Below are 56,472 nucleotides of genomic sequence, written 5' to 3'. Positions count from 1 at the left end.
GCCGGCTTGACGCGTGCAAGGGGAGGGTGCGGTCAGGCTTGGGGCGATGCGCCGGTCTTCCAGGGCAGGACGGCTTCGTAGGCGGCTGCCGCCTGAAGCACGGCGAGATCGCCGCGCGGCCGACCGATCAGCTGCATGCCCATGGGCCTGCCCTTGGCGTCGAAGCCTGCCGGCACGTTCACAGCCGGGCAGCCGCCGAGCGTCGCCGCCGCGGTGACCTGCATCCAGCGATGGTAGCTGTCCATGGCCCGGCCGCCAACTTCCCGCGGCCAATGGACCGAGACATCGAAGGGAAAGACCTGGGCTGTCGGCAGCGCCAAAAGGTCGAAACGTTCGAACAGCGACAGGAGCGTGCGGTGCCAGGCGGTGCGCCGCATCGCCGCCGCATGGATCTGCGGCGCGGTCAGCCGGCCAGCACCTTCCGCCTCCCACACGGCTTCGGGCTTGAGCAAGGCGCGCTTGGCCGGGTCGTCATAGAGCATTTTCAGCGCACAGCCGCTCGACGACTGGCGCAGCGTCACGAAGGCCTGCCACAGCGCCTCGAAATCGAAATCCGGCAGCAGCGGCTCGACCGCGAAACCGATGTCGCCGAGCCGCCCCAGCGCAGCCTCGCAGAGGTCGAGGATGCCGTCTTCCATCGGCAGGTGGCCGCCGAGGTTGCCCAGCCAGCCGATGCGCCCGCCGGCCACCGGCGCTCCTTCCAGCGCGGCGAGGAAGGAGCCTTGCGGATCGTGCGACAGCGGCGCGCGCGGATGGTGGCCGGCCTGCACGTCGAGCAGCAGCGCCATGTCGCGCACGCTGCGGCCCATTGGCCCCTCGACGCCCATCTGCGCGTGAAAGACCTCGAAGCCGGGGCCGCCGGGCACCAGCCCCTGCGAGGGGCGGAAGCCGAAGACATTGTTGTAGGCGGCGGGATTGCGCAGCGAGCCGCCGAAATCGCTGCCGTCGGCCAGAGGCATCAGGTCGAGCGCCAGAGCGACGGCCGCGCCGCCGCTCGATCCACCCGCCGTCCAGGCGGGGTCGAAGGCGTTCAGCGTCGGCCCGAAGACGGGATTGTAGGTGTTGGAGCCGAGACCGAATTCGGGAACGTTGGTCTTGCCGATGACGATGGCGCCGCCCTTGCGCATGCGCTCGACGAAGAATTCGTCCTCCTCGGGAACGAGGTCGGCGAAGATCGGCGAGCCGAAGGTGGTCTTGAGGCCCTTGGTCAGGGCCAGATCCTTGACCGCGATGGGCAGGCCGAAGAGCGAGCCCGCCGCGCCACCGGCGGCGAGATGCGCGTCGGCGGCGTCGGCCTCGGCCAGGATGTCGCTGCGTGGACGCAGCGAGACGATGGCGTTGACCTGTCGGTTGACCGCCTCGATGCGGTCGAGGAAGGCCGTCATCACCTCGCGCACCGAAAGCTGTTTTTCACGGATCGCCCCGGCGAGATCCACGGCGCTCATGCCGCAGATGTGGCCGGCCGGCGAAATGGCGTGACGGCTATCTGGACGTTTATTGCCCATGTCAGGCACCGGCCGGGCTGAGCGCTGCTTCCACTTCGGCCGCCAGCGGGATCGCCGGCTGGGCCCCCGGCTTCAGGCAGGCCAGCGAACCGGCAGCGGCGGCACGCGCCAGGGCGGTCTTCAATGGCAGGCCGGATTCCAGCCCCGCCGCCAGATAACCGCAAAAAGTGTCGCCGGCGCCGACCGTATCCACCGGAACGATCTTGAGGGCAGGGACCTTCAGGAATTCGTCGCCGGTGGCGGCCAGAACGCCTTCGCCGCCCAGCGTGACCACGATGGTGCGGCCGGTCTTCTTGGCATAGGCGCGCATGCGCTCGCCACGGTCGGCACCGGTCAGCGCAAGCGGCTCGCAATAGAGGTCGAATTCGGTTTCGTTGGCGACGACATAGTCGGCCTTGCCGAGCAGTCTGGCCGCTTCGATGCGGGCCGGGGCCGTGTTGAGCACGGTGATTGCTCCGGCCTTGCGCGCAGCGTCCAGGGCGGCATCCACCGTCTCGAGCGGTATCTCGTGCTGCAAAAGCACGACGTCGCCCTTGCCAAGGCGGGCCTTGGCGACATCGCCGGGCGCGACGGCGTTGTTGGCGCCGGCCACGACCGCGATCATGTTCTCGCCGTCGCCACCGACCAGGATATGGGCCGTGCCGGTGGAACTACGTGTCTCGGCGACGGCGGAAAGGTCGACCTTGCCGGCCTTCAGCAAGGCCAGCGCTTCGCCGGCGAAGGCGTCCTTGCCGACGGCGCCCACCATGCGCACCGCAGCGCCGGCACGTGCCGCGGCCAACGCCTGGTTGGCACCCTTGCCGCCCGGCGCGGTGGTGAAGCTGGTGCCCGGCACCGTCTCGCCCGGGCCCGGCAGGCGGTCGACGGTGGCAATAAGGTCGAGGTTGATGGAACCGATGGTGATGATCAAGGCGGGCCGTCCCTCTTATGTCGGCTTGTTTTGCGGCGGACCCTACTGCATCGGCCAGAAAATCGGAATCGATTTTCGGTAGGCACGATGCAGCAGACTCAAAGTGCTAGAGCGTCCTTTGCGCGTCCAATCGGACGCGCGGCGCTCTAGCGTTTCTCCAAAGCGAATGAAACAGCTTTGCCGACTGGCGCATGACCCGTCTCGCTATGGTCCGGCAGATGCCGGATCCGGATAGGCCACCGGGACCGGCGGGCTTGCCTGGGTTCATGCGGAGGGGTAGAATAATCAAGTAATTTCAAATATTTATGTTTATCCATCAGGAAAATTGAACAATGCGGCCGCGACATCTCCTGTTGGCTCTGGGCATCGTCTTCATCTGGGGCGTCAATTTCGCCATCATCAAGCTCGGGCTCAGGCAGGTCTCGCCGCTGGCGCTCGGCGTCGCGCGTTTCTTCCTGGCGGCATTTCCCTGGGTGTTCTTCATCCCCCGGCCCAAGGTGCCGCTCGGCATGATCGCGCTCTACGGTTTCCTGATCTTTGCCCTGCAGTTCGGTTTCTTGTTCACTGGCATGAAGCTGGGCATGAGCGCGGGGCTGTCGTCGCTCATCCTGCAATTGCAGGTGTTCTTCACCATCGGCCTTTCGGTGCTGATGCTCGGCGAGCGTCCGACGGGCTGGCAACTGGCGGGCGCCGTGCTTGCCTTTGCCGGGGTTGGCGTCGTCGCGCTGAATGTCGGTGGCGACGTAACGGTTGTCGGACTTATCCTGCTTGTGGCGGCGGCCGCTTCCTGGGGCGGCGGCAACATCGTGTCGAAACGGATTTCGCAGCTTTCAAGCACGTCCAACGTGCTGGGGCTGGTGGTGTGGGGCAGTCTGTTCGCGCTGCCGGTGCTGCTGGCAGTGGCGCTGGTGCTCGACCCGCAACATCTCGTTTCGAGCTTCACCGGCCTCGATTGGGTGTCGATCGGCTCGATCGCCTATATCGTCTATCTGTCGACGCTTCTGGGGTTCGCGGTCTGGGCGGGGCTGCTTGCGCGCTACCCTGTCTCCACGGTGGCGCCGTTCACGCTTCTCGTGCCGGTGTTCGGTTTCCTCGGCTCGACCGTCCTGCTCGGTGAACCGCTGCAAGGCTGGAAGCTCGGCGCCTCCAGCCTTGTCATTGCGGGCCTGTGCATCAACCTGTTCGGGTCGCGGTTTGCCTCTAGAGCGCCGCGTGTCCGTTCGGACACGCAAAGGACGCTCTAGCACTTTGAATTGGCGCATGATCCTTTCCGAAAATCCGAACCGATTTTCGGGGTCATGCGCTAGAGCGAACCCGCCGAAAGCTGGCCCGCTTCCCACCCCAGAATAGCCCGCTTGCGGGTCAGGCCCCAGTGGTAGCCGGTGAGCGCGCCGGATTTGCCGAGCGCGCGGTGGCAAGGCACCACGAAGGAAAGCGGATTGGCGCCGACCGCCGCCCCCACCGCCCGGCTCGCCGTCGGCTGGCCGATCTCGGCGGCGATCGCCGAATAGGTGCAGGCCTTGCCCATCGGGATGCGCAGCAGGGCTTCCCAGACCCGGAGCTGGAAATCCGAGCCGATCATCACCACGCGCAGCGGCTGGTCGGACCGCCAGTGGGCCGGGTCGAAGATGCGTGCGGCGTAAGGGGCCGTGGCGCTGATGTCCTCGACATAGGTGGCGTTCGGCCAGCGGCTCGACATGTCGCGGAAAGCCGACTGTTCGTTGCCGGCGTCGTTGAAGGCAAGGCCGGCCAGACCACGATCGGTGACCATGATCAGGGCAACGCCGAAGGGCGAGATGTGGTAGCCGTAGCGGATGGTCAGGCCTTCACCGCGTGTCTTGTAGTTGCCCGGCGACATCGCCTCGTGGGTGACGAACAGGTCGTGCAGGCGGCCGGGGCCAGACATGCCGACCTCGAAGGAGGCTTCGAGCAACGGCATGCCGGAATCGAGCAGCCGACGGGCATGATCGAGCGTCACCGCCTGCAGGAAAGCCTTGGGCGACAGTCCGGCCCAGCGCGTGAACAGCTTCTGCAAGCCGGTCGGGGTCTCGCCGACCTCCTCGGCCAGGACTTCCAGCGAAGGCTGGTCGCGATAATCGAGGCTGATCTTCTCGATGGCACGGCGCACGACCTCGTAGTCGCTGCCTTCCGGCGTGATGTCCTTTTCAAGGGTCGGGGCGATCTTCATCGGCATTCTGGTATTCATAGCGAGCTGAGCGTTCATGGCAATTTCTCCTTGAACGCGAATATCGGCGCTTGAAGGAGCGGTCTCCACCCGTTTCCTGCGAAGATCAGCGTGCCTTGACGGTGGCAAGCGCCCGGGTGAAGGCGGTGGCGAAGCTTTCGCGGTCATCGGGATTGAGGAAACTACCGATCGGTACGCGCTCGCCGCGCGATTCCACCGTCATGGCGGTGATGCCTATCTCACTGTGGCGGGCGACCGAGAAGCGCGACCAGAACGGGTTGAAATGATGTTCTTCCGTTCTGCCCGAAGGGGCGGTCTTGCGGATGTCGAGCGCGGTGCGCGACACCGAGACTTCCTCGCGGGCCCTGGCGGCGCGATAGTTCAGGCGAAAGGCGACATAGACCGCCAGCACGTCGAGGCCGAAGAAGCCGAAGATCGGCCAAGCGCCGTAGGACAGGAAGATGATGCCTGTCACCGCCCAGCCGAACAGCAACGCGCCGATCAGGATCATGAAGCCGGTGCGACCGAGCGAGCGGTGCGGCATCAGCAGGGCCTGGAAGACCGGCTCGTCCGCGGCGAAAGTGGCGTTTGTGTCGCTCATCGCCCGATATTATAGGAAGGCGATGGTTGCCCCCAAGTCCAAAGATCGCCGCACCCGCGAAAATCCATCCGTGCCGCTGCGCAATGGCGCCGCGCATGCGCTCGCGAAGAAGAAGGCATCGCGTGCCAGGTCTGCCTATACGCCGGCCGAGGTGCACGAGATTTTTCGCCGCTTTGCCGTGCAGCGGCCCGAGCCGAAGGGCGAGCTGGAACACGTCAACGCCTTTACGCTGCTGGTGGCCGTGGTGCTGTCGGCGCAGGCGACCGACGCCGGCGTCAACAAGGCGACACGGGCCCTGTTCAAGGTGGCTGACACGCCGCAGAAGATGCTGGCGCTCGGCGAGGAAAGGGTGGGGGAATACATCCGCACAATCGGCCTCTGGCGCAACAAGGCCAAGAACGTGATCGCGCTGTCGCAGGCGTTGATCGCCGACCACGGCGGCACGGTGCCGGACAATCGCGACGAATTGGTGAAGTTGCCTGGCGTCGGCAGGAAAACCGCCAATGTCGTGCTCAACATGGCTTTCGGGCAGCACACGATGGCGGTGGACACGCATATCCTGCGCATCGGCAACCGACTGGGGCTGGCGCCGGGCAAGACGCCGGAACAGGTCGAAGACGAGCTCGTCCGCATCATTCCGGACGAATATATGCGCCACGCGCATCACTGGCTGATCCTGCATGGGCGCTATGTCTGCAAGGCGCGCAAACCGGATTGCCAGGCCTGCGTAATCGCCGACATCTGCAAGGCGGCGGAAAAGACAAACACAATTCCCGCGCCGCTCATCGAATTGGCGCCACTCGAAGCGGCCAGCGACGTCCTTTAGAGTGGTCTGCTAGAGGCCGTAGCCGCGCGCCATGGCGGCGGCAAAGGCGGGGATCGCCAGGAAAAGCAGCGCCTCCAGCCAGATATAGCGGCGCACCGCGGCCAGTTCGGTCTCCGGCACCTGGTAGGATGCGTTGGCCTTGGCCTGGCGGCTCCAGGCAATGAAACGCATGGTGGGCACGATGGAGAGCAGGCCGACGGCCGCGAAGATCGCCATCTTGGTCCAGAACACCCAATTGTAGACGTAGAATTCCCATCCTTTCAGGCCGTGGAAGACACGGCCGACGCCGACGAGGATGATCAGGACGGCGAGCAGGCCGTAGTGTCGGTCGATCAGGGCAAGCCGGCGGATGGTGCCGGGTGTGATTTCGTTGCGTAGCAGCACGAATTCCGCCGCGATCACCCCGGCCAGCGAAAAAGCCAGCAGATGGTGGAAAATGGCCAGAACAAGGTCGGTCGTTTCCATGTGCGCTTCTCCGGTGTGCGGCGGTCATTTCATACAATGCCGGCGGCGAAGTTCCCAGCCCATCCGCTCAGCCTGTCGCGCGTCCATTCGGACGCTTTAAGGATGCCCAGGCATTTTCGAATCCGCGCATCGCGCTTCATGCGTGGTCCCGTCTTTCCGCTGGCAGGACTAGTCACAAAAGCTGGCCCTTGCCCGGTATGAGCGGGCTGATATTTGCGGCGACCCCATAGAGAGAATTGCCATGACCGCCCCAGCCTTCAAGACCGCGCCCATCATCGAAACGCAACGGACGATCCTGCGGGCGCACGGGCTGGACGATTTCGACACCTATGCCGAGATGTGGTCGGAGCCGGCGGTATGCCGGTTCATCGGCGGCAGGGCGCGCACCCGCGAGGAAAGCTGGCAGCGGTTCCTGCGCCATGCCGGCCTGTGGTCGCTGATCGGCTACGGTTATTGGGCGGTCGAGGACAAGGCGACAGGGCGTTTCATCGGCGAGGCCGGCTTCCAGGACATGAAGCGCGAAATCCAGCCCTCGCTGGAAGGTCTTCCGGAAATCGGCTGGGTTCTGGCTTCTGCCGCGCATGGCAAGGGCATTGCCAGCGAGATCGTTGGTGAAATGACGGCCTGGGCCGACAATGTTCTAGGGGCGCAGAGAACCGTCTGCATCATCGATCCCGAGAATGTTGCCTCGCTGAACGTCGCGCGCAAGACTGCTTACAACGAGGTGCTGCGCACGACCTACCATGAAAAGCCGACAATCTTGCTTGAGCGACCGAAAGCCGGCGGTCTGAACAGCGTTTGATACAACGCTCTTGCTCAAAGAGCGGCGGGCAAGGTCAATGTCCTGAGCAGCGTCGACAGTTCGGGTTCGTCGATCAGGGTCGCGGCGTCCTCGGGCTTCAGCCAGGCGCGCTGGCGGCTGCGTGCCTCCGGCCAGTTGGCCAGTTCCCCGGTGACGGCGAGCAGATAGACGGTGACGTCGACCCGCGCGAAGGTTCGCGCAAGCCGCTTCCAGTAGGAATAGCTGCCGGCCGGCTCCTTCAGCGTCTTGCCGACGACGCCCGCTTCTTCCATCGCCTCGATGGTGGCGGCCTTGCGTCCGCTCTTGCCGGGCATCGGCCAGCCCTTCGGCAGGATGAAACGCCTGGTCTGGCGCGAGGTGACCAGCATCACCTCAAGGCTGCCGTCCTCGCCGCGCCGAAACGGAATGGCGGCGACCTGGCGGATCGTCTTGCCCTTTTTGGCTTTCCGAACCGCCTGCTTCTTCGGTGAGGGTTTGGCGAGCGGCTGCTTCTCGACAGGCGTCTTCAGGGGCGCCTTCTTCTTGGGCGCGGCCTTGCGTTCAATGCTCTTTTTCTTGGGTGTCGCCATCGCACGTCCGGTCCAATCCGCCGTGCAGGACGAGGCGGGACCTCAAATTAACACAAAGGCCCGGCGAGCGAATGGATGCTTTGCCGTAGCACACACTTATCGTAGACGGCTAATAAAACGAAAATACATCCTGTCAACGACAGCCACCAACCGCACCGCCGCCATTCAGCGATTGCTGGCAAGGTTGCCGGATCGCTGGCGCGGCATTTTGGGACGGCGTCGTAACCTGCCGGTCGAGCTCGCGGTAGATCTGCTGTTGCTGCTGGAACTGCTGCCGCTGGATCTCGCTTCGCAATGCATCCGCGTCCGCCTGGCCGAATGAGTTGATGCCGGGCCGTACGGGGGCCATCGTTTGAGCCATAGCGATGGTCATGGGAATAAGCGAAACCGTCAGCGCCAAGCCGAACCAGATTGCGATGCCGTGAAGCCGTTTCATTGTCTACTGCCGGGTTGTCCGAGCCGATGCTCATTTCTCCCCTATATAGTGCAGGCGGCGGCCGGGTCCATGGTTGCGGGTCTTGTCGTGCTCCTTGCAGGCGGACGGGTGGGATAGTGCCAACGATTTCCTAGCCCTGGAAAATGAAAAGGGCCGCCCGAAGGCGGCCCCGATCTCTTGGTGCAACAGGCCTCGGGCCCGATCAGCCGCCGTTGCCGCTGCCAGCGTTCTTCAGCGTGCCGGCGATGGTGTTGAACTTGGCATTGATGGTGTTGCCGAGGAAGCCGGCGCCAGCAACGATCGCCAGAGCGATCAGGGCGGCGATCAGGCCGTATTCAATGGCGGTTGCGCCCGACTCGTCCTTGACGAAGCGCGAAAGAAGATTGGTCATGATGGTATCCTTTGCCCGGTTGTAACTTTTGTTCGACGGTCTCTTTGCGAACCGTGGCCCATCATGCGGGTGAGCGATTTCAGACAGGTTAAGGTGGATGGTAAACAAATAGTGGCTCTGGCGGTTGCTTAACAAACACAAAACATAGATCGGAAAATTTCCGTATAATTGTCCCATTACTCTCATTGCCGGAGAATGGGCCTCTCTCCCTGCTTGGATTTGGCAAGGATATCAAAGATCAGGATGGCGCTTCGCGATCCTGGCCAATCTCGAAGCGGTGCCGGCCGGTTTCGCTGCGTGAGACGTCACAACAGCTTCATTCAGCCAAAATAGGGTTCCTTGAATTTTGCTGCACTGCAAAAGGAACGGGGCAATGGTGGACGTCACATCAAGTCAAATGGGTATTCCGAGGCCCGAGCATCCGCTCGAAGGGCCGAGCAAGGCCGGCAAATGGTTCATGCCGGTTTTCCTGGCGATCGTGCTCGGCGGCCTCATTTATATCGGCTATGCGCTCAGCCAGGAGCTTACCAGCGCGATTGCCGTGCCGTGGATCCTGCTCGGGCTCGCGTTGCTGATCGCGCTCGGCTTCGAATTCGTTAACGGTTTCCACGACACCGCCAATGCGGTCGCGACCGTCATCTATACCCATTCCATGCCGGCCGAGTTCGCCGTCATGTGGTCCGGTTTCTTCAACTTCCTCGGCGTGCTCACCGCCAGCGGCGCCGTTGCTTTCGGCATCATTTCGCTGCTTCCGGTCGAGCTCATCCTGCAGGTGGGCTCCAGCGCGGGTCTGGCCATGGTGTTCTCGCTGCTGACCGCGGCGATCATCTGGAACCTCGGCACCTGGTATCTTGGCTTGCCGTCGTCCAGTTCGCACACGCTGATCGGCTCGATCGTCGGTGTCGGCCTCGCCAACCAGTTCCTGGCGCCGGCCGGCAGCGCCACAAGCGGCGTCGACTGGTCGAAAGCCATAGAAGTCGGCATGGCGCTGCTGGTTTCGCCACTGGTCGGTTTCGGCATGGCGGCGCTCCTCCTGCTTGCGATGAAGCTGTTCATCAAGAACAAGGCGCTCTACGAGGCGCCGTCCGGCAACGCGCCGCCGCCGCTGTGGATCCGCGCGCTGCTGATCTTCACCTGCACCGGCGTTTCCTTCGCCCACGGTTCCAATGACGGCCAGAAGGGCATGGGTCTGATCATGCTGATCCTGATCGGCGTGGTGCCGACCGCCTTTGCGCTCAATCGCACGCCGGATGTGAACTATCTCGAAGCCTACAAGTCCGCGGCCGCGCAGGTGGATACGGTGCTTGGCAAATATGTGAAGCCGGGTGTGGTGGTGACCGATGCCAAGGCGGTGGTCAGCGAGGCGGTGCGCACCAAGACCTGGACGGATCAGACGACGCCGGCGCTGCAGGCGTTTATCCATCAGACGAATGAACTGGTGTCGCCTTATCCTTCGGTCGAGAAGCTGCCGATCGAACTGGTCAGCAATGCGCGCAACGATATCTATCTCATCGGCGAGGCGCTGAAGCTGATCGACAAGAAGAAGCTTTTGCCGATGGAGGGCGAGGATCTCAAGGCGGTCACCAACTATCACAAGGCCGTCGACAACGCGACGAAGTTCATCCCGCTCTGGGTCAAGATCGCCATCGCGCTGGCGCTGGGGCTTGGCACGATGGTCGGCTGGAAACGCATCGTCGTCACAGTTGGCGAGAAGATCGGAAAGACGCATCTGACCTATGGCCAGGGTGCCGCCGCCGAACTCGTCGCCATGGGCACGATCGGCGCCGCCGACGCGTTCGGCCTGCCGGTGTCGACCACGCATGTGCTGTCGTCGGGCGTTGCCGGCACGATGGCGGCAAACGGTTCGGGCCTGCAGTGGTCGACCGTGCGCAACATGCTGCTCGCCTGGGTGCTGACCTTGCCAGCCTCGATCGCGCTCGCCTTCGGGCTGTTCGTGGTGATGCGCAAGCTGTTTTGAGGGCGGGTTCTTTTCTCACAAAAGGAAGCCGGCGCGCGGGTCGCGCCGGCTTCTGCCGAACAAGGCTCGGTGACGCCAATGAATGAAACCTTGCGTTTGAACCTTCTGGGAACAGGCGATGCGGAGCAGGTGCCGGGCCTGATCTGCGCCTATCGTGGACTTCCCGGGCAACCAGCCGCTGAGCTTCACCCGCAGGAGATCGACGCGGCTCTTGCTGCCGAGGATGGCTGGGTGTGGGTGCATGTCGACCTGGTCGACCAGCGCGCGCATGGCTGGGTTGCCCACCGCTGCGCACTTCCGCTGACGGCGCGCGCGATCCTGGAAGGGCATGACGACAGTCTGGTCCTTGGGCATGAAGACGGCATGATGCACGGCATCGCGGCCGACATGCACAAGGACATAGAACGACCGTCCAGCACGATCGGCCGGCTGCATTTCGCCGTGACCGAACGTCTGCTGGTCACCGGCAGGCGCCATCCGCTGGAGGCGGTGGACAAGGTGCGGCGCTCGCTTGCCGGCGGCTTCGCGCCGGCGACGGCCTTCGAGCTGTTCGAGGCCATCGTCACGACTTTCTGCAAGAACACAGGGTTGCGGCTGGTCGAAGCGACAAAAAAGCTCGACGAGGTCGAGGATAATCTGGTCACCGAACGGCTGAGCGACGAGCGCCGCCGTCTCAAGGAATTGCGGCGGCTGGCGGTGTCGCTGCACCGGCCGGTGGCCGGCATGGTCGCGCTGTTCGAGGATGAGGACCGCGAGGACTGGAAACTATCGGAGACCGCGCATGCCGGATTGCAGCGCCTGGCCGCGCGGCTGGAACGGCTCGACCGCGAAATCGTCATGATCAACGACCGGGCGCGTTTGCTGCAGGAGGAGATGGCGGCGGAGCTGGCGGACGAATCCAACCGCAGCCTGAAGGCGATGGCGGTGATGAGCGCCTTGTTGCTGCCGGGCACGCTGGTGGTCGGCGTTTTCGGCATGAATACGGCCGGCCTGCCGTTCACCCATGGCGACAGCGGCTTCATCTGGGCCGTTGCGCTGGTTATCGGTGCGACCGGGCTTTTCTACTGGCTGCTGCGCCGCGCCGGCATCAGCCTGCGTTTCTGACTGCCGAGCGTGAGGTCACCCTAAGTCGGGTCTTCGCGATGCAGGTCATGGATGGCGACGCCTTCGGCATTGGTCGGCGGGGTCAGCCATTGCTGATGGCGCAAGGTGCGCTGCGTGTCCTCCAGGCCCATGTCCCAATGCTCGCGCATCGAGGTGCCTGAGAACTCATAGTCCTTGGCGTGCCCCTCATAACCCTTGTGCTGGTAGATGAGGTGGATGATGTTGACGACGCCGGCGTCGGAATAATCGGCGATCAGCTGTTCTTCGTCGGCCGAGCGCAACTCCGCCGGCACGCGCTTCAGCGCTTCGAGAAGCTGCATCTTCAGATCGTGGATGCGCTTGAAATTGTCGGTGTTCTGGCGCGTACGGCTGGAATACATGATGTCCTTGTGGCGCGACAACACGTCGGCCATGCCGCGCGGCAGCGCGCCGCGCGCTGAGAACAGGTCGACCTGAAACACCAGCGAGCTGCGGTCTTCTTCCTGGTCGAGCAGATATTGCAGCGGCGTGTTGGAGACGATGCCGCCGTCCCAGTAATATTCACCCTCGATACGCACCGCCGGGAAGGCGGGCGGCAGCGCACCCGAGGCCATGATGTGTTCGGGCCCGATACGGACCTTGTCGGTGTCGAAATAGACGAAATTGCCGGTGCGCACATTGACGGCGCCGACGCTCAGACGCTTGCGGCCGTCGTTGAGCACGTCAAAGTCGATCAGCCGCTCCAGCGTGTCCTTCAATTCGGCCGTGTCGTAGAAGCTGGTGGCGCCTTCGGCCCCGGACTGCTCCAGCCATGGATTGGGGAAGCGCGGTTTGAAGAAGCCGGGCTGGCCCATGGTCATCGTCATCCACGAACTGGTGCGGTTGCGGATGTCGCGATAGATGTCGCCTTCTGGCGTGTAGGCCCAGATCTTGCGGCCGGAAATCGTCTGCCAGAACTGCTCCAGCCGCTGCAGGCGCCGGCTCGGCTCGTTGCCCGCGATGATGGACGCATTGATGGCGCCGATGGAGACCCCCGATAGCCAAGCCGGCTCGCAGCCGGCCTCCGACAGCGCCTGATAGACGCCGGCCTGATAGGCGCCGAGCGCGCCGCCGCCTTGCAGCACCAGCGCGACCCGGTCGTATTGCGAGGCGATTTCCTGAATGGTGGCGACGTTCGCCTTGGCTCTGTAGCGGTCCAGCACGGTCAACTCCGGCAAAGAAAGGGGATGGTCAGCGTGTGCCGGCGAGATAGTCGTACACGACCTCGCCGAGGCCGAGCGTGAGATCGGCGGTGAAATGCAGCGCCGACACCACTTCCAGCACCGGCAGGCGAGCGACATCGGCCATCACATGCGGCCGCAGGTCGAGCGCGGCGGGACCCGCCCAAGCTTCCTTCAGCGTGATGTCGGTGAGGTGGTAGCGCACCAGTTCGCAGATGCGCGGCGTGCCGTCGACATGCGGGATGATCTTGACGAGAAAGTTCGGCGCGGTCAGCGCCGCCATGACCTGGTCCTGGTCGGCGGCGCGATGCTTGTAACCCATCGTGCCGGTGGCGCAGAGCACCGAGCCGTAGTGCAGCGTGCCGACGACGACCTCGCCCTCATTGACGATCTTGGGATTGGCGAGTTTCTTCGGAAACCCCCACAATTCGCGGCCGCCGGCGATCGGCGCGTCGTCGTCCAGATACATGGAATGGACGTAGACACCGTGCTGGCCGTCGAAACGGACCGGAATGACCTGGCCGCTCTCGGTATAGTCGCCGAAGCCGGTCGAGTCCGGCATGCGGATGAATTCGTATTTCACCAGCGGATCGCCGTCGATCTCGAGCGGCGCCGGCACGACCGCCTCCAACGCCTCGCGCGTGGTGCGGTAAGTGATGATGACATATTCGCGGTCGAAGAAGCGATAGGGGCCGGGCGGGAACGAGGGATTGGTGAGCGGCATGGCATAGGCGCGCTTCACGACGTCGGCGATTTCCAAGCTGTCACCTCAGGATTGACGAATGTCATATCGGAAACAACACCTGTCATGTTGCATGGCAGCATGACGGTCTTGTGTCGGGTCGATGAACGATTTCAGCTGTTTGTTGGTTCCGAACGAAGACCGACACATGATTGTGATGGAAACTTGCTGCAATGCACCTAATTAGAATGCCATCGCAAACGCCAGCCGAGAGATCATCATGGGCTCCCTGACTTCGAAGAACGCGCTTGTTACCGGTTCGACCAGCGGCATCGGCCTTGCCATCGCCAGGGCCTTCGCCGCCGAAGGCGCCAATGTCACCATCAACGGACTTGGCGATGCCGATGCGATCGAGAGGGAACGTGCCGGCATCGAAGCCGATTTCGGCGTCAAGTGCCGCTATTCCAACGCCAACATGATGAATGGCCCGGAAGTGACCGCCATGGTGCACGAGGCCGAACAGGCATTCGGCAGCCTCGATATCCTGGTCAACAATGCCGGCATCCAGCATGTCGCGCCGATCGAGGAGTTTCCCGACGACAAGTGGGAAGCGATCATCCGCATCAACCTGCTCGCCGCCTTCTACGCCATCAAGGCCGCGCTTCCGGGCATGAAGGCGCGCAAATGGGGGCGCATCATCAACACCGCTTCGGCGCATGCGCTGGTAGCGTCGCCCTTCAAGTCGGCCTATGTCTCGGCCAAGCACGGTATTGCCGGCCTGACCAAGACGGTGGCGCTGGAGGCCGCGCAGGACGGGGTGACGGCCAATGCGATCGCGCCCGGTTATGTCTGGACGCCGCTGGTCGAAAAGCAGATCCCCGACACGATGAAGGCCCGCAACATGACCGAGGAACAGGTCAAGCACGACGTTCTGCTGGCGGCCCAGCCGACGAAGGAGTTCGTGACGGTGGACGAGATCGCGGCGCTGGCGCTGTTCCTGTGCTCGGACGCGGCCAAGCAGATCACCGGCACGACGCTGCCGATCGATGGCGGCTGGACGGCGCAGTAGGCCGGGTTTCGCCTGATATCTCCCTGGAATGCCCGGCGCGTCCGCGAGACATGCGCCGGGCATTCGTTTTTGTTCGGGGCGTCGAAGTCAGTTTTGCGCCGTCGCCAGCAGCGGTGTCATCGCCTCGTTGATCCATTGCCACTCGTTGCCGGGCCCTTGGCCGGGTTCCTCACCGCGCAATATGGCAAGCAGTTCCTGATACCGGGTCGAGCGGGCATGATGCTTGCGGTATTGGCCGAGATGCCATTCCAGATAGGCCCGGTCCGGCTGCCTGCGCATTGCCTTCGCCGATCGGTCCAGCCATTCGCGCGCGATCGTTTCGCCCTCCGGCGAGATCGGGGCTACGCCCGCGGCGATAGCGGCCTTCACCCTGGCCAGAATGGCGTTGGCAGCCTCGGCATAGGCGCCCGGGTCGAACTCACCGTTCCACATAGCGGCCGTCTCGGCCTGTATCTCGGAAACGAAGCTCTCGTCGCCGATCATGGCGCTGATCTCGTTCCAGGCGTCGATCTGCCGGGACGTCGGCTCGTCGGGCAGCTCGGGCATGGCGGCATCGATCATCTGGCGCTTCCAGCCTTCGCCCATCTCGGCGCTCGTGCCCACCTTGTCGTAGAAACGCTCCATCATGGTGCGCATCTGGTTTTGGGACAGGGTCGTCATCGTCCAAAGTCTCCTCAGGTCGGTTGCGGTTGGTTCCGTGATCCTGAGCGTGGCACGCAACACGGCGGCGACCCGGCGACGGGAGGCGATTTCGACTTCCAGGGCATCAAGGCGCATGGCCAGGACATCTTTCAGTTCGAGCCGCCGGGACAGGAGCTTGCGGATGGCGGCCAGGCTGACGCCGGCCTCCCGCAAGGCCCTGATCAGGTCGAGGCGCGCGACATCGGTATCGCTGTAGATGCGATAGTTGCTGACGGTGCGGGTGGACGGCGGCAGCAGCCCCTTGTCGGAATAGAAGCGGATGCGCCGCACCGAGATGCCGCTCAGCCGCGAAAGTTCGCCGATCGTGTGCATTTTCTCGCTCATGGGACCGTCCTAACGTCTCCACCAAGTGGAGGGTCAACCGTGCCGGCGAGGCTTTTTTCGCCCATGTTCCGCGCGGTGCGCGAGCCGGCCGCGAAGGTCGGGCTCGCGACGGTCCTGCGGTGGCCAGACCCGCTTATACAGCTTCGCGCCGACCGACGGGTGCCGTGGAATTGCGCACGACAAGCACGCCGGAGAGCAGTTCGTCTTCTCCGGCAGCAACGCCGCTGCCGGCGATTGCCGCGGCGACGGCGCGTTTGGCGATGTCCTCCACCGGCTGACCGATGGTGGTCAGGCGCGGCGTGATCAGCCCGGCCAGCGGAATGTCGTCGAAGCCGATGACGGAAAGCTCGTCCGGCACCTTGATGCCGAGATCGGAGGCGGCGCGCAGCAGGCCGATCGCCTGCTGGTCGTTGGCGGTGGCGATGGCGGTTGGCCGCTTCGCTGGCGCCCGGTCGAGCAACTGGCGGCCGAGCGCTTCGCCTGAGACATAGTCGAAATGGCCTTCGATGATCTCGGGCTTGATGCCGGCGGCCTCGAGATGCTCGACGAAGCCCGCCCGGCGCGCCCTGGAAACCGGTGCGTCGGCCGGTCCGGCTATGTAGGCGATGTGGCGATGGCCGAGGCCGATCAGATGTTCGGCCGCCAGCGCCGCGCCGCCATGATGGTCGACGGAAAGCAGGCCGTGTCCTTGTAGTCTCCTGTCGACGACGACTGTGGCGGTGTCGCCGCGCCAGCTCTGCGACTGGCCGGACTGGATTGGCACCACGATCAGGCCGGTGGGGCGGCTCTTCAAAAGGCTTTCGATCTGCGCCACCTCGATCTTGGGATCGTCATTGGTGATCGACAACAGCACCGAAAGGCCGGCATGGAAGGCGACAGCTTCGACATGCTTGGCGAGTTCGGCGAAGAAGGGGTTGGTGATGTCGGGGATCACCAGGCCGATCATGTCGGTGCGGCGGCGGCGCAGGCCGCGCGCGACATGGTTCGGCTTGAAGTTCATCTCGCGGATCGTCGCCTCGACCTTTTCGCGCAGGGCAGCGCCGACCGTCTCGTTCCTGGCCATGACGCGCGAGACCGTTCCGACCGAAACCCCCGCCCGCCGGGCGACGTCCTTGATGTTGACCACGCTGCTATGCCCCGGATGTTGCGGCGATCCATGCCGCGCTGCCTCAGGCCTTGGTTAGCCTTTCGCGATATTTGTCAAGGATGACTGCGAGGATAATGACGAAACCGGTGATCATCTGCCGCATGAAGTCGCTGAGGCCGAGCAGGATGAGACCGTTGGCCAGCACGCCGATGATGCAGGCGCCGAGCAGGGTGCCGATGATCGAGCCGCGGCCACCGCTCAGGCTGGTACCGCCGATGATGACGGCGGCGATGGCGTTGAGCTCGAAGCCGATGCCGATGATCGGGCTCGCGATGTTGAGCCGCGCCATATAGATGATGGCGCCGATGCCGACGGCGGCGCCGCAAATGGTGAAGGCGGCGACCTTGTAGAAAAAGACGTTGTGGCCGGCGAGCCGGGTCGCTTCCTCATTGTTGCCGATGCCGTAGAGAACACGGCCGAACACCGTGCGGGTCAGCACGAACCAGCCGACCGCGACCAGGACAAGCGCGATCAGGAACAGCACCGGCACGCCGTAGATTGTCTGCGAGCCGAAGGCGTTGAAGCCGGCCGGGAAGGAATAGATGGTCGAGGCGCCGGTGACCTGAAGGGCCGCGCCGCGCGCGATGTTCAGCGTGCCCAGGGTGACGATGAAGGACGGGATGCTCCACCAGGCGCTGATCAGGCCGTTCAGCACCCCGAAGACGATGCCCGCGGCGATGGAGCTGATCGTTGCCAGCACCACGGCAAGCGTGGGATCGAGGCCGGGCAGGGTCATCACCGTGCCGGCGACGACGGCGGCGAAGGCCAGCACCGACCCTACGGACAGATCGATGCCGCCGATCAGGATGACGAAGGTCATGCCGATCGACAGCACCAGATTGATGGTCACCTGGGTCAAGATGTTGGTGACGTTCGAAGCCGTCAGGAAATGGTCCGTTCCCAGCGAGAACACCACGATCAAGAGGATGAGCGCGATGCCGATGCCGGCTTCGCGCAACACGGTCTTGGTCGTGGTGGCGAGACCGCTTGAGGCCGGGCGGCCGAAGTCAGTGGCGTCCATGATTGTTCTCGTCCTTGTAGGCGAAGCCGAGGATGCGTTCTTCGGAGAAATCCGGACGCAGAACCTCGCCGACGATGCGGTGTTTCGACATGACCAGGATGCGGTCGCAGAGCGTGATGAGTTCCGGCAGTTCCGAGGAGACGACGAGCAAGGCGAGCCCCTTCTCGGCAAGGCCGCGTAGCAGGGCGTAGATCTCCGCCTTGGCACCGACGTCGACACCGCGTGTCGGTTCGTCGAGCAGCAGGATCTTCGGGTCGTTGGCCAGCCATTTGGCCAAAACTACCTTCTGCTGGTTGCCGCCCGACAGTGTCGAGGCGGCATCGGAAGCCTTGCCGTATTTGAGCTTGATCTCCTTGCCGAGATTTTCGGTCATCCGTGCCTCGGCCACCCTGTCGAGCAGGCCGGCATGCGAGACCTTGCGCAGATTGGCGAGGCTGACATTGGCGGCGATGGGCATGGCCAGGATCAGGCCTTCTTCCTTGCGGTCCTCGGTCAGGAAGCCGATGCCGTCGCGGATCGCGGCTTTCGGGCTGCCATAGCGGCGCTGCCGGCCGTCGCGTTCCAGTGTCCCGGACATAGGCAGGTCGGCGGCGAAGATGGAGCGCAGCAATTCGGTGCGACCGGCGCCGACGAGGCCCGCGATGCCGAGGATCTCGCCATAATGCAGGTCGAGCGAAATGCCGTCAGGATTGGGGGAGGCGGGATGGCGCAGGTTCTTCAAGGCCAGCGCCACGCCGCCGCCGCGGTCCAGCTCACGCGTCGCGGCCATTTGCGCGGCCAGTTGGCGACCGACCATCGAACTGACAAGCTTTTCGGGCGAGGTGTCGGCAATGTCGGAAGTCATCACCGACTCGCCGTTGCGCAACACGGTGACGCGGTCGCAATTGGCGAAGACCTCGCTGAGATGGTGCGACACGAAGACGATGGCCACGCCCTTGGCGCGCAGGCCGTCGACAATGGTGAAAAGCCGTTCGGTCTCGCGCGCGGTCAGCGTCGCGGTCGGCTCGTCGAGGATGAGGATGCGGCTTTCGCCCATCAGCGCGCGGGCGATTTCGACCAGCTGGCGGTGGGCGACGCCGAGCGTTTCCACCGGCCGGCGCACATCGATGTCGTCGAGGCCGATGCGCGCCAGCGCCTGCCGGGCCCTGGCGTAGACCTCGGGGTAGTCGACAATGCCGAAACGCCGGCGCGGAATGTCCTCGAAGCAGATGTTTTCCGCGATCGAGAGGTAGGGAAGGAGATTGAACTCCTGGTGCACGACCTGGATGCCATGTGCCTTGGCGTCGGCCGGCGAATGCGGCTCGTAGGCGGTGCCGTCCAAGGTGATCGAACCGGCGTCGCGCTTGACGATGCCGCACAGGATCTTGATCAGCGTCGACTTGCCGGCGCCATTCTCGCCGACCAGCGCATGGACTTCGCCGGGCCGTAGCGTGAAGGAGACGCCGTTCAGGGCGACGACGCCGCCGAAGCGCTTGCGGACGTCCGAAAGCTCCAGGATGGGATGCATGTCGGCCGTTGCCGCGCGTGCGGCATTCTGCGTTACATTTGCCATGGGTCGTTCCGTCGAGGCGGCCGCGCCTGTTGGCGTGACCGCCGATCGTGAGGTTACTTCACGTCGTCCGAGGTGACGAGCTTGATGTCGGTCTTGACCCAGCCCTTGAGCGGGGCGCCGACGGCCAGAACGCCGAGCGCCTTGTCGATGGCGTTGGCCGCCATCTGCTGGCCGAACTGGTCGACCGTGGCCAGCATCTTCTTTTCCTTGAGCAGCGGCTGCACGGCCGGGATGTTGTCGAAGCCGATGACTTCGATCTTGCCGGTCTTGCCGGCGGCCTCGATCGCCTTGACGACGCCGACTGCCATGGAATCGTTGGCCGCCATCACGCCCTGGATATCGGGATGGGCGGTGAGCATGTTGGCGAAGACGGAGTTCGCTTCTTCCGTCTCCCAATGGGCGGTACGGGAATCGAGCAGCTTCAGCTTGCCGTCCTTGATCGCGTCCTCGAAGCCGAGCTTGCGCTGAGCGGCGTTGTCGGCGCCGGGATTGCCCTCGATGATGACGACCTTGCCGCCTTCGCCGAGCTTCTTGGCCAGCGCTTCGCCGGCCATCTTGGCGCCGGCGCGGTTGTCCGGGCCGACGAAGGCGAGTTCGACGCCGGCCTCTTTCTTGGCCTTTTCGTCCAGCGCCACGTCGAAGTTGACGACGGTGATGCCGGCTTCCATGGCCCGCTTCAGCGGCGGCACCAGCGCGCGGGAATCGGCCGGCGCGATGACGATGGCGTTGACCTTTTCGGTGATGAAGCTTTCGACGGCGTTGATCTGGGTCTCGATGTCGGTCTCGGACTGCATGCCGACGGCCTTCAGCTTGTAGTCGCCACGCTTGGCTTCATGGGCCTTGGCGCCTTCCAGCATGTTCTTGAAGAACTCGTTGGCGAGCGATTTCATGACCAGGCCAACCACGGGCTTGTCGGCGGCGAAGCTGGCTGCGGGCATGGCTAGAGAGGCCGCCAGAACGCCGGCGGCGATAATCTTTCCGAACTTCATAACTTCCTCCACTTTGTCATCGCGCCGTTTCCTCCCAGGCACGATGAAACGTTTCATCGCAGGTTTTCAACGGAACTGTCAAGCGTTCGCGAGGGCCAGGCCGCGCGGGCACTTCTGGCTTCGCAGGCCTCTGCGATCAGCCGGGGCCTGGAGAGCATTCGCCGCCGGCAAAGAAAAAACCGCCGGAGTGGCCGGCGGTTTTTCCCATTCAGGTTTTGCAATGCGATCAGGCTGAAAGCAGGGCTTCCAAGCGATCCCAGCTCTCGACCGCGCCGGCTTCGGCTCCTGACTGCACCATGCCGTCGCGCGCTTCGACCGACTGGAATACCGACTGCGCCACGACCCTGGTGCTGCCGCCGACTTCCTCGAAGGTGACGGTCTCGAGCAGCACATGGCCGGGCATGCCCTCGAATTCGAAGGTGCGCACGATGCGCGAAGGGGCGGTGGCTTCATGATGCACGCCATGGAAGCCGTATTCGTTGCCTTGCTTGTCGCGCTGCACGAAACGCCAGATGCCGCCCTGCCTCGGTTCGAACTTGTCGATCGTCGTCGTCAGCCAGGCGGGACCCCACCAGTTCGGGATCGCTTGCGGGTCGGTGAAAACGGCAAAGATACGCTCGCGCGGCGCGTTGAATGTTCGCGTCAGGACAATTTCCTGCTTGCCCGGCTCGGCGGTAAAGGTGGTTTTGGACATGATTACTTCTCCACTCACAAATAAAAACAATAGGTTGAGTTAGTTCGACCGGTGCCGGCGCTAATTCTTGCTGGCCTTGGTCGCCGCTTCGATGTCGTTCAGGAAAGCGTCGAGGCGATCGAAGCTTGCTTCCCAGTGGGTGCGGCAATTCCATACCCACTCGGCGACTTCTTTCAGCGCCCCACTCTCAAGGTGACAGTGGCGGCGCTGCGCCTCGCGGGTCTGCGAAACCAGCGAGGCCTGCTGAAGCACTTTCAGGTGCTTCGAGATGGTCGGCAGCCGAAGGTCGAACGGCTCCGCCAATTCGTTGACGGTGGCATCGCTCTTGGCCAACCGCATCAGGATGGCCCTGCGTGTCGGATCGGCGAGCGCATGGAAGGCGAGGCTGAGTTGGTCCATTATTTTTCCGATTGGCTAATTAGCTAATCGGTAAAATAGGAAGAAAAATTCGATTGTCAAGCGACCGCGATGCGTGCGGGGGAGATGAGAATTTTCATCTCATGTCAGCGCTCCAGAGCGCGCGTGCGCGGGGTGCCCGGTCTGTAACGGCAGGCAATTTTCGAGGCTTAAGCGCCGTCAGGCCCAGCCGGTAAGGTTAATGATTGGTTTCCGAGCGAAACGGCGGCAAACATGGTTTATGGGCGAAGGGTGGCAAGGGCTGCGTTCAGGGAAAGCCTTGGGGTGGGCAGATGACATCGTATTTGGAGGCGATCTCGGATATTGAACCGCGCATGCTGAAGCCTTCTGCAAAAGACATCGTCATCGACGCGCGAAGCGGGCGCATCAGCGGCGCCGGCCTGCGCGAGGGCATAGCGCTGACCACGCTGCGGCTGGCGATGCGGGTGCTCATGCCCCTGCGCCAGTTTGGCTTTTCCTACGTGGCGCGCACGGTGCGCACGCTGCTGCCCAGTCGCCGGCCGATGATTTTCAGCCTGGCGCCCGGGGCGCTGATGCGTGTTCCTTATTGCGATGCCTATTGGTCGATCCTGCTGCTGCCGGGGTACTCCTACGAGCACTCCACCGTCGTGCTCCTGGAGGCGGCGCGCGACATCGACTACGGCTTCGTCGACGGCGGTGCCAATTATGGCTACTGGTCGATCCTGGCGAGCGGTCCCGAGGCCGGCGGCAAGGCAGCGGTCGCGGTGGAGGCGGCGCCGGACACGTTCAGGGTGCTGGAAGACAACCGGGTCCTGAACGACAGCCGGTTCAGCGTGCTCAACAGGGCGATCGGCGCAACCAGCGGTCAGCATGTGCGCATTTTCGGCGCCAAGCACGAAGCGCGTACGACGGTCGATCCCGCCGACGGCTCCAGGCCGATCCTCGAATGCGACACGATCAGCCTCGACGATATCGCGGCGCTGCCGCAGTTCGCGGGGCTGGACAAGTTCATCGTCAAGCTCGACGTCGAGGGCGTGGAGATCGCGGCTTTTTCCGGCGCGGCGCGGCTGCTCGCCGGCGATACCGTCTTCGTCTACGAGGATCATGGGTCCGATCTCGATCACGCCACCACGCGCCATGCGCTGGACGTGCTGAAGCTGCGCGTCTTCTGGCTGGGCCGGGGCCGGCGCCAGGAAATCACTTCGCCGACGCAGCTTGCGGCGATCAAGAAATCGCGTCGCTTCGGCTACGACATGGTCGCCACCAACAGCCCGTTCTGGATCGAGCGGCTGGAACGACTGGTCGACGGGTCGCCGGAATAACCGTTCCGGCCTCGCATTCTCTAGCCCAGCCTCCTGCGTGCCGACGGTCCGTCGGCGGGATATCGCTGTGTCCCGCATCCGGATGGCGGGGATAACTCCGGAACTTGTTGATCCATCTGGCGACGGGACGTATTTCTCTTGTCGACAAGAGGATTGCCAGATGACCGATGCCGACTCCAATTCCGCCCCCGAGCGCAAGCGCGGCTCCGGCGTCAAAATGGTCTACGACCTTTTGCGCGACGAGATCCTCGATCTGGTGCTGCCGCCGGGAAGCCCGATCGACGAAGTGCAATTGGCCGAGCGTTTCAAGATGTCGCGTACGCCGATCCGCGAGGCGCTGGTGCGGCTGTCGGGAGAGGGGCTGATCGACACGCTGCCCAACCGCTCGACCATGGTGTCGAACATCGACTTCCTGAACATGCACACCTATTTCGACGCGCTGGTGCTGATGTACCGCGTCACCACGCGGCTGGCGGCCGAGCATCACCGGGCCGAAGACCTTGAGACGATCCGCGCGCTGCAGGTCGAATTCGCCGCCGCCGTTGAGGCGCAGGACGCGCTGGCGATGATCGCCACCAATGCGGCGCTGCATTCGGCGATTTCGGAGGCCGGGCGCAATCCTTACTTCACCAGCCTGTTCAACCGGCTGCTCGATGAGGGGCGGCGCATCCTCAGACTCTATTACCAGTCCTATGACGACCGCCTGCCGCAGCGTTTCGTCGACGAGCACGAGGACATGATCGCCGTCATCGCCGCCCGCGACGTCGAGGCAGCGGATCGTCTGGGCAAGGCGCATGGCGAGCAGATCGTGCATCAGATCCAGAAGCTTTTCACCCGTGGCGAGCGGCTGGACATAGCGCTCTGACCATTTGTCGATTTCTTGTCGACAAATAAAATGCAACGTGTATATTGAGTGTCGAGAGCGTGAGCCGCGCCATGGCGTCGCGATCCGCCCCGACCCGACAAGCCCAGAGGAGTTTGACATGAAGGCCAAGATTTTCTCCGGCGTAATCCCCGCGCTGATGACCCCGTGCAAGGCAGACCGCAGCCCCGATTTCGATGCGCTGGTGCGCAAGGGCAAGGAACTGATCGCGCAGGGCATGTCGGCGGTCGTCTATTGCGGCTCCATGGGCGACTGGCCGCTGCTGACCGACGCAGAGCGCATGGAGGGCGTGGAGCGCCTGGTGAAGGCCGGCGTGCCGGTCATCGTCGGCACCGGCGCCATCAACAGCGCCTCGGCGGTTGCCCATGCTGCGCATGCCCAGAAGGTCGGCGCCCACGGCCTGATGGTCATCCCGCGCGTGCTGTCGCGCGGTCCGTCGCTGACTGCCCAGAAGGCGCATTTCAAGGCGATCCTGTCGGCGGCCCCCGATCTGCCGGCTGTCATCTACAACAGCCCCTATTACGGTTTCGCCACCCGCGCCGACCTGTTCTTCGCGCTGCGCGCTGAACATAAGAACCTCGTCGGCTTCAAGGAATTCGGCGGTAATGCCGACATGCGTTATGCGGCCGAGAACATCACCAGCCGCGACGATGGCGTGTCGCTGATGATCGGCGTCGACACGGCCGTCTTCCACGGTTTCGTCAATTGCGGCGCGACGGGTGCCATCACCGGCATCGGCAATGTGCTGCCGAAGGAAGTGATCCATCTCTGCAACCTGTCACAGGCCGCCGCCGCCGGCGAGGTCGATGCGCGCCAGCGGGCGCTGGAACTGGAGCAGGCGCTGGCCGTGCTGTCGTCCTTCGACGAAGGCCCGGACCTCGTCCTCTACTTCAAGCACATGATGGTGCTGAAGGGTGACAAGGAATACACGCTCCACTTCAACGAGACCGACGCCCTGACCGACAGCCAGCGCGGCTATTGCGAGGCGCAGTTCAAGCTGTTCAACAGCTGGTATGGCGAATGGAGCAAGCTCCCCGGCGCTGTGCAGAAGTACAAGGGCTGATCCCGGATTTGCCGAACGACGAAAAAGCTCGCGTTTCGCGGGCTTTTTCCTGGCCGACGCGCAATTGTGAGCGCTGCGGCGGCGGTCGCCGTTTCCAGGTAGCGGCGGCTTTTCGTTTCAGAAGGCTTGCTGGTTGATTTCGGCAAGGCCGGGCGCGATGCTTTCGACGCCGGCATTGGCGTGTGTCGCAAAGGCATGGCGCAAACTGGTTGGCTGCTGCGTTGCTGCCTGTACCTCCGTTTATTTGAAAGGAATCGGTAGATGAGCTTCACTCCGAAGGGAAAGCACCTTGTCGCGGGCGCATGGCTGGATGGAGTGGGCACCTTCGCCAGCACTCCGGCTCATGGCCCCGCGCATGACTTTGCCGCCGGTTCGACCGAACTGGTCAACCGCGCCTGCGAAGCCGCCGAGGATGCCTTCTGGAGTTATGGCTACGCCTCGCGCAAGGAACGCGCCGCATTCCTGCGCGCCATCGCCGACGAGATCGAAGCCCGTGCCGCCGAGATCACCGAGATCGGCAGCCAGGAGACCGGCTTGCCCGAAGCGCGCCTGCAAGGCGAACGCGACCGCACCACCGGCCAGCTCCGGCTGTTTGCCGACCATATCGAGAAGGGCGATTATCTCGACCGTCGCCAGGACGCGGCGATGCCTGCTCGCCAGCCGGCGCCGCGTCCGGAAATCAGGCTGATCCAGCGGCCGATCGGCCCGGTGGCCGTGTTCGGCGCCTCGAACTTCCCGCTCGCCTTTTCGACCGCCGGTGGCGATACTGCGGCGGCGCTCGCCGCAGGCTGCCCCGTGGTGGTGAAGGGGCATTCGGCGCATCCCGGCACCGGCGAGATCGTCGCGCAGGCCATCGAGGCGGCGATTGCCAAAACCGGTGTGCATCCGGGCGTGTTTTCGCTGATCCAGGGCGGCAGCCGCGAGGTCGGCCATGCGCTGGTGCAGCATCCGCTGATCAAGGCCGTGGGTTTCACCGGTTCGCTTGCCGGCGGCCGCGCTCTGTTCGACCTGTGCGCACAACGTCCGGAGCCGATCCCGTTCTTTGGCGAGCTCGGCTCGGTCAACCCGATGATGATGTTGCCGGAAGCGCTCAAGGCACGCGCCGAAGCGCTAGGGCAGGGCTGGGCAGGGTCGCTGACGATGGGCGCCGGCCAGTTCTGCACCAATCCCGGCATCGCGGTGGTGATCGACGGCGCTGATGCCGACCGTTTCGCCGGCGCGGCGGTCGAGGCACTCGCCAAGGTCGGTCCGCAGACCATGCTGACCGACGGCATCGCCAAGGCCTATCATGACGGCACGGAGCGGTTTTCAACGCGCAATACGCTGAAGCCGCTGCTGATGACGCAATCCTCGGGCCGCTCGGCCACCCCCAATCTGTTCGAGACGACGGGTGCGCGCTTCGTCTCCGACCACGCGCTGGGCGAGGAAGTTTTCGGGCCGCTCGGCCTGGTGGTGCGGGTCGGTTCGCTGGACGAGATGGAACAGATCGCGCGCGGCTTTGACGGCCAATTGACCGCGACCATCCACATGGATGCCGGCGATCTCGACGCCGCACGACGCCTGCGCCCGGTGCTGGAGCGCAAGGCCGGTCGCGTGCTGGTCAACGGCTTCCCGACCGGCGTGGAAGTGGTCGATTCCATGGTGCATGGCGGGCCTTATCCGGCCTCGACCAATTTCGGCGCGACCAGTGTCGGCACCATGTCGATCCGCCGGTTCCTGCGCCCGGTGTCCTATCAGAACATGCCAGAAGAGCTGTTGCCCGAGGATTTCCTCGGCTGATCGGGCCGCTCCGCTCCGCGCAGGGTTTCCGCGCGGGGCGGCCGGGCAATCGTCGCCGAAATCGGTATTCAAATATTTTTTGTATACTGTTTGTATTTTTGAATTGATTTGTAGGCGGCGACGCGGAATAGTGCATTGCCGTCAGCGGGCAGACCCATGCAGAGAGGGTATGTGAGAATGCGGAAATTCCTGGCGGACATGCGCTGATGGCCGAAGCCGGCGTCATAATCATCGGAGCGGGGGTCGTCGGGCTCTCGGCGGCGATTGTCGCGCAGGCACGCGGGCTCTCGGTCACGGTGCTGGACCGCGAAGGCCCGGCCGCCGGCGCTTCCGCCGGCAATGCCGGCGCATTCGCCTTCACCGACATCCTGCCGCTGGCATCGCCGGGTATCCTGAAGAAAGCGCCGAAATGGCTGCTCGATCCGCTCGGTCCGCTGTCGGTGCCGCCCGGCTATGCGCTTCAGATCGCGCCGTGGATGTTCCGTTTCTGGCGAGCCTGTTCGCCAACGCGCGTTGCCCATTCGACGACGGCGCAAACGGCACTGATGGATTTGTCGAAGGCCGAGCTTGAGCCGTTCCTGCGGCAGACCGGCACGATGCCGATGCTGCGCAAGGACGGCAATCTGCAGGTTTATGAAGGCGAGGCGGAACTCAAGGCCTCGCTGCCCGGCTGGCAGGCGCGCGCAGAGCATGGGATAGAGTTTCGTCATCTCGACGCGGCCGGCATGGCCGAAATCCAGCCCGGCCTCGCTCCCCGCTTCACCCACGGCACTTTTACGCCCGGATGGTTTTCGATTTCCGATCCCCGGCTCTACACGCTGGCGCTGGCCGCGCACTTTCATGCGGCGGGCGGCGTGATCGAACGCGCCGAGGTGACGGCACTGCGTTCGCTTGAGGACGGGGTCGAGGTTGTTACCGCTGATGGCGGCATGCGGCGTGCCGCCAAGGTGGTGCTGGCGGCCGGCGCCTTCTCGCAGCGGATCGCGCGGACCATTGGAGAGAATATTCCACTGGAGACCGAGCGTGGCTACAACACCACGCTGCCTGCCGACGCCTTTGACCTGCGCACCCAGGTGACCTTCGGCGGGCACGGCTTCGTCGTCACCCGTCTTTCGACCGGCATCCGCGTCGGCGGGGCGGTCGAACTCGGCGGGCTGCAGCGCGCGCCGAACTTCCGCCGGTCAGAGGCCATGCTGAAAAAGGCGCAGGCTTTCTTGCCTGGCCTCAAGCCGGGCGGCGGGGTGCAATGGATGGGCTTCCGTCCGTCGCTGCCGGACAGCCTGCCGGCCATCGGTTATGCGCGTGCCACGCCGCGCGTCGTCCATGCATTCGGCCACGGCCATCTCGGCCTGACCCAATCGGCGGGCACTGCCCGGATCGTCGCCGATCTGTTGACCGGCAAGGCGCCCGCCATCGACATCGCACCCTTCTCGCCTCAAAGATTCTGACAAAGGTCCCGGCCATGGCCAACCACACATTCTCGTGCATCGACGGACACACCTGCGGAAATCCCGTCCGCCTCGTTTCGGGCGGCGGCCCGCGCCTGGAAGGCGCGACCATGCTGGAAAAGCGCGCGCACTTCCTGCGTGAGTTCGACTGGATCCGCACCGGCCTGATGTTCGAGCCGCGCGGCCACGACATGATGTCAGGCTCGATCCTCTATCCGCCGACGCGCCCGGATTGCGATGTGGCGGTGCTGTTCATCGAGACGTCGGGTTGCCTGCCGATGTGCGGCCACGGCACCATCGGCACCATCACCATGGGAATTGAAAACGGTCTGATCACGCCGCGCGAGCCGGGCAAACTGTCGATCGACGCGCCGGCCGGCAAGGTCGACATCACCTATCGCCAGGAGGGCCGCTTCGTCGAGGAAGTGCGGCTGACCAATGTTCCGGGCTTCCTCTATGCCGAGGGCCTGACCGCAGAGGTCGAGGGCCTTGGCGAGATCGTCGTTGACGTCGCTTATGGCGGCAATTTCTACGCCATCGTCGAGCCGCAAAAGAATTTCCGTGACATGGCCGACCATACCGCCGGCGAACTGGTGGGTTGGAGCCCGAAGCTGCGCGCCGCGCTCAACGCAAAATATCAGTTCGTCCATCCGGAGCACCCGGAAATACAAGGCCTCAGCCACATCCTGTGGACCGGCAAGCCGACGAAAGCCGAGGCGCATGCCCGCAACGCCGTGTTCTATGGCGAGAAGGCTATCGACCGTTCGCCCTGCGGCACCGGCACTTCGGCGCGCATGGCGCAGCTCGCCGCCAAGGGCAAGCTCAAGGTCGGCGACGAATTCGTCCATGAATCGATCATAGGCTCGCTGTTCAAGGGCAAGGTGGAAGCGGCGACGAAGGTGGCCGACCGGGAGGCGATCATTCCCTCCGTCGCCGGCTGGGCGCGGCAGACCGGTATCAACACCATCTTCATCGACGATCGCGACCCCTTCGCCCACGGCTTCGTCGTGAAATAAGCGGTTTCGGTCCTTCCGGAGAGTTCGTTCCGATGCGTAGCACGAAGACAATTCATGTGATCTCGGCTCATGCCGAGGGCGAGGTGGGGGACGTCATCGTCGGTGGGGTCACGCCGCCGCCGGGCGACACCATCTGGGAGCAGAGCCGCTGGATCGCGCGCGACCAGACCTTGCGCAATTTTGTCCTGAACGAACCGCGCGGCGGTGTGTTCCGTCACGTCAATCTGCTGGTGCCGCCGAAGCACCCGGAAGCGGATGCGGCCTTCATCATCATGGAGCCGGAGGACACGCCGCCGATGTCGGGGTCGAACTCGATCTGCGTTTCGACGGTACTGCTCGACAGCGGCATCCTGCCGATGCGGGAGCCGGTGACGGAAATCACTCTGGAAGCGCCCGGCGGTCTCGTCCGGGTGCGGGCGGAATGCCGGAACGGCAAGGCCGAGCGCATCCATGTGCGCAACCTGCCGAGCTTTGCCGAGCGGCTGGACGCCAGGCTGGAGGTCGAAGGGCTGGGCACGCTCACCGTCGACACCGCCTATGGCGGCGACAGTTTTGTCATCGTCGACGCCGCGGCCCTGGGTTTCGCCCTGAAGGCGGACGAGGCGGGCGACATTGCCAAGCTCGGCGTGAAGATCACCAATGCGGCCAACGCCGCGCTCGGTTTCCACCATCCCGAGAACCCCGACTGGAAGCATTTTTCTTTCTGCCTGTTCGCCGGCGCCGTCGAGCGCACGGCCGAGGGCCTGCGCGCGGGAGCGGCCGTCGCGATCCAGCCCGGCAAGGTCGATCGTTCGCCCACCGGCACGGCGCTGTCGGCGCGGATGGCGGTGCTGCATGCCCGCGGCCAGATGGGGCTCGAGGATCGCCTGACGGCGGTTTCGGTGATCGGCTCGACCTTCACCGGCCGCATTGTCGGCACCACGGAAGTCGGCGGTCGCCCGGCGATCCTGCCGGAAATCTCCGGCCGCGCTTGGATCACCGGCACGCACCAGCACATGCTCGACCCCGACGACCCATGGCCGGAGGGCTACAAGCTGGCCGATACCTGGCCGAAGAAATCATAGGCTGCGCAAACAATCCTTCGCTGCCGGTGCCGGCTTGGCGATCCTCAAGGGAAAAACGGCAATGTGCGGACCCAGAGCTCAAGCGTCGTCTCGTTGCCCAATGTCGCTGACCTGTGCGGGAGGTGAGACTGAAAATGCATAGAGTCCCCCTTGTTCAGGATATGACGGGCGCCATCCACCTCGAGCAGGATGCTGCCTTCGAGGACGTAGACAAAATCCTCACCCTCATTGCGCATGAGTTCGGACATGTGGCCGGGGGGGCGACGCACCAAGGAGGGGTTCAGTTTGGCGCCCGGGAACCCCTGCCCGAGCAGCTCGTAGGTTCGCCGTGCGTCACCGAGGTTGAACGGCTCACGCTCGCCCGGCCGCGAGACCGCTCCGGACTGGCGTGTCGCGTTGACGAAGGCATCGACGCTCGTCCCCAGCGCCTCGGCGATGTTGCACAATGACGATAGCGACGGTGTCGATGTGCCGCGTTCGATCTGGGAGAGGAAGCCGATCGACAATCCGACCCGCTCCGACACCTGTTGCAACGTCATGTCGATGGCACGGCGGCGGCTGCGGATCTTTTTTCCGAGGGAGGTCCCCGTGACCTGATCCGCCACGGCGTTCTCCCTGGTTTTTGGTTTTGTAGGCATGCGGAAACTCTCTGCGGGTGCTGGTTGCCGATCGCAATTATGCGGCGGAGCCTGGCGCAATGTCGATGAACGGCTCGAACATATGCACCAGATCACCGGCGTCGCGACGCAAATTTTCCTTACTGCAGAAATTTCACGACTTCACTTAAATTTCTTTTGCATAACCTCAATTTTTGAGTAACAGACTGAATGATCAATGCTGGTGCTCATGGGAGGAGCGTATGCGCATTCGTGGTGGTTCGACGTCGTTTTTGGCTTTGATGGTGCTGGCCGGCACGCTTTCGATAGGAAGTGTCCAGGCGCAGGAGCCGCAGAAGGGAGGGACGCTGCGCATTCTCGCGACCGGCGAACCTGACCACATGGACCCGGCGCTCGCGGGCATGGTGCCGACCAACAATCTGATGCGCGCCATTTCCCGGCAGCTGATCAGCTACGAGGCTTCGAGCGATCCGACTATCGCGATCAAGCCTGTCGGCGATCTGGCGACGGATGTGCCGCAGCCGACCGACAATGGCCTGACCTACACGTTCAAGCTGCGCCAGGGTGCGCTGTGGAACGCGCCGTCCGGGTCGCGCCAGATCACCTCGGCCGACGTGAAGCGCGGTTTCAAGCGCTTGTGCAACCCGCATATGCAGGCGGCGACGCTTACCTATTTCACAGCACTGATCTCGGGGCTCGGTGAGTTCTGCGACGGCTTCGCGAAAGTCGAACCGACCGCGGCGGCGATGAAGAAATACATCGAAGAGAACGATGTGAAGGGCATCGAGACCCCGGCCGACGATACCGTCGTGATCCGGCTGAAGGAGCGCGCCGGCGACTTCATCTATATGCTGTCATTGCCGATGCCGGCGCCGGTGCCGGTCGAGACGCTCGACTATGTGCCCGACAGCCCGGAATACCGCGCACATTTCATCGCCAGCGGCCCCTACACGATCGGCGATTATACGCCCGACACCAGCCTGAAGCTGGTGCGCAACCCCGCCTGGAAGGCCGAGAGCGATCCGCTGCGCAAGGCCAATGTGGACGAGATCGAGATCACCATGGGGCTCCAGCCGGACGCCATCATGCAGCAGCTGCAGTCGGGCGACGCCGACCTCGCTTATGACATCAATGTTCCGACCGCCATTCTCGCGACCTTCGTTGCCAATGGCGACGAGAAGCTGACCGCCATGTCGGCGGGCAACACCAACTTCCTGTTCATCAATACGGTGTCGGGCAACAACAACGGCGCGCTGAAGGACCTCAGGGTTCGCCAGGCGCTGCAATATGCGGTCGACAAGGTGGCAATCTCGCAGCAGTGGGGTGGTCTGACGGTGGCCGAACCGGTCGGTGGCATCTTCGGCCTCGGTGTCTTGGGGCACCACAAGTTCGACCTCTATCCCTCGCAGGATTCCAAGGGCGATCCGGAAAAGGCGAAGAAGCTTTTGGCCGAGGCCGGCTTCCCGAATGGCATCACGCTGAAGATGCCCTATCGCAACAAGGATATGGAGGCGACCACCGCCGCCACCATCCAGGCCAGCGTGGCGCGCGCCGGTATCAAGCTGGAACTCAGCCCGGTCACGGCCGCCGATTATTATTCCAAGTTCATGACCAATCCGATCAACACCAAGGAAGGCAAATGGGACATCGCGCCCGTTGGCTGGACGCCGGATTGGGTCGGCGGTGCCGCGCGTTCCGTGTTCCAGCCGCAGTTCACCTTCGACGGCACGCACCAGACCTACAACTACACCGACTACAACAATCCCAAGGCCAATGAGATCGCGGCGCAGGCGATCAACGCCACCACGCCGGAAGAGACCGGCAAGCTGTGGGCGCAGGTCGATGAGATGGTGATGGCGGACGCTCCGGTTGTTCCGCTGATCGCCAACAAGAACCCGCGCTATCGCAGCGGGGCGGTCAAGAACTACCTGCCTTACGCGCTCGGCGTCGAAGGCGACTGGACCAATATCTGGCTCGAACGCTGAGCTTAGAGAAAATCGGTCGGCGCCGGATCGCGGCGCCGACTTACCATCCGGCGTGAGCGAGGTATTGCGTGGCTATTCTCGAAGCCAGGGGACTGACGGTCGACATCCCGACCGAGGACGGCGTGATCCATGCCGTGCGCAACGTCTCGTTCTCGGTGAAGGCGGGCTCGCTTTTCGGCATCGCCGGCGAATCCGGCTCCGGCAAGAGCGTGCTCACGCAGGCGATCGTCGGCCTGCTGCCGAATGCGGATATCGGCGGTCAAGCCTGGTTCGAAGGACGCGATCTGATCGGGCTGCCGCCGCAGGAGGTTCGCAAGCTGCGCGGCGGGCGCATCGGCATGATCTTCCAGGATCCGCTTTCGTCCCTGCATCCTTATTACACGATCGGCGCTCAGATCGCGGAAGCGCTTTATCTCCACGAGAAGATCGATCGCCGCGACGCCAGGGCGCGTGTCATCGACATTCTCGGCAAGGTGGGCATCCCGTCTCCGGCCGACCGCCTGGACGACTATCCGCATCAATTCTCCGGCGGCATGCGCCAGCGCGTCATGATCGCCATGGCGCTGATCCTGAAGCCTTCGCTGGTGATCGCCGACGAGCCGACGACGGCGCTCGACGTGACCGTGCAGGCGCAGATCGTCGCGCTGCTCGATGCCATGCGGCGGGAACTCGGCACGACGGTGATCCTGATCACCCATGATCTCGGCCTCTTGTCGAGCGTGGCCGACGATGTGATGGTCATGTATGCGGGGCATCGCATGGAATACGGCAAGGGAGCGGCGGTTTTCCGTTCGCCGGCGCATCCCTATACGGCTGGCCTGCTCAGGTCGTCTCCCGCCAATTATTCGCCCGGTTCCGAACTGGTGCCGATCAAGGGGCGGCCGCCCAGCCTGCTCGCCACCCCGGCCGGCTGCGTGTTTGCCCCCCGATGCAGCGATGCGTTGTCGGATTGCGCCGTGCAGCCGCCGCCATTGCGCGTCTACAGTGACGGGGTCGAATCCCTGTGCTGGCGCGAGGAGGGGGCGAGCGCCGCGCCAGCCATCGCCGCGCCATCGCCGCCCGCGAAGAAAGAGAATGGACGGGCGGCGGAGCCGGTCGTGGCGGTGAAGGACGTTCACCTGACCTATCAGGTCGGCAGCTTTTTCGGGCCTCGCCGTTCCTTGGATGTGCTCAAGGGCATCGACCTCACGGTCGAAAAGGGCGAGACCGTCGGGCTTGTCGGCGAAAGCGGTTGTGGCAAGTCGACCCTGGCGCGGGTCATTGCGGGGCTGACCCGCGCGAGCGGCGGCTCGGTCAAGCTGCTCGGACAGGATATCGGCGCACTGGATGGCGCGCGCTGGCGCGATATGCGCCGGAACGTGCAGCTCGTCTTCCAGGATCCGTTCGGCTCGCTCAATCCGCGTCGCCGCGTCGGCTCGATCATCGGCGATCCATATCGCCTGCATGGCGAAGCCCATGGCGAGGAGCGCAAACGCAAAGTACGGCACCTGATGGAGATCGTCGGCCTCAACCCGGAACACTACAACCGGTTTCCATCGGAATTCTCCGGCGGCCAGCGGCAACGTATCGGCATTGCAAGAGCGCTGGCCCTCAACCCGTCGCTGATCATCTGCGACGAACCGGTCTCTGCCCTCGACGTCTCGGTGCAGGCGCAGGTGCTGAACCTGTTGCGGCGCCTGCAGCGCGAGCTCGACCTCACCTATCTGTTCATTTCGCACGATCTCTCCGTCGTGCGGCACGTATGCGACCGCATCGCCGTCATGCAGGGCGGCCGCATCGTCGAACTGGCCGGCGCCGAAGAACTCTTCGCCAACCCGCGGCATCCGTACACCCGAACCCTTTTGGCGGCCTCGCACGCGCCGCCGGTTCTGGCGGGCGCGTCCGATCGCAGCTTGCGTGAAATGCGGATGGTCGCGTCATGAGCGAGATGGCATCGAACAACGTTGCGTCGGAAGCGGAAGTCGTCCAGCGCGGTTCGCTGGAACTGACGCTGCGGCGGCTGTGGCGCGACAATGCAAGCGTGGCGGCGTTCGGCGTCATCATCGCGGTGGTGCTGCTGGCGATCGTAGCCCCCGCAATCGCTGCCCTGACTGGTCATTCGCCGATCGAGCAGTTTCGCGACATCGGCCTGTCTCCCATGGGCATTCCGGTCGGGCCGGGCGCCGATTTCTGGCTCGGCAGCGATCAGCTCGGCCGCGACGTGCTGGTGCGGCTCGCCTATGGCGCGCGCGTGTCGCTGCTGGTCGGGGTGCTGGCCTCGCTGGCCGCCTCGACCGTGGCGGTGATCGTTGGCGTGACCGCGGGCTATTTCGGCGGCTGGGTTGACACCTGCCTCAGCCGGCTGACCGACCTTGTCATGAGCGTGCCGTTCCTGCTGTGCGCGCTCGCCCTGGTGTCGGCCTTCGGCCCAAGCCTTCTGCTCAGTGTCATCGTCATTGTCTTCTTCAGCTGGGCACCGATGGCACGCGTGATCCGCAGCCAGGTGATTTCGCTCGCCCGGCAGGATTTCGTGCAGGCGAGCCGGTCGCTGGGCGCTGGCCCGCTGTCGATCATGGTCATCGACATCCTGCCCAATCTGTCGGTGCCGATCATCGTCTACACGACCATGCAGATCCCCAATTCGATCGTCTTCGAGGCGACCTTGTCCTTCCTCGGCATGGGTATCGTGCCGCCGACGCCGAGCTGGGGTGGCATGCTGGCCGACGCTTCCTCCAACTCGCTCTATCTCGTCGCGTGGTGGATGGTGTTCGTGCCGGGTACGGCGCTGCTGTTGACGACGCTGGCCTTCAACATCCTGGGCGACGGACTGCGCGACGCGCTGGACCCCAAAAGCGCCCGTACGGCGCGCCGGCTGCGCCGGAAAAGCAAGGGAGCGGCGAAACAATGATCCGTTTTCTCGCCCGTCGCATTCTCTTCGGTGCCGGCGTCCTCCTGGCGCTCAGCGTGTTCGTGTTCTTTCTGTTCTTCGTTGCCCCGGGCGATCCGGCGCGCATGATCGCCGGCGACAAGGCCACCGAGGCGCAACTCGTGCTGATCCGGAAGAACCTGGGTGTCGACCGGCCCCTCATCGAGCAATATGGCAGCTTCGTCGCCAAGGCGGTGACCGGCGATCTCGGCTTCTCCTACCGCAACCAGCAGCCGGTGGCGCAGATCATCCTGCGCCGTATCCCTGCGACGCTGTCGCTGGTTGCCGGCGCCGTCCTGCTGTGGCTGGCCATCGGCATTCCGATCGGCATTAGCTCGGCGCGCAACGCCGGCAGCCTGCGCGACCGGCTTGGCCAGGCCTTCATCCTGATCGGGCTGAGCTTCCCGACCTTCGTGCTTGGCATGATGTCGCTCTACCTGCTTTATTTCCTGCCCAAGCAGTCCGGCTTCACGCTTTTTCCGGCTGGCGGATACAAGGCGCTTACAAGCGATCCTGTCCTGTGGGCGTGGCACCTGATGCTGCCCTGGACGACGCTGGCGCTGACCATGGCTGCGGTCTATGCACGGCTGACGCGCGGGCAAATGCTGGAGGTGATGGGCGAGGACTATATCCGCACCGCCCGCGCGAAAGGCGCCAGCGAACGCACCGTGGTGTGGCGGCATGGCATGCGGGCCGCCCTCACGCCGCTGGTCACGCAGTTGGGCGCCGATATCGCGCTGCTTCTGGGCGGCGCCATCGTCATCGAACAGGTCTACGGGCTGCAGGGTGTCGGTGCCTTGGCGGTGCAGGCGGTCAACAATCAGGACCGCCCCATCATCATCGGCGTCGTGCTGCTTGGCGGTGTCTTCATCGTGGTGGCCAACATCGTCGTCGACCTGCTCTATGTTCTTCTCGATCCCCGCATCCGTTGAGATCAGCCATGCCCATTGCCGAATACACCATCCCCGGAATGTTGGTACGCGACCATGTGGTTGCCGTTCCCCTCGACTGGTCGAAGCCCGATGGCGCCGCCATCGAGGTATTCGCGCGCGAGATCGTCGATCCGGCGCGCCGATCCGAGGATTTGCCGGTCCTCTGCTTTTTGCAGGGCGGTCCCGGAGGCAAGTCGCCACGGCCGACACGCGGATCGCCGGCATGGCTGGCGGAGGCGCTGAAGACGCACCGCGTCGTCCTGCCTGATCAGCGTGGTACCGGGCGCTCGACGCCGATCGAGGCGGCCGACATGGCCCGGTTCGCGGATGGCGAGGCGGCGGCCGACTATCTCGCGCATTTCCGGGCCGACTCGATCGTCGCCGATTTCGAGCATGTCAGGAAAGCGCTTTTTTGCGGCAAGCCCTGGGAAACGCTCGGCCAGAGCTATGGTGGCTTCCTGACGATGACCTATCTCAGCCAGGCGCCGGAAGGGCTGGCCGCATGCTACGTGGCCGGCGGGCTGCCCAGCCTCGACCCGTCCGCCGACGAGGTCTACCGCAGGACCTATCCGCGGGTCGTGGCCAAGAATGCCGCCTATCAACGCCGTTACCCGCAGGATGCGGCGCGGCTGGCGGCCATCGCGGATTTTATCGACAGCAATGATGTGCGCCTTGCCGACGGCGACCGCTTGACGGTCAGGCGGCTGCAGACGATCGGCCTCGACCTCGGCATGGGCCCCGGCTTCGAGAACATCCATTGGCTCGTCGACGAGGCTTTCCATGGCCCGAAACAGGACCGGCTGAGCGAAGGGTTCCTGTCGAGCGTCATGGGCCTCACCGCCTTTCGCGGCGGTCCTTTGTTTGCCGCCCTGCACGAGGCGATTTATGCGCAGGGCGAAGGGGCGACGAACTGGTCGGCTGAGAGGCTGCTCGGCGATTTCCCGGAATTCGACGCCAGGCGGCGGCCGCTGCTTTTCACCGGCGAGATGATCTACCCGTGGATGTTCGAGGAGATCGCCGCCCTTCGGCCGTTCAAAGCGGGTGTCGATGCACTGGCGCAGCGCCGGCAGCACAGCCAGCTCTACGACCCGGCGCGTCTCGCCGCCAACGACATTCCGCTTTCCGCCGTCATCTACCATGACGACATGTTCGTCGATGCAGAGCTGTCGCTGCACACGGCACGGCATGTCGGCAATCTCGACTTCTGGATCACCAACGAGTTCGAGCATGACGGCATCAGGCAGGCCGGAACGGTGTTTCGCCGCCTGGTCGACATGGTTCGCGACAAGGGCGGGCCGCGCGCGGCCGCATAAAACACAAGAACGAAATCACACTCCATGAAATCGACTATGAATGAAGCGGCGACGCGTCTCGTTCGCCTGCGCAGCTGGATGGCCGACGCCGGCCTGGACGGGCTCATCGTGCCGCGCACCGATGCCTATCAGAGCGAAATCACGGCCGCGCATGACGATTGCCTGGCCTTTATCTCGGGTTTCACTGGTTCGGCCGGTCTCGCGTTGATCCTGCGCGAGCGAGCGCTGATCTTTGTCGACGGGCGCTACCAGGTCCAGGTTCGCGGCGAGGTGGATCTGGATGCCTTCGAGGTGCGGCACCTGCGCGACGAGCCCATCGACCGATGGCTGGAAGAGAGAGCCCAACCGGGCTGGCGCATCGGCATGGACGGCATCAAGACGGCCTTCACGCTGCATGACAGGCTGGACGCGGCATTGACGAAGCGCGGTGCATCGCTTGTTCAGACCGGCAGCGACCCGTTCGACGCGGTATGGGATGACCGGCCGCCGCAGCCACTCGGGACCATCCGCGCCATGCCCGTGGCGGCATCCGGCGAGACTTCGATCAGCAAGCGCCGGCGCATCGCCGGGAAATTGCGCGAGATGGGAGCGGATTGGCTGATCGAGACGTTGCCGGACAACATTGCCTGGCTGCTCAATGTGCGCGGCTCCGATGTCGAGATGAACCCGGTGCCGCATTCGTTCCTCGCGCTTGGCGCGGATGGGACGGTGGAGTGGTTCGTCGATGCCCGCAAGCTCGGCAATGATCTGGCCGCCTATGAAATAGCCGACGTGACACTGACGTCACCGCAGCGTTTCCTCGACCGGATTGCCGAAATTTCGGTGAACAAGGTGGCGGTGATCGATGCGGATTTCGCGCCGCATGCGGTGCGCGCCGCGCTTGAGGCCGGCGGCGGTACCATTACCCAGACCAGCCCGGTTACGCTGGCGAAGGCAATCAAGACCGGAGCCGAACTCGAAGGCTATCGCTGCTGCCATGTCGAGGACGGCGTGGCGATGACCGATTTTCTAGCCTGGGTGATGCAGGAAGCGGGCAGGCGGCAGACGGCCAGCCCGTTGACCGAACTCGAGGCGGAGGCGCGATTGCTGGCCTTCCGCCGGGAGCGGCCGGGCTTCATCGAGCCAAGCTTCCGGACCATCTCGGCGGCGGGCGCCAATGCCGCGATGTGCCACTATGCGGCGAAGCCGTCGACCAATGCGGTGATTGACGGCCGGGCGCCCTATCTGGTCGATTCGGGCGGGCAATATCTGACCGCGACGACCGACCTGACGCGGACGCTGATGCTGGGCGAGCCGAGCAACGACATGCGGGTGGCCTACACGGCCGTGCTGAAAGGATTCCTGTCGCTGATGTCGGTCCGCTTTCCGACTGGGACGCAGGGCCACCAGATCGACGCCTTCGCGCGGCGCGCGCTTTGGGATGTCGGTCTGGATTACGATCATGGCACCGGCCATGGTGTCGGCCACAATCTGCTGTTGCACGAATATCCGCACCGCTTTGACAAGAGGCCGAACCTCTACGGGCTGGAGCCGGGCAACATCATGACCGTCGAACCCGGCTACTACAAGGAAGGCGTCTTCGGCATGCGGGTCGAAAACCAGGTCGAGGTGGTGGCTGACGGTCCGGGTTTCTGCCGCTTCGCCTCGCTCACGCTCGTGCCCATCGATCTCGCCATGGTTGAGCTCACGCAACTGACCCCGCAAGAGACGCGTTGGCTCGACGACTATCATGCGCGCGTCAGATATACGCTCGAGGAACTGGTGCGGCCGGAAACACTGCCTTTCCTCATCGAACAGACCCGCCCGATGGCGGAACGTCGGCGGGACATAGCCACCGGCGCCTGATGCAATCCATAAGGGGCGGCGGGATCGTCGATTTTATTGCCCTTTTAGCCTCGACCCAGGAGTTCACATGCCTCTCTCAGCCCGTCCGCCACAGATTTCCGTCGCCGAAAGGCAGCAGCGGCTTCAGAAACTGCGCGAGAACATGGAAGCTGCCGGCCTCGCCGCCGTTCTGCTCGGTTCGACCGAGAGCCTCCGCTACTTCACCGGCCTTGTCTGGCACCAGAGCGAGCGGCTCCTGGGAGCGCTGGTGACACCTAGCGGGCTCACCTACATCGTGCCTGCTTTCGAGCGCAGCCGCGTCGAGACGCTGCCGCATGTCGCTGGCGACATCGCGACCTGGGAGGAAGAAGAGAGCCCCTCGGCACTGGTGCGGTCTCTCGTCGGCGCCAAGGGCCGCGTCGGGCTGGACGACGCCCTGCCGCTGTTCATCTACCACGCGCTTGCCGAGAGCCTGGGAGCCGAGCGGCTCGCCAACGGCACGCGCCTCCTTCGCGACCTGCGCCTTTGCAAGTCGGCGGCGGAAATCGCGCTGATCCAATACGCCATGGATCTCACGCTTGAAGTGCACCGGCGCGCGCATGCGATCATGAAGCCGGGTATCCGGGCCTCCGAGGTGGTGCGCTTTGTCGACGAACAGCACCGGGCGTTGGGAGCATCGGGCGGTTCGACCTTCTGCATCGTATCCTTCGGCGAGGCGACCTCGCTACCGCACGGCGCCGACGGCGACCAGGTGCTGGAGAAGGGACAACCGATCCTGGTCGATACCGGCGCGCGGATCGAGGGTTACCATTCCGACCTGACACGCAGCTACATGATCGACGAACCGGACGCGGATTTCGCGCGCATCTGGCACATCGAGCGGGAAGCGCAGCAGGCCGTTTTCGACAGCGCGCAAATTGGTGCCCCTTGCCGCAGCCTCGACGACGCGGCGCGCGCGGTGCTTCAACGTCACGGCTTGGGTCCCGACTATCGACTGCCGGGTCTGCCGCACCGGGCCGGGCACGGCCTCGGGCTGGAAATCCACGAGGAGCCCTACATCGTGCGTGGCAACGAGATGCCGCTTCGCCCGGGCATGTGTTTCTCGAACGAACCGATGATCGTCGTTCCCGGTCGCTTCGGCATCCGGCTGGAAGACCATATCTTCATGACGGAGGACGGGCCGCGCTGGTTCACGAAGCCCGGCAAGGGGCCGACCGAACCATTTGCGTAAGTCGGGGGTGGGCCGCTGCTGACCTCTCAGGAAATGTGCTTGCGGCGTCCGCTCTCGGTCTTTCTTAGTTTGTCCCCGTTGAGCGGCGGCGCTCCAGCCATGCATAAATCTCGCCGACGATGCCGCGCCGGAAGATGAGGACACAGATCATGAAGATCAGCCCGGTCGCGATGGTGACCGGGAAATCCGATGTCGCCAAAAGGTTCTGCAGCGCGACCACGAAGCCGGCGCCGAAGATCGGCCCGACCATCGTGCCGATGCCGCCCAGCAAGGTCATCAGGATGACCTCGCCGGACATCTGCCAGGCGACGTCGGTCAGCGTGGCGAACTGGAAGACCAGTGCCTTGATCGCGCCGGCGAGGCCCGCCAACGCCGCCGACATGACGAAGGCGGCCAGCTTGTAGTTCTGCACCGAATAGCCGAGCGAAATGGCCCGGCTTTCATTCTCGCGGATCGACCGCAAGATCAGGCCGAAGGGCGAATTGACGATGCGCCAGACGAAGAAGAGGCCGACCAGGAAATTGGCGGCGACGAAATAATACATGGTGTGTTCGTCGCGCAGGTCGAAAATGCCGAGGAAGGTTCCGCGCGGCACGCCCTGGATGCCGTCCTCGCCGCCGGTGAAACGGGCCTGGACGCAGAAGAAATAGAACATCTGCGAGAGCGCCAGCGTGATCATGGCGAAATAGATGCCCTGACGGCGGATGGCGAAGAAGCCGATGACGAGGCCGAGCAGCGCGGCTCCGGCAACGCCAATGAGAATGCCGATTTCCGGCGAAACGCCCCAGACCTTGACGGCATGCGCGGTGAAATAGGCGGCGCCGCCGAAGAAAGCGGCGTGGCCGAAGGAAAGCAGGCCGGTATAGCCGAGCAGAAGATTGAAGGCGCAGGCGAACAGCGCAAAGCACATCATCTTCATGACGAAGATCGGGTAGACGAAGAACGGCAGAGCCAGAAGCGCCACGATGCCGAACCCGATCAGGATCATTTCGGCGTGGTTCGCGGTTCGGCCCTGGGGCGGCTGAGCGGTTGCGTCGGCCATATCAGGCATCCTTTCCAAACAGGCCGGCGGGTCGGATGAGGAGCACGATCGCCATGATGACGAAAATGACGATGCTGGAGGCTTCCGGGTAGAACACCTTGGTCAGGCCTTCGGCGAGGCCGAGCATATAGCCGGTGACGATAGCGCCGAGGATCGAGCCCATGCCGCCGACGACCACGACGGCGAAGACGATGATGATGAGGTTCGAACCCATCAGCGGGCTGACCTGATAGACCGGGGCAGCCAGGATGCCGGCCAGCCCGGCAAGACCTGCGCCAAGGCCATAGGTCAACGTCAGCAGCACCGGCACATTGACGCCGAAAGCCTGCACCAGCTTGGGGTTCTCGGTGGCGGCGCGCAGATAGGAGCCGAATTTCGTTTTCTCGACCAGGAGCCAGGTGCCGAGACATACGACGAGCGAGGCGACGACCACCCAGCCGCGGTAGATGGGCAGGAACATGAAGCCCAGATTGACGCCACCGGCCAGCGCTGGCGGCACCGGATAGGGGTTGCCGGAAACGCCGTAGACGTATCGGAACACGCCCTCGATCACCAGCGCCAGGCCGAAGGTGAAGAGCAGGCCGTAGAGCGGGTCGACATCGTAGAGCCGCGACAAGGCGAGCCGCTCGACGACGACGCCGAACAGCGCCACCGCCAGCGGTGCCAGGATCAGCGCCGGCCAGTAGCCGATACCAAGCTTGGCGAGGATCAGATAGCCGATGAAGGCGCCCAGCATATATTGCGCGCCATGCGCGAAATTGATGACGCGCAGCAGGCCGAAGATGATGGCCAGGCCGAGCGAGAGCATGGCGTAGAACGAGCCGTTGATCAGCCCGACCAGCAACTGTCCGGCGAAGGCCTGGATGGGGATGCCGAAGATCATCGGTCAGACTCCCAAAACGTCATGCAGTTCGCCCATCCGGTTGTCGAGGTCGCCAACCGGAAACTCGGACAGCACCTTGCCGTGCTCCATCAGATAGAAGCGGTCGGCGATGCGGCTGGCGAAGCGGAAATTCTGCTCGACCAGAAGGATGGTCATGCCGCGGCGCTTCAATTCAGCCAGGAGTTCGCCGATGCGCTGCACGATCACCGGCGCCAGTCCCTCCGTCGGCTCGTCGAGCAGGATGGTGCTGGCGCCGGTGCGCAGGATGCGCGCGATCGCAAGCATCTGCTGCTCGCCGCCGGAGAGCTTGGTGCCGGGGCTGTTGCGTCGCTCCTTCAGATTGGGGAACAGTTCGAAAATCTCATCGACACCCATGCCGTCCTTGGCCACCACCGGGGGCAGCATCAGGTTTTCGTCCACGGTCAATGTCGAGAAGATGCCGCGCTCCTCGGGCACATAGCCGATGCCGGCGCGCGCGGTGTGGTGCAAAGGCAGGCGGATCAGGTCCTTGCCGGCGAACGACACTTGGCCGGTACGCTTGCGGATGAGCCCCATGATGGCGCGCAGCGTCGTCGTCTTGCCGACGCCGTTGCGGCCGAGCAGCGTGACCGTCTCTCCTTGATGGATGTCGAGATCGACGCCATGCAGCGCATGGCTCTCGCCATACCAGGCGTTCAAGCCGCGCACCGAAAGCAGCGGACCCGCGCTATTCATGCTCGGTCCCCATATAGGCGACACGCACGCGCTCGTCCTTGCTGACCGTGTCATAGTCTCCGGCCGCCAGTACCTGGCCGCGCTGCAAGACCGTCACCCAGTCGGCGATGTCCGCGACAACGGACAGATTATGCTCCACCATCAGCACGGCACGGTTCTCGGCTATCGAGCGGACCAGCCTGGAGATCGTGCCGACATCCTCGTGCCCCATGCCCGCCATCGGCTCGTCGAGTAGCAGCACCTTGGGGTCGAGTGCCAGCGTGGTGGCGATCTCCAGCACGCGCTTGCGCCCATAGGAGAGGTCGGAGGCCAGCCTATGTCTGGCGCTGTCCAGGCCGACTGCGTGCAGAAGCTCCATCGCCCTCGGCGTCAGCCGGTCGAGCGTGGAGAGCGAACGCCAGAACTGCGTGGCCAGTCCGTTGGGCCGCTGCAGCGCCACCCGAACATTGTCGAGCACGCTGAGATGCGGAAAGGTTGCCGATATCTGGAACGAGCGCACGACGCCCATGCGCGCCACCTTGGCCGGCGCAGTCCTGGTGATGTCGATACCGGCGCATGTGATCGTGCCCGCGGTCGGCTGCAGGAACTTGGTTAGAAGGTTGAAGACGGTCGTCTTGCCGGCGCCGTTGGGGCCGATCAGGGCATGTATCTTGCCGTGATGGACGTCGAGATCGACATCCTTCACGGCAACAAAACCGGCGAAATCGCGCCGCAATCCACGCGCCGACAGGATCGCCGGTTCAGGGCTCGGTTGGGGTTCGGTACTCAACGATGCCTCCGTCCCCGCATCTCCGAACACCCTATTTCACCAACGGGCACCCGGACTCCGCCGGCTTGATGTAGGCCTCGTCGCCGGGAATGGTGGCCAGAACCTTATAGTAGTCCCAAGGCTGCTTGCTCTCCGACGGCTTCTTCACTTCCATCAGATACATGTCGTGGATCATGCGCCCGTTGGCGCCGACCTTGCCGCCGCGCGCGAAAACGTCCTCGACCGGCATCTCGTGCAGGTTCTTGGCGACGGCTTCGGTTTCGTCGGTGCCGGCCTTGTCGACGGCCTTCAGATATTGAAGGACCGCCGAATAAGTGCCGGCCTGGATCATGTTCGGCATGCGGCCGGTGCGGTCGAAAAACTTCTTCGCCCAGGCGCGGGACTGATCGTCACGATCCCAATAGAAGCCTTCGGTCAGTGTCAGCCCCTGCGCTGCCTCGAGGCCAAGGCCATGCACTTCGGCGAGCGTGAACAGAAGGGCGGCCATGCGCTGGCCGCCGGCAACGATGCCGAACTCAGCCGCCTGCTTGATGGCGTTGGCGGTGTCGAGGCCGGCATTGGCAAGGCCGATCACCTTGGCGCCCGAAGACTGCGCCTGCAAAAGGAACGACGAATAGTCGGTGGTGGCCAGCGGATGGCGCACCGAACCCAGCACCTTGCCGCCTTTCGAGGTGACGAATTTCGAGGTCTGTTCTTCGAGCGAATATCCGAAGGCGTAGTCGGCGGTCAGGAAGAACCAGGTGTCGCCGCCCTGCTGCACCAGCGCGCCGCCGGTGCCGACGGCGAGCGCATGGGTGTCGTAGGCCCAGTGAAAGCCATAAGGCGAGCACGACTTGCCGGTGAGATCCGAAGTGGCCGCGCCGGTGACGATGTCGATCTTCTTCTTTTCCTGCGAAATGCCTTGCACGGCGAGCGCGACCGACGACGTGGTTAGTTCCATGATCGCGTCCACCTGCTCGGTGTCATACCATTGGCGCGCGATGTTGGAGGCGATGTCGGCCTTGTTCTGATGATCGGCGGTGACCACCTCGATCGGCACGCCCTTGACCTTGCCGCCGAAATCCTCGACCGCCATCTTGGCTGCCTCGTAGGACCATTTGCCACCGAAATCGGCATAGACGCCGGACTGGTCGTTCAGGATACCGATCTTGACCTTGTTGTCCGAGAATTGCTGCGCGGCGGCCGGAAACGAAACGCCTGCCAGAAGAACGACTGCAAGTGCGCGCGAGATCATCGCCATAGAACTCCTCCCGTTTGGACTGCGGCCCTCCAGCCGTCACATGCGCTCCCACCCTTGCCAGCACTGTAGCAGGGACAGGCGCGAAGTCAGCATGGCATAGCTGCAACGGACGTTTCTACTTGGACTATGTGTTTAGAGATCGTGGCGGCAGGGCGCGGGGGATCGCTGAATGCCTGTTCAGCCGGGGAAGCTCGCCGTTGCCCGGCGCGCTTTTCCATCGCGCAAAGCAAAAGGGCTCCGCGCGATGGAAAATCAGCAGGTGGAACGGGGTTCCTAGCCCTTCAGCCCTTCGACGATGCGCAGCAATGCCAGCTGTCCGGGGTCGGCCAGGCCGATGCTCTTTTCGCCGAACATGCGGGCGCGCCCGAGAAGGTTGGGCTTGCCCTTGTATTCTTCCAGCGTGTCGGCGGCTGCTTTGATGGCAGTCGCCACCATGGCTTCTGGCGCAACGCCGTCGATGGCTTTCGCGATGGCGTCGAGGCTGTCCAGAACAGTCTTGTCGCCGAGTGCGCCCTTGCCGCGCGCCATCATGGCGTCTCGTGCAGCCGCGATCAGTCCGGGAATTTCAGCCGCGTCGATCGATGTCCTGCCCTTGGTCGTCTTGGCGGCGGACATGAAAGCGGTCGCAACCAGCGTTCCGTAGGAGGACGACGAGACGCGCTGGAACGCCTTGGCGGCTTCCAGAAGGGCCATGCCGAAATCTTCGGGAAGGGGAGCGGCGGCGGCTTCGGCAAAACCCTTGGAAACGGTGATGCCGAGATCGCCGTCGCCGAGTGCGCCGTCAGCCGCGCAAAGCTCGGCGGAGGCGTCTGCGGTAGCCGCCGCCACCCGTCCGAGCGCGGCCTTGAGTGCGGTGCTGTCGATCGCGGTCATGTCACACCTTCCAGAAAGCGCATTCCGCGGGCGCCTTGAGCAGACCTTCCAACTCGCCGTCGAGCTTGATGATCGTCATCGTGGCGCCGGTCATTTCCATCGAAGTGGCAAAGCGGCCGACCAGCGGCATGACGATCTCGACGCCCATCGCATCGAGGCGCTTCCTGGCGTGCCGGTAGAGGATGTAGAGTTCTTCGGCGGGCGTCGCGCCCAGCGAATTCACCAGGATCGAGATGCGGTCGCCCTTGCCGAGCGGCTGGTCGGCCACAAGCCTGTCGATCATCTCGTCGGCGATCTCGTCGGCGGGCTTGATGGCGGCGCGCCAGATGCCGGGCTCGCCATGGATGCCCATGCCCATTTCCATTTCGCCCTCGCCGATCTCAAACGTCGGCTTGCCGGCCTGCGGAATGGTGCAGGGGGTCAGCGCCATGCCGATGGAGCGGCAGGCATCGGCAGCCTTCTGCCCGACGCGGGTAACCTCGTCGAGGTCCGCGCCGGTCTCGGCATGCGCGCCGGCGATCTTGTAGGCAAAGACCATGCCGGCGACGCCGCGGCGCTTCTGTGCTTCCGCCGCCGGGGCGGAGGCGACGTCGTCGGCTAGCAGAACGGTAGTCGTGCGGATGTCGTTTTCCATCTCGACCATCTCGCCGGCCATGTCGAAATTCATGACGTCGCCGCCGTAATTGCCGTAGAGCCTCAGCACGCCGGCGCCGCCGTCGGCCAGCCTGATCGCCTCGGCCATCTGCTCGGCTGAAGGGCTGGCGAATACGTCGCCGATGGCGCAGGCGTCGAGCAGGCCTTTGCCGACATAGCCGGTGAAGATCGGCAGATGGCCGGAGCCACCGCCCGATACGATGCCGACCTTGCCCTTGCGGGCGCCGGCGGCGCGCACGACGACGCGGCGCACTGGCTGCGCGTAATATTCCGGATGGGCGGCGACCATGCCCTCCAGCATCTCGTCGACATAATCGGCGGGGTTGTTCAGGATCTTCTTCATGTTTCCATTTCCTCCAGAGTCACGCGCCGAGCGGCCGTGCGATGCGTTCGCGATGCCGGGCGAGGCGGTCGATGACGATCGGCAGGCCGGTGCCGACGACGATAAGGCAACCGATGACGACCTTCTGCCAATAGGACGGAACACCCGCCATCAAGAGCGTCGTGTTGATCATGGTGATGACGAAAACGCCAAGCAGCGTGCCGGTCACCGTGCCGTGGCCGCCGGTGATGCGGGCGCCGCCGAGCACCACTGCAGCAATGACGTTCAGCTCCATGCCGACCAGGTCGAACGGATTGGCCATGCGCGACAGCGTCACATGGGTCATGCCCGCCAGGCCGGCGATCGCACCCGCCAGGACGTAGATCATCACCTTGACGCGCTTGACCTTGATGCCAATGCGCTCCGCCGCATCTTCGGAGCCGCCGATGGCGTAGATCTTGCGGCCGAACAGCGTGTGGCCCATCAGGATCGCCACAGTGACGGCGACGCCCACCAGCACGATGAACGACATCGGCAGCGATACCATCTGGCCGGCTGCGTTCTCCAGCCGCACGAACACCTTGCGCGAGAACTGGATGACCTCGCGGGGAACAGACGTGATGTAGACGGTGCCGAGGAAAGTCAGCAGCGCGCCGCGGAAGAGGCTCAGCGTTCCGAGCGTCACGATCAGCGTCGGCAGCCCGAGGCCGCCGATCAACAGGCCGTTGATCAGGCCGAGCGAGGCGCCGATCGAGGCACTCAGCGCGAAAAAGACGATGATCGGCACATCGACATCGATGCCGAGGATGATCTTCATCGTCGCATACATGGCGAAAGCGCCAATCGCGGTGCACGAGACGTCGATGCCGCCGGACGCCAGCACCATCATGACGCCGAGCGCGAAGATGCCGGTGACCAGCGAATTGCGCAGAAGGTCGACCAGCGTGGCCGGCGAAAAGAAGGCGGGGTTGAGCAGGCTGAGCACCAGCGCGAACACGATTGCCGTGGCCAGCACGACACCTTGCGGCGTGGCGAGGAACCGGAAAGAAGAATTCATGGCCGGTCCTCTCTGACCACTTCCTTGTAGAGTTTTTCTTCGTTGATTTCGGTCGCGTCGAAGTTCGCGGTGATGTGCCCGCGCACCATCACCAGGATGCGGTCGGACAGCGCGATCGCCTCGCTGATGTCGTCGGTCACCACCATCACGGCGGTTCCAGCGCGGCTCAGCGCGATCAGCAATTCATGGATTTCGCGCTTCGAGCCGACGTCGACGCCGACGGTCGGACCGTTCAGGATCATCAGCTTGGGATCGCGTTCCATCCAGCGCGCCAGGACGACGCGCTGCTGGTTGCCGCCGGAAAGCGTGGCGACCGGCGGCGTAATGCCTGGCGTCTTGATGCGCAGCTTCTTCACCGCATCCTGCGCCCGGCGCACCAGCGCCGCCGCGTCGACGATGCCGCCCTTGGTGTTCTTCTCCAGGCTCGACACGATGATGTTGTCGCGGATCGGCTGGTTGAGGAACAGGCCCTCGGTCAGGCGGTCCTCCGGCACATAGGCGATGCCGCGCTCGATGGCGTCGCTGACGCTGGCGAAAGAAACCGGCCTGCCGTCGACCGTGATTTCGCCGGCGTCAGGCGACAGGCGCCCGAACAGGGTCAGCGCCAGTTCGGTGCGGCCGGAGCCGAGAAGACCGACCACCGAGACGATCTCGCCCGGCCTGAGGTCGAGGTCGACATTGGCGAATTCGCCACGCCGGCCGAGTTTTTTTGCGGAAAGGAAAGGGGAGGCGGCTGGAAATTCCGTGCGGGGAAGGCGCTGGCTGTCGATGGAACGGCCGGTCATCGCCTCGACGAGGCGGGCCGGATCGAACTCGCCGATAGGGCCTTCGACGACGACGCGGCCATCGCGCAGCACGGTGACCGTGTCGCAGACCGCGAAAACTTCTTCGATCTTGTGGCTGACGAACAGGAAAGCGACGCCCTGCGCCTTCAGCGCCGACACGATTTCCAGGAGTTTTGCCACCTCGCTGCGGGTCAGCGCGGTGGTCGGCTCGTCCATGACGATGATGCGTGCCTGGTTGGCCAGCGCGCGGGCAATCGCCACGAGCTGCTTGGAGGCGACCGGCAGAAGCTCGACCGGCATGTCCGGGTCGATGTCGACCTGCATGCGCTTCAGCGTGTCGATGGCAAGCTTCCGGCGCGAGCCGCGGCGATGCCATCTGTCACCGGTGGTGACGGCGGCGAGAAATCCGATGTTTTCCCAGACACTCAGGTTCGGGAACAAGGAGAAATCCTGATAGATGACGGAGAGGCCGGCCGCGATCGCTGCCTTGGCGTCCTGGCCGGATGCCTTGCCATTGATGGCGACGCTTCCCGCATCGGCGCCGACGACGCCAGAGAGAACCTTGATCAGGGTCGATTTGCCGGAACCGTTTTCGCCGGCAAGGCACCTGACCTCACCCTCCTGCAAGGACAGGCCGACATCTTCCAATACCCGTACCGGGCCATAGGCCTTGCGGATGCCACGCATCTCCAGCACGGGTCGATGATTGGGTGTTTCTTCGGTCATCCCGGTCTCCAGGGACAGAAGCCGCCGGACGCATTGTCCGGCGGCGCCTGTCGGGGCTATTGCGACTTAGAATTTATATTCGCCCATGTTTTCCTTGGTCACGTCGACCCAGGCCTGGCCGTAGATGACCTTGCCGTCGAGACGGATCTTGGAATAACCCTCGACGCCGAGATCCATGCCGTCGGTGATCGGCTTGCCTTCGATCGCCATCGCGGCAACCTTGTTCATGGCGATGCCGGCCTTGGCCGGATCCCAGAACGAGATCATCTTGATGTCGCCGCTTTCGAGATACGGACCCGAAACCGAGACGAGGCTGGTGCCGACGATGGCGACCTTGCCGGTCAGGCCGGCTTCCTCGACGGCAAGTGCCGCGCCGACCACGTCTTCACCGGCCGAGCCCTGGATACCCTTGAGGTTCGGGTAGGTGCGCAGCAGTTCCTTGCTCTTCTGGTAGGCAGTCTGCTGCTGCTCGTTGCTCTCGATCTTGTCGGTGACGAGCTTCATCTTCGGGTATTTGGCCTTCTGGTAGGCGATCGCCGCGTCCACCCATTCATTGTGGGTCTTGGCGGTGAGATGGCCGACGAACACGGCATATTCGCCTTCGCCGCCCATCGCCTTGGCCATCGCTTCCATCAGATGCTCGCCATAGGCGCCATTGTCGAAGGCCTCGACATCGTAGGTTATGTTCTTGAGGCTGGAACCTTCATGGCCAACCACCTTGATGTTCTGGGCGAGCGCCTTGGCCAGCACTGGCTCCAGGGCTTCCGGCGAGTTCGGGACGACCGTGATCGCGTCGACCTTCTTGGCGATGAGGTCTTCGATCATCTGCACCTGGAGAGCGGCGTCGGCGGAAGCCGGACCGACCTGGGTAGCGTCATGGCCGGTTTCCTTGGCGTATTCCGCGACGCCGTCGCCCATGCGGTTGAACCAGGCAATGCCCGACAGCTTCACGACCGTCACGATCGTGTGCTTGGCATCCTGTGCATGGGTGACAGCTGCAGCGCCCGCCAGAAGCGACGCGCCGAGCGCTGCCGCAACCGTCATTTTCCTGAAGTTAAAAGTCACAAGTTCCTCCACTTTAATAAACGCCCCGTCCGTCATGGTGACGTCCAGCCGGGCGCGGTTCGACGCTCAGCGCGAGGCCTCTTTCATGAGGTCCTTCGTCCGGGCGTAAAGCTCTTTGAATGTCTTGCGGCGGCGCGCGTAGACGGCGGCATTGCCGCTGTCCGGCTCGATCAGGCGTTCGACCGGGTTCCAGGCGCTAATGTCGCTGCGCCTGGCGTTGCCGACTGCGACCGCGCCGAGAAAGGCGTTGCCATAGGCGGCCCCGATCGTCTTGGCGCGTACGGTTTGCGGCCAGTTGCTGACATCGGAGACCGATTGCGACCACACCTGGTTCTTGGTGCCGCCGCCGACAGCGGCGATCGTCTTCAGCGGCGCGCCGGCTCCGACATAGGTCTCGATGACGTCGTTGACGCCATAGGCGATGCCTTCGAGGAAGGCGCGGTAGATGTCGGCGCGGGTATGGGTGAGGTCGAGGCCGAACAGCATGCCTTTTGCCTGCGGATCGTGGATCGGCGTGCGCTCGCCCGAGAAATAGGGAAGAACCACCAGGCCGTTGGCGCCGGCCGGCGAAGTCGCTGCCTGTTCTGCGAGTTCGCGCAATGCCGACTTCGGGTCGAGTTCGCGGGCGAACTGGTCCTGGAACCAGCGCGTCAGCGTGCCGCTTGTCGACGTGCCCGACATGCAGGCGTGCTGACCCTGGAACAGCCAGGGCGCATACCAGAGCCTGGGGTCCTCGACCCGCCTGTCGGTGACGAGAATGATGAACATGGTCGAGCCGTACATGACCATCATCTCGCCGGTGCCTTGCACGCCGACGCTGACGGCTTCGGACGCCGCGTCGATCGTGCCGGCAATGACCGGTGTTCCTGCCGCAAGGCCGGTGGCATCGGCGGCCGCCGCCGTCACCGTGCCTGCGATGTCGGTCGTCCACAAAAGGCCTGGCAAGCGTTCGGGCGCGATGATGCGATCGGCGAACCTGTCGGTCCATTGGTTGCTGGCGGCGTCGTAGAGCGGGCTCGAGCTGCAGGCCGAATAATGGTCTAGCACGTAGCGGCCGGTCAGCCGGTGAACCAGAAACGACGAGGAGTTGAGCACCTTGTGGGTGCGGGCATAAAGCTCCGGCCGGTTCTTCTTAAGCCAGAGGATTTTGGGCCCGACCGATTGCGATGTCAGCGCATTGCCGCCGGTGCGGACCAGTTCGTCCACGCCGATCTCGGCGGAAAGTTCCTCGATCTCGACCGCCGCCCGCGTGTCGACGCCGTAGAGCACCGCGTTCATCAGCGGCACGCCGTCGGCATCGACCGGCAGCATGCAGGGGCCAATGCCGCTGGCGCCGACGGAGCGGATGTCGCTCGGGGCAACGCCGCTGGAAGCGATCAGCTCCTTGCTGATGGAGCAGAACTCGCCCCACCAGTTCGTCTCGGCATCGTGTTCGGCCCAGCCTGGCTGGGGTACGAGCATCTTGTGAGGACGCGCCGCCGTGGCGACGATCCGCCCGGTGTCGTCCACCAGGGTGCCCTTCGATTCAAAGGTGCCGATATCGATCCCGAGATAGTGTGGCATCAGGTGTAGAGGTCGCGATCGAGGCTGAAGGACGGGGTGACGCGGCGAATGACCGAAACCAGCAGTTTGGTCAGTCCCTCCAGGTCGCGCAGGTCGCACATTTCGAGAGCGGTGTGCGTGTAGCGGCAGGGGAAACAGACATCGATACAGGCAACGCCTTCATTGACGAGCTGGACATAGGAAGAGTCCGTCAGCGCGCCGGTATGGGCGGTCCGCTGCAGCGGGATTTTTTCATCCCTGGCCGTTTCGGCAAAAAGCTGCGGCAGTGCCGGATGCGGAATGGTGCCGTTCAGCGTGCCGCGCCCGTGGAAGGAATAGAGGCTGATCGCCGGTCCGCCGCCGAGCGCCACTTCGCCGCGATGCGCCATGTCGGGCGTGTCGGAGTTCAGCGCGAGGTCGAGCTGGATGGCGATATCGGGCTTGATCGACTGGGCGGCGACCATGGCGCCGCGCAGGTTGAATTCTTCGAGCACCGCGAAGACGAAATGCACGGTCGGGCGCGGGCCGTCCTTGGAGAGCTGGCGCGCCACTTCCATCACCACGGCGCAACCGGCGCGATCGTCGACCGAGGTGCCGATCATGCGGTTTTCGTTGAGATGGATGACGCGCGGGTCGTAGACCACCGGCGTGCCGATGGCGATGCCGAGCTTGTGCACTTCGTCCGCGTTTTCGGCGCCGACGTCGATGAACAGTTCGGCGTAAGGCGTGACCTTGTACTTCTCTTCGGCCGGCGTCGCGTGATGGCTCTTGTTGGCGATGACGCCGCGCACATCCTTGCCTTCGCCGACGCAGAACAGCACTGCCTGGGCGGGAAGCGCCTTTTCAGGAATGCCGCCGAGGCGTTCGATGCGGATCAGGCCGTTCGCCTCGACCTTGCGGACGATGAAGCCCAACTGGTCGGTGTGGGCAAACAGCATTACCGACGGTGCGCCGACGTCGCCTTCCAGCGTCGCGATCAGATTGCCCAGCGTGTCGGTGCGGAGCTTCAGCGGCAGGTCGGCCAGATCACGGGCGATCAGGCGGCGGACGCGATCCTCGTGGCCCGAAAGTCCGGGCGTCAGCATGAGGGATTCGAGCAGGGAGCGAAGACGGTCCTTCACGACGGTTTTGCCTTTCGTTGGAAGAGCGATGACAGGTTGAGCGAGCCCATGGCGACGCGCAGCGACATGGCGGCGACGAGGAAGCCGCCGAAGAAGAGGTCGCGCGAGAAGGCGCTGAAGGAGAGGAAGTTGAGGCCGCTCGAAATGAACTGCAGGCAGATGACGGCAAGCACGACGCCGGTGACGGTGCCGAAGCCGCCGGCAGGGCTGACGCCTGCCAGGATGTTGATCAGGATGACCAGCAACAGATAGGACGAGCCGTAGTCGGCATTGGCGGAATTGACGCGCGCCAGCACCACGAGGCCTGCAAGGGCCGCGATGAAACCGGCGATCGCGTAGATGCGGATCAACAGACTGCGCTCGCGAATGCCGGCAAACCCGGCGGCGACCGGATTGGCGCCGAAGAGCCGCAATCTGAGGCCGACCGGCGTGCGGGTGAGCAGGAAGTAGAGGCCGAGCGCCACGACGACGAAGATCAGCAGGGGCAGCGGCACCACGCCGCCGAGCGACTGGTTGCCGAAGGACGTATACCAGTCCGGCAGCCCCGTTATCGCCGGGACGCGGGTGATGACGATGCCGATGCCGGCGAACAGCTGCATGGTGCCGAGCGTCGCTAGGATGGGCGGCAGGCGCAGATAGGCGATAAGGAAGCCGTTCAGCGCGCCGCAGCAGATGCCGACTGTGAGGGCTGCCGGGATAGCGAGCCAGGCATATTCCGGCCCGGCGCGCATGATGACGGCGGCGACGATCGCCGCCAGGTTGGCGACGGCGACGACCGAGAGGTCGATGCCGCCGGAAATCATGGTCGGCAGGACGGCGAGGGCAAGCAGTCCGAACTCCGGGAACTGGAAGCCCATGGAGTTCAGATTGCTAAGGCCGAGGAAGCTTGGCGCCGTGATGCTCAGTGCGATGAAGATCAGGGCGGTGAGAACCGCCAGGCTTTTCAGATAGGAATTGGTGGTGTCCTGTCTGACGTCCATACGCTTCCTCCGCCCCTTCTTTCCGGTCCGCTTACTGGCCGCGCGCCGCCTTGACGATGCGCATGAATTCCTTGGCGCGCTCGGCGTCGACCGATTTCCAGGTGTCGCCGTCGATCTTCAGCGACGAGCCGACGATGCAGCCATCGGCGATCTTGAGGATGTCGGCGACGGTCGCGTGGCGAACGCCGGTGTTGGCCAGAACAGGCGTGTTCGGAAGCACCTTCTTCACCGATACCAGCGCAGACATTTCGGCGGCTTCGCCGGTGATGGCGCCGGAAACCAGCACGGCGTCCGGGATCGAGGAGAACACGGCGGAGCGGGCGCGGTCGGCCAACGAACGCTTGTCGAGCGAGTCGGCGAATTCAGCCGAGACGTTGTTCAGCATGACGAGGTCGGAGCGGTCGAGGCGGTCGCGGTAGCGCATGGCCTGGCCGGCGTTCGGCGTCCACGGGCCCATGTCGGAAGCGTAGGTGCCGGTGAAGATTTCGCGCACGAAGGACGCGCCGGTGGCGACGGCGAGGGCAACTGTGCTCATCGGATCCCATAGGACGTTGACGCCGAACGGTTTGGCGATTTCCGAACGAAGCTGGCCGATGACATAGGCCATGGTCGCCGTCGATGCGGTGTCGACCTGCAATTCGTAAGGACGGTCGTTTTCGTTGCCGAACATAACGGCGTCGACATCGGCGGCCTGCAAGGCGGTGAGATCGCGCCGCGCCGCCTCGACGATGCCGGCGACGCCTGCTTCCGCATCATAAAGCGGGGTGCCGGGCATCGGGTTGAGATGCACCATGGCGATGATCGGCTTCTTGCCGCCGAACAACTTGTCGAATTTGCTCACTGTATTTCTGCCTTTCTAGCCTTGGGAGGGCGATGACCGTCGACGGTCAAACGACTTGGATATCCGCGAACTTGTCGCGGTAGGGACCGAGCAACGGCTCGGCGCCGCGGTCGGTGATGAACAGGTTGACCGCGTCGAGCGGACAGACCGAGACGAAACTGTGCAAGTTGAGCTTGCTGTGGTCGGCGACGAGCGTGGTCCGTGCCGCCTGCGCGATCGCGGCGCGTTTGACCTCGGCTTCATCCAGCGTCGAGTTGGTCACGCCGGTTTCGTCGATCGCGTCGGCCGCCATGAAGAAGACGTCGGCGCGGATGCCTTTCAGCGCGTCGGCCATCCACGAGCCGACGATGCTGTAATAGCCGTTGCGGATGCGGCCGCCGAGAACATGCACTTCGGTCGCGCCGGAAGCGGCCGCCTCCGCCACCTTCAGGTCCATGGCGACGACGGTGACCGGACGCCCGGCCAGCTCCCGCGCGATGGCCAGCGATGTCGTGCCGGAATCGAGGATGACGACCTTGTTGTTGTCGACCGTGGCCGCGGCCGCGGCGCCGATGCGCGTCTTCAGGTTCTGGTGAACGCGCAGCTTTTCGAGGAACAGCGGCTCGGTCGTGCTTTCGCCGATGCCGCGCGCCACCACGCCGCCATGGGTGCGCGACACAAGCCCGGCCTGTTCGAGAACGGCGACGTCGCGGCGAACCGTCGGCAGCGAAATGCCCATCTTCGCCGCCAGTTCGGTCGTCCCTACGCGCTTCAGTTCGACGATCAGATCGATCATCTGCTGATGCCGCTCATGCGGGAACCTGGATCGGTGCTCGCTCATATCGTCTCCTCTTGGTTGTGATTGATAGTGATCGTTTTAATTGAGTCAATCTCTAACGAACGACATGCTGCAAAAAATCTTCGCTCTGTGGAAATCTTCGTCGAACACGGATCGCAGCAAAAACCAT

The 56,472-nt window shown here is 64.0% G+C and carries 53 protein-coding genes; 20 read left to right on the top strand and 33 right to left on the bottom strand.

All coding sequences use genetic code 11. From position 1 onward, the window contains the following. Nucleotides 1-32 precede the first annotated feature (32 nt). A complete protein-coding gene (locus AB4136_RS15470; protein WP_137900663.1) occupies nt 33-1,505 on the bottom strand; it encodes an amidase in 1,473 nt (490 codons plus the stop codon). 1 nt (nt 1,506) lies between these two features. Next, complete coding sequence (locus AB4136_RS15465) at nt 1,507-2,415, bottom strand: ribokinase (RefSeq protein WP_137900662.1); 909 nt, start codon at nt 2,413-2,415, stop codon at nt 1,507-1,509. Between the two features lie 332 nt (nt 2,416-2,747). Between AB4136_RS15465 and AB4136_RS15460 the strand changes: the two genes are divergently transcribed. Continuing rightward, nucleotides 2,748-3,659 (top strand): EamA family transporter, encoded by a 912-nt coding sequence (locus tag AB4136_RS15460; protein WP_137900661.1) that lies wholly within the window; start codon nt 2,748-2,750, stop codon nt 3,657-3,659. A 59-nt stretch (nt 3,660-3,718) separates the two neighbouring features. On the opposite strand, the gene AB4136_RS15455 is transcribed toward AB4136_RS15460, so the two are convergent. Both AB4136_RS15455 and AB4136_RS15450 read right to left on the bottom strand, forming a co-directional pair. Further along, nucleotides 3,719-4,621 (bottom strand): methylated-DNA--[protein]-cysteine S-methyltransferase, encoded by a 903-nt coding sequence (locus tag AB4136_RS15455; protein ID WP_137900701.1) that lies wholly within the window; start codon nt 4,619-4,621, stop codon nt 3,719-3,721. Nucleotides 4,622-4,706: 85 nt separating this feature from the next. Further along, a complete protein-coding gene (locus tag AB4136_RS15450; RefSeq protein WP_024923952.1) occupies nt 4,707-5,201 on the bottom strand; it encodes a DUF2244 domain-containing protein in 495 nt (164 codons plus the stop codon). 22 nt (nt 5,202-5,223) lie between these two features. Between AB4136_RS15450 and nth the strand changes: the two genes are divergently transcribed. Further along, nucleotides 5,224-6,027: an endonuclease III gene (gene nth / locus AB4136_RS15445; RefSeq protein WP_024923951.1), complete on the top strand. Its 804-nt coding sequence runs from the start codon at nt 5,224-5,226 to the stop codon at nt 6,025-6,027. A gap of 9 nt (nt 6,028-6,036) precedes the next feature. Here nth and AB4136_RS15440 read toward each other — a convergent pair whose 3' ends face one another. Continuing rightward, the gene (locus AB4136_RS15440) at nt 6,037-6,492 is read right to left on the bottom strand and encodes a DUF2214 family protein (RefSeq protein WP_024923950.1); all 456 of its coding nucleotides are present in this window, start codon (nt 6,490-6,492) and stop codon (nt 6,037-6,039) included. A gap of 241 nt (nt 6,493-6,733) precedes the next feature. On the opposite strand from AB4136_RS15440, the gene AB4136_RS15435 reads away from it, so the two are divergent. Then, nucleotides 6,734-7,294 carry a GNAT family N-acetyltransferase gene (locus AB4136_RS15435; protein ID WP_024923949.1) on the top strand — a complete coding sequence of 187 codons (561 nt, stop codon included), beginning with the start codon at nt 6,734-6,736 and terminating at the stop codon, nt 7,292-7,294. A gap of 14 nt (nt 7,295-7,308) precedes the next feature. Here AB4136_RS15435 and AB4136_RS15430 read toward each other — a convergent pair whose 3' ends face one another. The 3 genes from AB4136_RS15430 to AB4136_RS15420 all read right to left on the bottom strand — a co-directional run bounded on the left by AB4136_RS15430 (nt 7,309) and on the right by AB4136_RS15420 (nt 8,690). After that, nucleotides 7,309-7,863 carry an NUDIX hydrolase gene (locus AB4136_RS15430; protein WP_024923948.1) on the bottom strand — a complete coding sequence of 185 codons (555 nt, stop codon included), beginning with the start codon at nt 7,861-7,863 and terminating at the stop codon, nt 7,309-7,311. Nucleotides 7,864-7,996: 133 nt separating this feature from the next. Beyond that, entirely contained in the window at nt 7,997-8,299 is a 303-nt protein-coding gene (locus tag AB4136_RS15425; RefSeq protein ID WP_024923947.1) for a hypothetical protein, read from the bottom strand. Nucleotides 8,300-8,501: 202 nt separating this feature from the next. Further along, a complete protein-coding gene (locus tag AB4136_RS15420; RefSeq protein WP_024923946.1) occupies nt 8,502-8,690 on the bottom strand; it encodes a Flp family type IVb pilin in 189 nt (62 codons plus the stop codon). A gap of 373 nt (nt 8,691-9,063) precedes the next feature. Here AB4136_RS15420 and AB4136_RS15415 point away from each other — a divergent pair, with 373 nt between their 5' ends. Beyond that, nucleotides 9,064-10,668 carry an inorganic phosphate transporter gene (locus tag AB4136_RS15415; protein ID WP_024923945.1) on the top strand — a complete coding sequence of 535 codons (1,605 nt, stop codon included), beginning with the start codon at nt 9,064-9,066 and terminating at the stop codon, nt 10,666-10,668. Between the two features lie 78 nt (nt 10,669-10,746). Then, on the top strand, nt 10,747-11,772 hold the full coding sequence (locus AB4136_RS15410) for a CorA family divalent cation transporter (RefSeq protein ID WP_137900660.1): 1,026 nt from the start codon (nt 10,747-10,749) through the stop codon (nt 11,770-11,772). Between the two features lie 20 nt (nt 11,773-11,792). On the opposite strand, the gene AB4136_RS15405 is transcribed toward AB4136_RS15410, so the two are convergent. Together AB4136_RS15405 and AB4136_RS15400 are read right to left on the bottom strand one after the other, a co-directional pair. Next, nucleotides 11,793-12,953, bottom strand: a complete 1,161-nt coding sequence (locus AB4136_RS15405; protein WP_137900659.1) for a patatin-like phospholipase family protein — start codon at nt 12,951-12,953, stop codon at nt 11,793-11,795. Nucleotides 12,954-12,981: 28 nt separating this feature from the next. After that, a complete protein-coding gene (locus AB4136_RS15400; RefSeq protein WP_137900658.1) occupies nt 12,982-13,731 on the bottom strand; it encodes an acetoacetate decarboxylase in 750 nt (249 codons plus the stop codon). A 202-nt stretch (nt 13,732-13,933) separates the two neighbouring features. On the opposite strand from AB4136_RS15400, the gene AB4136_RS15395 reads away from it, so the two are divergent. Beyond that, nucleotides 13,934-14,722: a 3-hydroxybutyrate dehydrogenase gene (locus AB4136_RS15395; RefSeq protein WP_024923941.1), complete on the top strand. Its 789-nt coding sequence runs from the start codon at nt 13,934-13,936 to the stop codon at nt 14,720-14,722. 87 nt (nt 14,723-14,809) lie between these two features. Here the strand turns inward: AB4136_RS15395 and AB4136_RS15390 are convergent, their stop codons facing one another. The 7 genes from AB4136_RS15390 to AB4136_RS15360 form a co-directional block, all read right to left on the bottom strand. After that, on the bottom strand, nt 14,810-15,748 hold the full coding sequence (locus tag AB4136_RS15390) for a MerR family transcriptional regulator (protein WP_024923940.1): 939 nt from the start codon (nt 15,746-15,748) through the stop codon (nt 14,810-14,812). Nucleotides 15,749-15,881: 133 nt separating this feature from the next. Then, the gene (locus AB4136_RS15385) at nt 15,882-16,874 is read right to left on the bottom strand and encodes a LacI family DNA-binding transcriptional regulator (RefSeq protein WP_024923939.1); all 993 of its coding nucleotides are present in this window, start codon (nt 16,872-16,874) and stop codon (nt 15,882-15,884) included. A 43-nt stretch (nt 16,875-16,917) separates the two neighbouring features. Then, nucleotides 16,918-17,916: an ABC transporter permease gene (locus tag AB4136_RS15380; protein WP_024923938.1), complete on the bottom strand. Its 999-nt coding sequence runs from the start codon at nt 17,914-17,916 to the stop codon at nt 16,918-16,920. Next, complete coding sequence (locus tag AB4136_RS15375) at nt 17,903-19,468, bottom strand: sugar ABC transporter ATP-binding protein (RefSeq protein ID WP_024923937.1); 1,566 nt, start codon at nt 19,466-19,468, stop codon at nt 17,903-17,905. The genes AB4136_RS15380 and AB4136_RS15375 overlap by 14 nt, the downstream gene beginning before the upstream one ends. A gap of 53 nt (nt 19,469-19,521) precedes the next feature. After that, a complete protein-coding gene (locus AB4136_RS15370) occupies nt 19,522-20,406 on the bottom strand; it encodes a sugar ABC transporter substrate-binding protein (RefSeq protein ID WP_373426402.1) in 885 nt (294 codons plus the stop codon). 277 nt (nt 20,407-20,683) lie between these two features. Further along, nucleotides 20,684-21,151, bottom strand: coding sequence for an SRPBCC family protein (locus AB4136_RS15365; RefSeq protein WP_024923935.1), 468 nt, complete (start codon nt 21,149-21,151; stop codon nt 20,684-20,686). Between the two features lie 60 nt (nt 21,152-21,211). Beyond that, nucleotides 21,212-21,550, bottom strand: coding sequence for an ArsR/SmtB family transcription factor (locus AB4136_RS15360; protein WP_024923934.1), 339 nt, complete (start codon nt 21,548-21,550; stop codon nt 21,212-21,214). Between the two features lie 290 nt (nt 21,551-21,840). Here AB4136_RS15360 and AB4136_RS15355 point away from each other — a divergent pair, with 290 nt between their 5' ends. From AB4136_RS15355 to AB4136_RS15325, 7 genes are all read left to right on the top strand, one after another. Next, nucleotides 21,841-22,851, top strand: a complete 1,011-nt coding sequence (locus AB4136_RS15355; RefSeq protein ID WP_024923933.1) for an FkbM family methyltransferase — start codon at nt 21,841-21,843, stop codon at nt 22,849-22,851. 160 nt (nt 22,852-23,011) lie between these two features. Then, complete coding sequence (locus tag AB4136_RS15350; RefSeq protein ID WP_024923932.1) at nt 23,012-23,716, top strand: GntR family transcriptional regulator; 705 nt, start codon at nt 23,012-23,014, stop codon at nt 23,714-23,716. 118 nt (nt 23,717-23,834) lie between these two features. Next, nucleotides 23,835-24,797, top strand: a complete 963-nt coding sequence (locus tag AB4136_RS15345) for a dihydrodipicolinate synthase family protein (protein ID WP_024923931.1) — start codon at nt 23,835-23,837, stop codon at nt 24,795-24,797. Nucleotides 24,798-25,058: 261 nt separating this feature from the next. Then, nucleotides 25,059-26,576 (top strand): aldehyde dehydrogenase (NADP(+)), encoded by a 1,518-nt coding sequence (locus AB4136_RS15340; RefSeq protein WP_137900657.1) that lies wholly within the window; start codon nt 25,059-25,061, stop codon nt 26,574-26,576. 203 nt (nt 26,577-26,779) lie between these two features. Then, nucleotides 26,780-28,024, top strand: coding sequence for an NAD(P)/FAD-dependent oxidoreductase (locus AB4136_RS15335; RefSeq protein ID WP_275040851.1), 1,245 nt, complete (start codon nt 26,780-26,782; stop codon nt 28,022-28,024). A gap of 14 nt (nt 28,025-28,038) precedes the next feature. Further along, a complete protein-coding gene (locus AB4136_RS15330; RefSeq protein ID WP_024926623.1) occupies nt 28,039-29,040 on the top strand; it encodes a 4-hydroxyproline epimerase in 1,002 nt (333 codons plus the stop codon). A 32-nt stretch (nt 29,041-29,072) separates the two neighbouring features. Beyond that, entirely contained in the window at nt 29,073-30,104 is a 1,032-nt protein-coding gene (locus tag AB4136_RS15325) for a trans-3-hydroxy-L-proline dehydratase (protein ID WP_024926624.1), read from the top strand. A 44-nt stretch (nt 30,105-30,148) separates the two neighbouring features. On the opposite strand, the gene AB4136_RS15320 is transcribed toward AB4136_RS15325, so the two are convergent. Further along, a complete protein-coding gene (locus AB4136_RS15320; RefSeq protein ID WP_024926625.1) occupies nt 30,149-30,709 on the bottom strand; it encodes a helix-turn-helix domain-containing protein in 561 nt (186 codons plus the stop codon). Nucleotides 30,710-30,963: 254 nt separating this feature from the next. Here AB4136_RS15320 and AB4136_RS15315 point away from each other — a divergent pair, with 254 nt between their 5' ends. The 7 genes from AB4136_RS15315 to AB4136_RS15285 all read left to right on the top strand — a co-directional run bounded on the left by AB4136_RS15315 (nt 30,964) and on the right by AB4136_RS15285 (nt 40,911). Beyond that, nucleotides 30,964-32,706 (top strand): ABC transporter substrate-binding protein, encoded by a 1,743-nt coding sequence (locus AB4136_RS15315; RefSeq protein ID WP_024926626.1) that lies wholly within the window; start codon nt 30,964-30,966, stop codon nt 32,704-32,706. 68 nt (nt 32,707-32,774) lie between these two features. Further along, complete coding sequence (locus AB4136_RS15310) at nt 32,775-34,628, top strand: ABC transporter ATP-binding protein (protein ID WP_024926627.1); 1,854 nt, start codon at nt 32,775-32,777, stop codon at nt 34,626-34,628. Then, complete coding sequence (locus AB4136_RS15305; RefSeq protein WP_024926628.1) at nt 34,625-35,593, top strand: ABC transporter permease; 969 nt, start codon at nt 34,625-34,627, stop codon at nt 35,591-35,593. Before AB4136_RS15310 ends, AB4136_RS15305 begins: the two co-directional genes overlap by 4 nt. Next, nucleotides 35,590-36,543: an ABC transporter permease gene (locus AB4136_RS15300; protein ID WP_024926629.1), complete on the top strand. Its 954-nt coding sequence runs from the start codon at nt 35,590-35,592 to the stop codon at nt 36,541-36,543. Before AB4136_RS15305 ends, AB4136_RS15300 begins: the two co-directional genes overlap by 4 nt. Nucleotides 36,544-36,551: 8 nt before the next feature. Then, nucleotides 36,552-37,856 carry an alpha/beta fold hydrolase gene (locus tag AB4136_RS15295; RefSeq protein WP_024926630.1) on the top strand — a complete coding sequence of 435 codons (1,305 nt, stop codon included), beginning with the start codon at nt 36,552-36,554 and terminating at the stop codon, nt 37,854-37,856. A gap of 24 nt (nt 37,857-37,880) precedes the next feature. After that, on the top strand, nt 37,881-39,701 hold the full coding sequence (locus AB4136_RS15290) for an aminopeptidase P family protein (RefSeq protein WP_204367425.1): 1,821 nt from the start codon (nt 37,881-37,883) through the stop codon (nt 39,699-39,701). Between the two features lie 67 nt (nt 39,702-39,768). Next, the gene (locus AB4136_RS15285) at nt 39,769-40,911 is read left to right on the top strand and encodes a M24 family metallopeptidase (protein ID WP_137900656.1); all 1,143 of its coding nucleotides are present in this window, start codon (nt 39,769-39,771) and stop codon (nt 40,909-40,911) included. 64 nt (nt 40,912-40,975) lie between these two features. Here the strand turns inward: AB4136_RS15285 and AB4136_RS15280 are convergent, their stop codons facing one another. From AB4136_RS15280 to AB4136_RS15210, 15 genes are all read right to left on the bottom strand, one after another. Then, nucleotides 40,976-41,953 (bottom strand): branched-chain amino acid ABC transporter permease, encoded by a 978-nt coding sequence (locus tag AB4136_RS15280; RefSeq protein ID WP_024926633.1) that lies wholly within the window; start codon nt 41,951-41,953, stop codon nt 40,976-40,978. Between the two features lies 1 nt (nt 41,954). Next, the gene (locus AB4136_RS15275) at nt 41,955-42,836 is read right to left on the bottom strand and encodes a branched-chain amino acid ABC transporter permease (RefSeq protein ID WP_024926634.1); all 882 of its coding nucleotides are present in this window, start codon (nt 42,834-42,836) and stop codon (nt 41,955-41,957) included. A 3-nt stretch (nt 42,837-42,839) separates the two neighbouring features. Next, nucleotides 42,840-43,550, bottom strand: coding sequence for an ABC transporter ATP-binding protein (locus AB4136_RS15270; protein WP_024926635.1), 711 nt, complete (start codon nt 43,548-43,550; stop codon nt 42,840-42,842). Continuing rightward, nucleotides 43,543-44,319 (bottom strand): ABC transporter ATP-binding protein, encoded by a 777-nt coding sequence (locus AB4136_RS15265; protein WP_051504802.1) that lies wholly within the window; start codon nt 44,317-44,319, stop codon nt 43,543-43,545. The genes AB4136_RS15270 and AB4136_RS15265 overlap by 8 nt, the downstream gene beginning before the upstream one ends. Nucleotides 44,320-44,350: 31 nt before the next feature. Then, complete coding sequence (locus AB4136_RS15260; RefSeq protein WP_024926637.1) at nt 44,351-45,553, bottom strand: ABC transporter substrate-binding protein; 1,203 nt, start codon at nt 45,551-45,553, stop codon at nt 44,351-44,353. Nucleotides 45,554-45,832: 279 nt separating this feature from the next. Further along, nucleotides 45,833-46,432, bottom strand: a complete 600-nt coding sequence (locus AB4136_RS15255; protein ID WP_024926638.1) for a DAK2 domain-containing protein — start codon at nt 46,430-46,432, stop codon at nt 45,833-45,835. Between the two features lies 1 nt (nt 46,433). Continuing rightward, nucleotides 46,434-47,429 (bottom strand): dihydroxyacetone kinase subunit DhaK, encoded by a 996-nt coding sequence (locus AB4136_RS15250; protein WP_024926639.1) that lies wholly within the window; start codon nt 47,427-47,429, stop codon nt 46,434-46,436. 19 nt (nt 47,430-47,448) lie between these two features. Beyond that, the gene (locus AB4136_RS15245) at nt 47,449-48,465 is read right to left on the bottom strand and encodes an ABC transporter permease (protein ID WP_024926640.1); all 1,017 of its coding nucleotides are present in this window, start codon (nt 48,463-48,465) and stop codon (nt 47,449-47,451) included. Continuing rightward, nucleotides 48,462-49,976 carry a sugar ABC transporter ATP-binding protein gene (locus AB4136_RS15240; protein ID WP_024926641.1) on the bottom strand — a complete coding sequence of 505 codons (1,515 nt, stop codon included), beginning with the start codon at nt 49,974-49,976 and terminating at the stop codon, nt 48,462-48,464. Before AB4136_RS15240 ends, AB4136_RS15245 begins: the two co-directional genes overlap by 4 nt. Before the next feature lie 66 nt (nt 49,977-50,042). Next, nucleotides 50,043-51,020 (bottom strand): autoinducer 2 ABC transporter substrate-binding protein, encoded by a 978-nt coding sequence (locus AB4136_RS15235; RefSeq protein ID WP_024926642.1) that lies wholly within the window; start codon nt 51,018-51,020, stop codon nt 50,043-50,045. Nucleotides 51,021-51,107: 87 nt separating this feature from the next. After that, a complete protein-coding gene (locus AB4136_RS15230) occupies nt 51,108-52,604 on the bottom strand; it encodes an FGGY-family carbohydrate kinase (protein WP_024926643.1) in 1,497 nt (498 codons plus the stop codon). Continuing rightward, nucleotides 52,604-53,704 (bottom strand): M42 family metallopeptidase, encoded by a 1,101-nt coding sequence (locus tag AB4136_RS15225; protein ID WP_137900655.1) that lies wholly within the window; start codon nt 53,702-53,704, stop codon nt 52,604-52,606. The genes AB4136_RS15230 and AB4136_RS15225 overlap by 1 nt, the downstream gene beginning before the upstream one ends. After that, nucleotides 53,701-54,684: an ABC transporter permease gene (locus AB4136_RS15220; protein WP_137900654.1), complete on the bottom strand. Its 984-nt coding sequence runs from the start codon at nt 54,682-54,684 to the stop codon at nt 53,701-53,703. The genes AB4136_RS15225 and AB4136_RS15220 overlap by 4 nt, the downstream gene beginning before the upstream one ends. Before the next feature lie 31 nt (nt 54,685-54,715). Beyond that, nucleotides 54,716-55,525: a BtpA/SgcQ family protein gene (locus AB4136_RS15215; protein ID WP_137900653.1), complete on the bottom strand. Its 810-nt coding sequence runs from the start codon at nt 55,523-55,525 to the stop codon at nt 54,716-54,718. A 46-nt stretch (nt 55,526-55,571) separates the two neighbouring features. Then, nucleotides 55,572-56,345, bottom strand: a complete 774-nt coding sequence (locus tag AB4136_RS15210; RefSeq protein ID WP_024926647.1) for a DeoR/GlpR family DNA-binding transcription regulator — start codon at nt 56,343-56,345, stop codon at nt 55,572-55,574. Between the last annotated feature and the right edge of the window lie 127 nt (nt 56,346-56,472).

This window comes from Mesorhizobium sp. 2RAF21 (assembly GCF_052115345.1).
Taxonomy (GTDB): domain Bacteria; phylum Pseudomonadota; class Alphaproteobacteria; order Rhizobiales; family Rhizobiaceae; genus Mesorhizobium; species Mesorhizobium terrae.
This window is presented reverse-complemented; position numbering and strand designations above follow the sequence as displayed.

Excerpts from the sequence above, each read along its gene's own strand:
- AB4136_RS15470 (WP_137900663.1), bottom strand. The coding sequence starts at position 1,505 with ATGGGCAATAAACGTCCAGATAGCCGTCACGCCATTTCGCCGGCCGGC.
- AB4136_RS15460 (WP_137900661.1), top strand. The coding sequence starts at position 2,748 with ATGCGGCCGCGACATCTCCTGTTGGCTCTGGGCATCGTCTTCATCTGG.
- AB4136_RS15455 (WP_137900701.1), bottom strand. The coding sequence starts at position 4,621 with ATGAATACCAGAATGCCGATGAAGATCGCCCCGACCCTTGAAAAGGAC.
- AB4136_RS15450 (WP_024923952.1), bottom strand. The coding sequence starts at position 5,201 with ATGAGCGACACAAACGCCACTTTCGCCGCGGACGAGCCGGTCTTCCAG.
- nth (WP_024923951.1), top strand. The coding sequence starts at position 5,224 with ATGGTTGCCCCCAAGTCCAAAGATCGCCGCACCCGCGAAAATCCATCC.
- AB4136_RS15440 (WP_024923950.1), bottom strand. The coding sequence starts at position 6,492 with ATGGAAACGACCGACCTTGTTCTGGCCATTTTCCACCATCTGCTGGCT.
- AB4136_RS15435 (WP_024923949.1), top strand. The coding sequence starts at position 6,734 with ATGACCGCCCCAGCCTTCAAGACCGCGCCCATCATCGAAACGCAACGG.
- AB4136_RS15430 (WP_024923948.1), bottom strand. The coding sequence starts at position 7,863 with ATGGCGACACCCAAGAAAAAGAGCATTGAACGCAAGGCCGCGCCCAAG.
- AB4136_RS15425 (WP_024923947.1), bottom strand. The coding sequence starts at position 8,299 with ATGAAACGGCTTCACGGCATCGCAATCTGGTTCGGCTTGGCGCTGACG.
- AB4136_RS15420 (WP_024923946.1), bottom strand. The coding sequence starts at position 8,690 with ATGACCAATCTTCTTTCGCGCTTCGTCAAGGACGAGTCGGGCGCAACC.
- AB4136_RS15415 (WP_024923945.1), top strand. The coding sequence starts at position 9,064 with ATGGTGGACGTCACATCAAGTCAAATGGGTATTCCGAGGCCCGAGCAT.
- AB4136_RS15410 (WP_137900660.1), top strand. The coding sequence starts at position 10,747 with ATGAATGAAACCTTGCGTTTGAACCTTCTGGGAACAGGCGATGCGGAG.
- AB4136_RS15395 (WP_024923941.1), top strand. The coding sequence starts at position 13,934 with ATGGGCTCCCTGACTTCGAAGAACGCGCTTGTTACCGGTTCGACCAGC.
- AB4136_RS15390 (WP_024923940.1), bottom strand. The coding sequence starts at position 15,748 with ATGAGCGAGAAAATGCACACGATCGGCGAACTTTCGCGGCTGAGCGGC.
- AB4136_RS15380 (WP_024923938.1), bottom strand. The coding sequence starts at position 17,916 with ATGGACGCCACTGACTTCGGCCGCCCGGCCTCAAGCGGTCTCGCCACC.
- AB4136_RS15375 (WP_024923937.1), bottom strand. The coding sequence starts at position 19,468 with ATGGCAAATGTAACGCAGAATGCCGCACGCGCGGCAACGGCCGACATG.
- AB4136_RS15370 (WP_373426402.1), bottom strand. The coding sequence starts at position 20,406 with ATGCCCGCAGCCAGCTTCGCCGCCGACAAGCCCGTGGTTGGCCTGGTC.
- AB4136_RS15365 (WP_024923935.1), bottom strand. The coding sequence starts at position 21,151 with ATGTCCAAAACCACCTTTACCGCCGAGCCGGGCAAGCAGGAAATTGTC.
- AB4136_RS15360 (WP_024923934.1), bottom strand. The coding sequence starts at position 21,550 with ATGGACCAACTCAGCCTCGCCTTCCATGCGCTCGCCGATCCGACACGC.
- AB4136_RS15355 (WP_024923933.1), top strand. The coding sequence starts at position 21,841 with ATGACATCGTATTTGGAGGCGATCTCGGATATTGAACCGCGCATGCTG.
- AB4136_RS15350 (WP_024923932.1), top strand. The coding sequence starts at position 23,012 with ATGACCGATGCCGACTCCAATTCCGCCCCCGAGCGCAAGCGCGGCTCC.
- AB4136_RS15345 (WP_024923931.1), top strand. The coding sequence starts at position 23,835 with ATGAAGGCCAAGATTTTCTCCGGCGTAATCCCCGCGCTGATGACCCCG.
- AB4136_RS15340 (WP_137900657.1), top strand. The coding sequence starts at position 25,059 with ATGAGCTTCACTCCGAAGGGAAAGCACCTTGTCGCGGGCGCATGGCTG.
- AB4136_RS15330 (WP_024926623.1), top strand. The coding sequence starts at position 28,039 with ATGGCCAACCACACATTCTCGTGCATCGACGGACACACCTGCGGAAAT.
- AB4136_RS15325 (WP_024926624.1), top strand. The coding sequence starts at position 29,073 with ATGCGTAGCACGAAGACAATTCATGTGATCTCGGCTCATGCCGAGGGC.
- AB4136_RS15315 (WP_024926626.1), top strand. The coding sequence starts at position 30,964 with ATGCGCATTCGTGGTGGTTCGACGTCGTTTTTGGCTTTGATGGTGCTG.
- AB4136_RS15305 (WP_024926628.1), top strand. The coding sequence starts at position 34,625 with ATGAGCGAGATGGCATCGAACAACGTTGCGTCGGAAGCGGAAGTCGTC.
- AB4136_RS15300 (WP_024926629.1), top strand. The coding sequence starts at position 35,590 with ATGATCCGTTTTCTCGCCCGTCGCATTCTCTTCGGTGCCGGCGTCCTC.
- AB4136_RS15295 (WP_024926630.1), top strand. The coding sequence starts at position 36,552 with ATGCCCATTGCCGAATACACCATCCCCGGAATGTTGGTACGCGACCAT.
- AB4136_RS15290 (WP_204367425.1), top strand. The coding sequence starts at position 37,881 with ATGAAATCGACTATGAATGAAGCGGCGACGCGTCTCGTTCGCCTGCGC.
- AB4136_RS15285 (WP_137900656.1), top strand. The coding sequence starts at position 39,769 with ATGCCTCTCTCAGCCCGTCCGCCACAGATTTCCGTCGCCGAAAGGCAG.
- AB4136_RS15280 (WP_024926633.1), bottom strand. The coding sequence starts at position 41,953 with ATGGCCGACGCAACCGCTCAGCCGCCCCAGGGCCGAACCGCGAACCAC.
- AB4136_RS15275 (WP_024926634.1), bottom strand. The coding sequence starts at position 42,836 with ATGATCTTCGGCATCCCCATCCAGGCCTTCGCCGGACAGTTGCTGGTC.
- AB4136_RS15270 (WP_024926635.1), bottom strand. The coding sequence starts at position 43,550 with ATGAATAGCGCGGGTCCGCTGCTTTCGGTGCGCGGCTTGAACGCCTGG.
- AB4136_RS15260 (WP_024926637.1), bottom strand. The coding sequence starts at position 45,553 with ATGATCTCGCGCGCACTTGCAGTCGTTCTTCTGGCAGGCGTTTCGTTT.
- AB4136_RS15255 (WP_024926638.1), bottom strand. The coding sequence starts at position 46,432 with ATGACCGCGATCGACAGCACCGCACTCAAGGCCGCGCTCGGACGGGTG.
- AB4136_RS15250 (WP_024926639.1), bottom strand. The coding sequence starts at position 47,429 with ATGAAGAAGATCCTGAACAACCCCGCCGATTATGTCGACGAGATGCTG.
- AB4136_RS15245 (WP_024926640.1), bottom strand. The coding sequence starts at position 48,465 with ATGAATTCTTCTTTCCGGTTCCTCGCCACGCCGCAAGGTGTCGTGCTG.
- AB4136_RS15240 (WP_024926641.1), bottom strand. The coding sequence starts at position 49,976 with ATGACCGAAGAAACACCCAATCATCGACCCGTGCTGGAGATGCGTGGC.
- AB4136_RS15235 (WP_024926642.1), bottom strand. The coding sequence starts at position 51,020 with ATGACGGTTGCGGCAGCGCTCGGCGCGTCGCTTCTGGCGGGCGCTGCA.
- AB4136_RS15230 (WP_024926643.1), bottom strand. The coding sequence starts at position 52,604 with ATGCCACACTATCTCGGGATCGATATCGGCACCTTTGAATCGAAGGGC.
- AB4136_RS15220 (WP_137900654.1), bottom strand. The coding sequence starts at position 54,684 with ATGGACGTCAGACAGGACACCACCAATTCCTATCTGAAAAGCCTGGCG.
- AB4136_RS15210 (WP_024926647.1), bottom strand. The coding sequence starts at position 56,345 with ATGAGCGAGCACCGATCCAGGTTCCCGCATGAGCGGCATCAGCAGATG.